Below are 55,868 nucleotides of genomic sequence, written 5' to 3' on the forward strand. Positions count from 1 at the left end.
CCGACGCCGTCGTCATCCTGCCCGACCTCCACGCCCTCCTCCACGCCAAAGCCCCCGAAAACGACGCCGAAATCATCCGTTATCCCAAAGCCTGAGCGAACTCATGGAATGAACCGCGAAAGCGTTTTTCGAGAGGATTAATCGACCATGCGCCTAACCATAAAACTCAAACTCGCGATGTCATTTGGCATCGTCATCATGTTTCTCTGCGCCATCGCAGGTTTCGGCCTGTACGACCTGTCCAAGGCCAACCATGTGCTGGACAAGGTGATCGGCTTCAATTCCAAGCGGCTGGAGAGATCCCAGAATCTGCAGATCCTGTCGCTCGAAGCGCTCAGGGCGCAGAAAAACCTGCTGCTGGCGACGTCGCCCGACGACGCCGCCAAGCAGGTCGCCGCCGGCGACGCCGCCATCAAGGAGTTCCAGAGCCAGTGGGCGGAGTTGAGCGCCAGCGCGCCGCCCGAGCGCAAGGCCTATTGGGCCAGCGTCGATGAGGCGTTCAAGGCCTATCTCGCCAACGACGTGAACATCCGGACCAAGATCAAGGCCAACGACATCGCCGGCGCGACCGAGCTGTCGTTGGGCGGCGCGCGCGTCACCTCGAGCCGGTTGCGCACGGTGCTCAGCGAAGGCAGCAAGTTCTATATCGAGGGGATGGAGAAGGCGCGCCTCGAATCGAGCGAGGACTACGCGTTCATCCGCATGGTGACCCTCTCCGCGACGGGGGCGGCCGTCTTGATCGCCGCCGCCCTCGCCCTGTGGGTCTCGATGTCGGTCTGCAACGGACTCGGCCGCGCCGGCGCGGTGATGCGCTCGGTCGCCGACGGCGATCTCTCCTGGCGCGCCGAAAACCTGCCGTCCGACGAGATCGGCGACATGCTGGGCTACGTCGACACAATGGTCGAGCGGCTGCGCGATGTGGTGGGGGGAGCGGCGATCGCTTCGGGCAATGTGTCGTCCGGCAGCCAGCAACTCTCTTCCACGTCCGAGCAGATCGCCCAGGGCGCGACCGAACAGGCCGCCGCCGCCGAGGAAGCCTCCTCCGCCATGGAGGAAATGGCCGCCAACATCAAGCAGAACGCCGACAACGCCGCCCAGACCGAAAAGATCGCGCGCCAGTCGGCCAAGGACGCCGAAGCCTCCGGCGAGGCCGTGGCCCGCGCCGTCGCGGCGATGGACACGATCGCGCAGAAGATCACCATCGTGCAGGAAATCGCCCGTCAGACCGATCTGCTCGCGCTCAACGCGGCGGTCGAGGCCGCCCGCGCCGGCGAGCACGGCAAGGGCTTCGCCGTGGTCGCCTCGGAAGTGCGCAAGCTGGCCGAGCGTTCGCAGGCCGCCGCCGGGGAAATCTCGCATATGTCCGGCGACACCGTGAAATCGGCCAAGGACGCCGGCGACATGCTCAACCGTCTGGTGCCCGACATCCGCAAGACCGCCGAACTGATCGCGGAAATTTCCGCCGCCTGCCGTGAGCAGGACATTGGCGCCTCCCAGATCAACCAGGCGATCCAGCAGCTCGATCAGGTCACCCAGCAGAACGCCGGGGCGTCCGAGGAAATGTCGGCGACCTCCGAGGAACTGGCGTCCCAGGCCGAGGAGCTGCAATGCTCCATCGCTTTCTTCAGGGTGGACGACGAAGGCGACCGCCGCCCTTCCGCCGTCAGGCCGCAAGCGAAGCGCAGCGTCAAGACCCACGCCCTGCCCAAACAAGGCGTCCGAACCCAGTCGCACGCGACGCTGGCCAAAAAGCCGACGGTGCAGGCGCAGCAGGAGCGCGCGCGCGGCTTCGCCCTCGACCTGTCGATGGGCGGACGCGATGAACAAGATCGCGACTTCCGCGAGAGCGCCTGACCATGAGCGCGCACGACGAACTGCAACTGGTGACCTTCGCGCTCGACGCCGAATGCTTCGCGCTCCCCGTGCGCGTCGTGCGCGAAATCCTCGACCACGAACGGGCCTTCCGCGTCCCCAACGGCCCACGCCATTTTCTCGGCCTGTGCAATGTGCGCGGGCAAGGCGTGCCGGTGATCGACCTGCGCATGAGGCTCGGCCTGCCCCCGGTCGAGCCGACTTCCGCCACCCGCGTGCTGGTGGTGGATGTCGCGTTGGGCGAGCGCGCTCTGACGCTCGGCATTGTGGTGGACCGCGTGTTCGAGGTGACGGCGGTGCGCAAGGACGAGATCGAGGCCGCGCCCGACATCGGGGCGCGCTGGGCCAGCGACTACATCGACGGCGTGGTGCGGCGCGACCAGAGCTTCGTCGTGATCGTCAATCTCGCCCGCCTGCTGTCCGAGAAGGAGGCCGCCGACTTGGCGGCCGACGTGGCGGCCGGCTTGGCCGCCGCCCCCGAAAGCTGGCGCGCGGCGTAACCGGTCTGGGAGCAACGGAGGGACGCAGGTCGCCCCGCGCGTTTGCTCGATCTCTACGCCAGCGCGATCCCGCGCTGGCGGATGCGCTTGGCGACGGACTCAACGTCGAGAGCGCGGGCAGGGCGGCCTCGACGGCGCCTTCGAGGAAATGGCAAAAGGCGTGGGCGAAAGATGGCGATCGACCGCCATCGCCGGCGTGTCAGCCGTCATGCGTCTGTCTCGTGCGTGGCGTATTCAGGTCATCACATCATCCGCCGCAGGCGATCTTGCTTGTCGAGAGGCTTCGGCGGTTTGGCCGTTGTTGAAATTAACGGGGCGTTAGGCCGACCGTTTATGTCGACACGAATCAGTGCGGTTGCTAAAGAACCTTGAGTTCGCGTCTTGCGGTCCTGCGTTGCAATCCGTCGCCAGCCACCCCATGGATCCAGCCGTGATGAAAAATTGGTTCTTCAGAATTTCAAATAACGAGATCGACGCAGCCGTGCTGCATCTGCTCGAACATCACGGTTTGGAGGGCGCGCGCGACGAAGCGTTGCGTCTTGCCGATGTCGGACGACGCATCGGCTCCGCCAGGAACAGCGCGATTTTTCTGCGAGCCGCCCGGCGCATCGGCGTAACGCAGGGAAGGCCCACAGCCGAGGCCCAAACTCCGCGATCCCGGCTCAAAACTTTGTCGGCCCTCGTCGCCGAATTCGGCGCGCCTCGCACGCCGTTGGACGCCCGCTCTCCCGAGACGGCTGAGCGCGACGCGCCCACGGCCTGACGCTATTCTGTCGCGCCGCGGCCTAAGCTCACCCGTGCGGACCTAATCCTGCATCGGGCGGTGGGCCGCAATGGCGAGCGCTTTCCAGCTCTCCAGCATCCTGGCCCCGTCGTTGGCCCCGTCTTCCGTGTCCGCCATGACCGACTGGGAACGGGAAAAGCGGGGCGCCGGCGCCGGCAGAACCGCATCGCCGCGAGTCAAAAATGTCTGGCGCGCGCGCAAATGCGGGTGGTCTTTCGCCTCGTCGAGCGTGAGCACCGGCGCGAAACAGGCGTCTGTTCCCTCCAGCAGGCCGCGCCAGTCGTCGCGCTTGCGCGCGAGAAAAATTCGCGCCAGCGTTTCCGCGTCCTCCGGCCAAAGCGCGGGATCGTTCCGCCGCTCAAGCAAAGCCAACGGCGCGCCGATCAGGTCCAGCAGCGTGCGGTAGAAATGCGGCTCCAGCGCGCCGATCGCGATCTCCCCGCCATCGGCGCAGCGATAGCAGCGATAGAACGGGGCGGCGCCCGAGAGGACATTGGCGCCGCGCTCCAGCGAAAGCCACGGATTTTGCGCGCGCCCCGAAAACATTGACATCAGCGACGCCGCGCCATCGACCATGGCGGCGTCGACCACTTGGCCGAGGCCTGATTTTTCCCGCTCCCACAAAGCCGCCACGACGCCGAACGCCAGAAACAGCGCGCCGCCGCCGAAATCGCCGACCAGATTGAGCGGCGGCTCCGGCAATTCCCCCTTGCGTCCCAAAGCGGCCAGCGCGCCGCTCAGCGCGATATAATTGATGTCGTGTCCAGCCGCTTGCGCCAGCGGTCCCTGCTGGCCCCAGCCGGTCATGCGGCCGTAGATCAGGCGCGGGTTCTGCTCCCGCAGCGCATCGGGGCCGAGGCCCAGGCGCTCCATCACGCCGGGCCTGAAGCCTTCGATCAGAATGTCGGCGGTTCGCGCCGCTTCCAGACATTTGGCGCGGCCGGCGTCCGACTTGAGGTCCAGCGTCAGCGTGGCGCGGCCCCGGTCATGCGAAGGATTGGGCCAGCCATTGCCGCCCTCGCGGTCGATGCGCAGCACTTGCGCGCCCAGATCGGACAGCAGCATGGCGCAATAGGGGCCAGGTCCGATGCTCACGAATTCGAGCACGCGCGCGCCAGACAACGGCCCGCTCATCGGCCCTCCTTGACCGCACGCGAAATCACCAGACGCTGGATGTCGCTCGTCCCCTCGTAAATCTGGCAGACGCGCGCGTCGCGATAGATGCGCTCGACGGGATAGTCTTGTAGATAGCCGTAGCCGCCGTGAATCTGGATGGCGTCGGAGCAGACCTTTTCGGCCATTTCCGCGGCGAAAAGCTTGGCCATCGACGCCTCCTTGAGACATGGCTTGTTCTCGTCGCGCAGGGCGGATGGCGCGGTAGCTGTGTCCCTCGTCCTGCAAGCGATGGCGCAGGGTCGAGGCCGGCATTCTCAGGATGCGCGCCATCTGCTCGACATTGGGCCAATCCGCCGGCGCCGACGCGCGCAATTTTTGCCGCACCGCCGCAGCAAGGCCGGCGTCATGGGCGTAGCGCGCCAAAATATTCGCCGGCGCGCCGCGCAAAAAGGCGCGCATCGCGCCCTCTTGCCGATTGATCGGCAGTTTGAGGAAGGCGGCGTCGAAGGCGAGCAGGCTCAAGGGTGCGCCAAATGTGACGGGCGCGCCGAAGAACAGGCGGTAATCGTCGCAAAAATCCGGTTCGGCGCAGCGAAAATCCACATGGCGCAGCAGCAGTCGGCGGCGCGCGAACCAGCAGATCACGCCATGCAGCACGATCCAGTAGGTGCGATAGGCGAAGGCGGAGCGCGGCGGCCCGGCCTCGCGCAGTTCGATGCGGGCGAGGCCGCGTTCGAGCGTCAGCTCGCCGCGGGGATCGTCGAGCACGAGGTTGAGGAAACGCAGCGCGCGGCGCAGCGCCTGCTCCAGCGTGGTGGCGTTCAGCAGGCAGTGGCACAGCAGGGTGAAGCCGCCGGGACGCATGGGACGAGCGGCGAGTCCAAAAAATTCGTCGTCAAGTTCGCGCGCCAGCGCCAGCCACATTTTCCCATAGGTTTCGGCTGAAACGGGCTGATCGGCATATCCCGTCAGATCGGCCGCCGCGAGCACGGGTTCGGTCGGCAAGCCGCGCCGCCGCAGCGAATCCAGGGCCTCCTTCACGAAGGAGGCGGAGATCATGCGTCGTTCCAAGTTTTCGCCTTACTTGCACGATGAACACAAGCGTCGCCGTTCGCATCCCGGCGCAAAACGAATTTGGCTCACAATCTCCCGTGGCGACACGGCCCCGTCAACGCCGCCGCCATTTGCAGACAGCCGAAACCGGTCAAAGGCTCTCCAACCGCTCCTTGTCGAGCAGGCGGGCGCTGTAGGAGCCGACGGTGTAGAGCGCGGCCACGGGATTGTGGCCGAGCACGCGATCCTTGACGACCAGCGTGGTGACAGGCGCCTCGGAATGCTTGATGAACAGGGAATCGTGCCCGACGCACAGGCCCATGATGATGTTCAGGCCGGTATTTTCACGGTTCAGCAGCCGCGCCTGGAGGATCGGGTTGCAGCCGGCCTCGTAGCTGCCGCATTTGATCTTCAGCTCCTCGGCTATGCCCATTTCGGTCTTGTCGATCGACCCCACCTTGCACAGCGCGGTGAACGTCTCGAATCCCGCGAGGCGCAGGATTTTCACCAGCACGCGGGTCTCCTCGATCAGGCCGAAGCAGGTGGCGATCCCGATGCGCGCCGCGCCGATTCGCCGGGCGAACGCGACCGTCTCCTCGACGCGGTTGATCTTGCCGTAATAGAGCCCTTCGACCTCGGCGGCGGCGTGAGCGAGTTTGGAATCGGCTGGGTCGGCGCCGGCGTAAAGCGCGGCCAGCTCCGTGCGCTCGGACTCCTCCAGTGCGGTGGTGAGGCAATGCTTGGGGTAGCGCGCGTCATGGCGGTGGCAATGTAGTTGCTTGCACTCGGAGCAGGTGGGCGTTTCGATCTTGCTCATGGCTCAGCCCAGCGCTTTGACTTGGAGCCGGGAGAGGGGACGGCGCGCGCGCGGCCTTGAATGAGCAGTCATGTTAGAAACTCCGGGCCGGCGCATCGGCCGGCCACTTGTTGATTTTGTCGATAAATTTTATTGACATTAAGCGGCGCGCTTTGCAAGTCTGGCTTCAACACCCAACGTCAGAGCGGCGTCCGCCCGTCTCACGTCGCCGACTTTTCCGAGACGCACCCGCCCATGCCTTCCGAAAATCGCCTCGCTTATCTCGACCCCGCCCGTTTCGGCGCGCGCGACCCCGGCGCCTATCTCGCCGCGCTCGACGCGCTGCGCTGGGAAAAGCTCCAGCGCCAAATCCGCTATCTCTGGACCAATGAGGATTATTTCCGCCCGCGTTTCCTCGAAGCCGGCGTGCGCGCGCCAGAGGACATCAGGTCGCTCGACGATTTCCGCCGCCTGCCGGCCTTTCTCGACAAGACCCGCCATCGCGAAAGCCAGGACGCCTCGCTCGCCCGCGACGGCCATCCCTTGGGCCTGCATCTGACCGCGCCGCGCGACGCCGCCGTCCACCTCGCCGCGACCTCCGGCACGACGGGAACGCCGACCTTCTACGTCTTCACGCGCAAGGACCAGGAGATCACCTACAAGGTTCTCGGCCGTCTGTTCCGCGCCGCCGGCATTCGCCCCGGCGACACCACGTTTCACGCCTTCGGCCTGTCGCTGTGGCTCGCCGGCGTCACCTGGGCGCAGGCTCTGGAAGCTTTTGGCGCGCGGCCGGTCATCCTCGGCGCCGAGGGCGGCGTGCCCAAAATCCTGCGCTACATCCAGATCACCCGCCCGCGCGCCTTGTTCGCCACGCCCTCGATGGTCAACCAGCTGATCGAACGCGCGCCCGATGAGATCGGCGCACCGGTCGCTGCGCTCGGCATCGAGATCATCGTCTGCTCCGGCGAACCCGGCGCCAGCCAGCCCGCGTTCCGCCAGCGCGTGCGCGACCATTTCGGCGCCCAAGTGTTCGACGCCACCGGCGGCGCCTGGCACAATGGCACCATCACCTGCGACAGCGCCGAGGCGCACGGCATGCACTATATGGCGGAGGATTATTGCTTCCGCTATGACCTCGTCGATCCCGAAACCAAGCAGCCCATCGAAATCCGCGACGGCGCCGTCGGCGAGGCGATCCACACCGCGCTCGAATATGAGGCGGCGCCGGCGTTCCGCAACGCCACCGGCGACATTCTACGGCTGCATGTCGGCGAATGTCCGGGCTGCGGCCATTTCGGCGTGCGCATGGAGATCATCGGCCGCGCCGACGACATGCTCGCCATCAAGGGCGTCAAGGTCTATCCGGCGGCGATCCAGACTCTTCTGCGCGCCTTCCAGCCCGCCGTTTCCGGCGAATTGCGCATCCGGCTCGACGGCCCGCCGCCGCGCGTTGAACCGCCGCTGAAACTGGCCGTCGAGGCCGGGCCAAACACCGGCGACGCCGAATGGCCGGCGCTGGCCGGCGCCATCGAGCAGCGCATCCGCGACCTCCTGACGTTCCGTCCGAAAGTGACCATCGTGCCCTTCGCCTCGCTGCCGCACACGGGCGCGAAAACCAAGCTGATCGAGGTCGCGGGACGCCCGTCATGAGCGAAGCGCCCATCGCCTATATGGCGCGCACCCGCGCCTGGTATCTCGCCCTCGGCTACGACAATCCCTACCAATGGGCGCATCACCAAGACGTCCCCTTCGCGCCCCTGTCCCAACCGCTGCGCGAAACCAACGTCACGCTGATCACCACCGCCGCGCCGTTCCAGCCCGACAAGGGGCCGCAGGGACCGGGCGCGCCCTACAACGCCGCCGCCAAATTCTGGGAGGTCTATTCCGGCGACACGGCGGAAGATCACGACCTGCGCATCGCCCATGTCAGCATCGACCGCAAGCACACCAGCATGGAAGACAGCGGGACATGGTTCCCGTTGCCGTTGCTGCGGCGCTTGGCGGGGCAGGGCCTGCTGCGGCTGGCGCCGCGTTTCCACGGCCTGCCGACCAACCGCAGCCAGCGCCATACGCTCGATGTCGACGTTCCCGAACTGTTACGCCGCGTCGAAGCGGATGGGGCGCAGGCGGCGCTCCTGGTCGCCAATTGCCCCGTCTGCCACCAGAGCCTTTCCTTGGCGGCGCGCGCCCTGGAGCGGAGCGGCGTGGCGACGGTGGTGATGGGCTGCGCCCGCGACATTGTCGAACATTGCGGCGTCCCGCGCCTGCTGTTTTCGGATTTTCCGCTCGGCAATTCCGCCGGGCGGCCGGGCGATCCGGCCTCCCAGGAGGAGACGCTGCGCCTCGCGCTGGATCTGCTGGAAACGGCGACGGCGCCGCGCGCCACCCGGGTCAATCCGCAGATCTGGCCGGGGCCGCCGGACTGGAAGCTGGACTATTCCAACCCCGACCGGCTCGACGCCGCCGAACGCGCGGCGCGACGCGCCGAGGCCGAACGCGCCCGCATCGCCGCGAAGCACGCGCGCGAATCCGCCTTGTCCTGAATTTGAGAGAGAACGCCCATGCCTGTCGTCCGTTACGAATCCCGCGAGGGGATCGCCGAAATCACCATCGACCGCGCCGAGAAGCACAACATCCTCACCCATCAGGTGGTGGACGAGTTGCACGACGCCTGGGTGCGATTCCAGGGCGGCGACGACCGCGTCGCGCTCCTCACGGGCGCCGGCGACCGCGCCTTCACCGCCGGCGCCGACCTGCGCGACATCCCCCACGATCTCTGGCGCGCGGTTCCCAGCGTCGGGGTTGCGGTGGACAAGCCGGTGATCGTCGCCACCGCCGGCCATGTGGTCGGCGGCGGGCTGGTGTTCGTCCAGAGCGCGGATATGGCCGTCGCCGCCGAGAATACGGTGTTTTCCTATCCCGAGGCCAAGGTGGGCTATTCCGGCGGCCTGATCAGCGCGCTCGCCGCGCGCATCCCGCACAAGATCGCGATGGAGCTGCTGCTGGTCGGCGGCGCCATCGACGCGCGGCGCGCCTATGAGGTCGGCCTCGTCAATCGCGTGGTTCCCACGGGAACCCAGGTCGAGGCGGCGCGGGCGCTGGCGCGCGAAATCGCCGGCAACGCGCCGCAGGTGTTGTCGATGCTGAAGCAATTCGTCGGCGAAGTCCTGCCCAAAGGCCCGTCCGAACGCGCGGCCATCGCCCGCGCCAGAGTCGCCGCCGTCAACAGCGCGCGCGACTATCACGAGGGGATCGCCGCCTTCCTCGAAAAGCGCAAGCCCGTCTTCACCGGCGAATGAAAGCAGCGAGGTGTTTCATGTGTAGATTTTCCGCCGCCCTGGCGCTGGCCGTGAGCCTGCTGACCGCATCCGCCGGCCACGCCGAGGTCGCCGAAATCAAGCTCGCCAACCAATATGGCTTCGGCCACATCACCCTGACCACGATCAAGGGCGAGAAGCTGATCGAGAAACACGCCGCGCTTGCGGGCGTCACGCTCGCGCCGAAATGGTTCAACACCCAGGGCTCGGCGACCATGGCCGACGCGCTGCTTTCCGGCTCCGCCGATGTGGTCAGCCTGGGCACCACCGGCTTTCTCAATCTCTGGGACAAGACCCGCGGCGAGGTCAAGGCGGTGGGGCCGGTGTCCGCGATTCCGATGTATCTGATCACGCGAAATCCCGCCGTGAATTCGGTCAAGGATTTTTCCGAAACCGACCGCATCGCCGTGCCGGCGGTCAAAGTGTCGCCGCAGGCCGTCTTCCTCCAGATCGCCGCCGCCAGGGCTTTTGGCGACAAGAGCTTCGACAAGCTCGATCGTCTGACCGTCGCGCTGTCCCACCCCGACGCGACGCAGGCGCTGACGACCGGAGCGGTCAGCGCGCATTTCACGCCGCCGCCCTTCCATGAGGACGAACTGAAGCTGCCCAACGCCAGGATCATCCTGCGCACCGCCGACGTGTTCGGCGGCGAGACGACGCAGGTCGTGCTGGCGACCACGCGAAAATTCCACGACGCCAATCCCAAGGTCTATGGCGTCCTGCTGGCCGCGCTGAAGGAGGCGCTGGAAATCCAGCGCACCGACCCCAAGCGCGTGGCGGAAAATTACCTGCGCGAAACCGGCGACAAAATGGCGCTGGCCGACGCCGTCAAACAGCTCACCGAATTGGAGCCGGCCTATGACTCCGTGCCGCGCAACACCGTGGCGTTCACGGATTTCATGGTGAAGACCGGCGCGATCAAGACCCGCCCGGCCAACTGGAAGGACCTGTTCTTCGCGGAAATCCACGACCAGCCCGGTTCCTGATTTTTTTTTTACGCGGGGCAGGGCGCCTGCACGTCAGACCTCGGCTGGCTCTTGCGCGGCGCGGCGGCTCAACTCCTCGAACAATGCGGCGGGGATTCTTATCCCCTCCGTCTGCGCCTTTTCTCGCAGGGCGAGGCGGCGCGCGCCGGGCAGGCGGACGCCGTCCTGGTCGAGCATGGCCGCGAGCAGGCTTTCGACGCGGGCGAGGGTCGTGGCGCCGCCAAGGCGTTGCGGGTCGATCAGCAGGAACAATTGACCGAGCCGCGGCGGCGCGCCCTCGGCGTCGAACATCGTGCCGGCTTCATGGCTGAAGGCGCTTCCGGTCAACGCGCCGGCGAGAATTTCCACCATCAGCGCCAGACACGCCCCCTTGGCGCCGCCGAACGGCGCCAGCGCGCCCTTGAGCGCCTGCGCCGGATCGGTGGTCGGCCGCCCCTCGGGATCGAAAGCCCAATCGGGGGGAATGGACTCGCCCTTGTCGCGCGCGACCACGATCTTGCCGCGCGCCGCCGCGCTGACCGAGAGATCGACCACCAGCGGCGCGTCCGTCGCGCGCGGGCAGGCGAAGGCGATCGGGTTGGTTCCGAACAGGGCCTTTTTTCCGCCCCACGGCGCCAGCGCGGCCTGGGTGTTGGCGAAGGCCAGCGCCACAAGACCGTCGCGGGCGGCGGCCTCGACATGATGGCCCATCACCCCGGCGTGGTGGGAATCGCCGACCGCCGCCAAGGCGAGACCCTGTTCGCGGGCGAGGCGGCCGCCTTCGGCCAAGGCCAGTTCGATCGCCGGATAAGCGAAGCCTTCGCGCGCGTCGACATGGAGCAGAGCAGGGGCGCGGCGCTCGGCGACAGGGTCGGCGGCGGCCCTGACTTTGCCGCTCGCCGCCTGGTCGGCGTAATAGGGCAGGCGCATCAGGCCGTGCGAGGCGAGGCCGTCCGCCTCGGCTGCGACCAGCGCCCGCGCGACGGAGCCAGCGACGCGTTGCGGCGCGCCCGCCGCGCGCAGAGCCTGCTGGGCGAGGGCTTCGGCCTGACGCAAAGAGAGCTGTCTCATCAATCGGGACTCCTGGAGACGATTTGTCGCTCTTTATAGTTGATTAAATCACTTAAATAAATAGACTAGCTTATCATGTGTTCGATCAAGGGCGCGACGCCCCACCCGTCGCCAGAACCCGCCTCGCGCGAAACTCCCGTCCTCCCGCCATGGCGCCTGCGCATCTGGCGCAGCGAGGCCGCCGTCATGCAGGCCTATGAGGTTCCGCGCGCGCCGAACCAGACCGTGCTCGATCTCGTGACCTGGGTGCAGCGTCATCTCGAACCCGATCTCGGCTATCGCTACGCGTGCCGGGTCGGCATGTGCGGCTCCTGCGCCATGATGGTGAACGGCGCGCCGCGCTGGACCTGCCGCACCCTCGCCGAGACGGCGGCCAAGGCGGGCGCGCTGGAAATCCGGCCGTTGCGCAATCTGCCGGTGGTCAAGGACCTCGCCACCGACATGGCGCCGTTTTTCGACAAGTGGCGCCGCGCCGATGGCAAGTTCCACGGCCGCGCGGCGCAGGATTTCGCCGCCATCGCGATGGACGCGCCGGGGCGCGCGGAAGCCTCCGCCGGCATTGAATGTATCGGCTGCGGCGTTTGCTATGCGGCCTGCGACACGGTGGCGGCCCTGCCGGCCTATCTCGGCCCGGCCGCCCTGAACCGCGCCTGGACCTGCCTCAACGATGCACGCGAGGCCGCGCCGCGCCGCCATCTCGCCGCCATCGCCGATCAGGCCGTGCTGTGCCACGGCCAGGAGAACTGCAGCGCGCATTGCCCGGTCGGCCTCGATCCGGCGGGCGGAATTTTCGGCCTCAAGCGCGCCCTGCTTTTTGGCGGAAACGTCTGATGCGCGAACGCGTCCTGTTTCGCTTGCAGCGCCTGTCCGCGCTGGCGCTGATCGGCTTCGTCGCGGCGCATCTCGCGGGCATCCTGGTCTTCACCCATCGGGGCCTGAGCGCCGCCGTCATTCTGGGCCGAGTTCAAGACTGGCTTTGGCTTTATGGCGTTTTCGCCGTCGTCGCCGCGCTCCATGCCGGCATCGGCCTGCGCGCTCTGGCGCGCGAGCGTTTCCGCTTCGCGCCGCGCCGCCACGCCCGCCATGTCGCCTTCTACGCGTTCGCCGCGCATCGCCTTACCGGGCTGGCTTTAGCGCTGTTCCTGGCGCTGCATCTGGCGGCGCTCTGGCGATTGCCCGACGCCGAAATCTTTGACGGCGCGCTGGCGCTGACGGCGCATCCGCTGGCGCGCGCCGGCGAAATCCTGATCGTCGCGGCGCTGGCGCTGCATCTCGCCGGCGGCGCGCGCATTCTGGCCGCCGAATTTTTACCCGGCCGGGCGCGCGGCGGGGGACGCATCGCGGCCTCCGTGCTGTTCGCCGGGGCCGTCGCCGCCGCCTATGCGCTGTGGGGGCAGGCATGACCTTTGATACCGCCGCGACCGACATTCTCATCCTCGGGGCAGGGGGCGCCGGCCTGCTGGCCGCGCTGCACGCCCACGATTCCGCGCCAAACCTGTCGATCGCGCTCGTGGTCAAGGGATTGCTCGGCAAATGCGGCTGCACCCGCATGGTGCAGGGCGGCTACAATGTCGCGCTCAACCCCGCCGATTCCATCGAACGCCATTTCATGGACACGATCGAGGGCGGCAAGTGGCTCAATCACCAGGAACTGGCCTGGACGCTGGTCAATGGCGCGGTCGAGCGCGTGCATGAACTGGAAAACCGCTGGGGCTGTTATTTCGACCGCAACCCCGACGGCTCCGTCCACCAAAAAGCTTTTGCGGGACAGAGTTTCGACCGCACCGTCCACAAAGGCAGTCTGACCGGCATCGAGATTATCAACCGCCTGTCCGAGCAGGTTTACGCCCGGCCGATCACGCGGTTCGAGGAGCATCGCGCGATGGCTTTGATCCCTTCGCGCGATGGCGAACAAATCGCCGGCGCGCTGCTGGCGGACATGCGCACCGGCGGCTTCCGGCTCGTGCGCGCCAAAACCGTGCTGCTGGCCACCGGCGGCGGACCCAGCCTTTACCGCTATCACACGCCCTCCGGCGACAAGAGCTGCGACGGGCTGGCCATGGCGCTGCGGCTGGGCCTGCCTTTGCGCGACATGGAAATGGTGCAGTTCCATCCCACCGGGCTGGTGCGCGGCGACCATACCCGCGTCACCGGCACCATCATCGAGGAGGGCCTGCGCGGCGTCGGCGGCCATGTGCTCAACGGCTTGGGCGCGCGTTTCATGGACCGCTACGACCCGCGCGCCGAACGCGCCACCCGCGACATCGTCAGCCGCGCCATGTTCGAGGAAATGCGGCAGGGCCGCACCGGACCGCATGGCGGCCTGTTCATTTCCATGGCCCATCTCGACCCAAAAATGGTGCGGCGGGAGTTCAAGGGCATGGTGGACCGCTGCGCCGATGTCGGTTTCGATCTCGTCGGCGGTCTGGTCGAGGTGACGCCGACCGCGCATTACATGATGGGCGGCGTGGAGATCGCGCCCGACGCCGCCACCGCTCTGCCCGGCCTGTTCGCCGCCGGCGAGGACACCGGCGGCGTGCATGGCGCCAACCGGCTCGGCGGCAATGGCGTGGCGAACTCCACCGTGTTCGGCGGCATAGCCGGAAAATCGCTGGCGCGTTTCGCCGCGTCGTCGCGCGGCGCCCCCGAACCCGACGCCGATGTCGCCGCGCGCGCCGTGGACGCGGCGGCGCGGCCGTTCCGGGAAAAGCCCGGCGGGCTTTATCCCTTGCGCGAAAAGCTGCTGGGCCTGATGTGGGACAAGGTCGGCATCGTCCGCGACGGCGCGGGGCTGGTCGAGGCTTCGCACGAACTGGCCAATATGGCGGACGAGGTATTGTCGGTCGGCGTCGCCGGATCGGCGCGGTTCAGCGCCAGCTGGCACGACCGGCTCAATGTCGAAAACCAGATTCTGGTCGGACGCGCCATCGCCGCCGCCGCGCTCGCGCGCACCGACTCGCGCGGCGCGCATTTCCGCGCCGATTTTCCGGAGTGCGGGCCTTTGACTGAAAGCGCCAATACCTTGGTCCGTCTCGACGGCGCGATCCTCCAGACATCGACGCGCGCGGTCAAATTCAGCCGCGTCAAACCGGGGCGAAGCCTGACATGATTTTGCTCGACACGCTCGACGCCACGGCGGGCGAATTGATGCGCCGCGCCGCGATCGACATTCCCCCGGACATGCGCGAAGGCGTGCGCCGCCTCGCCGAAGCCGAGACCGAAGATCTGCCCCGCTTCGTGCTCAACGCCATGCTGGAAAACTGGGAGGTGGCGGAGCAGGACCGCCGCGCCATGTGCGCCGACACAGGCCTGCCGCGCTGGTACGTCAAGGCCGGCAATGACGCGCGCGTCGAGGGCGGTTTTATCGGCCTCGAACGCATTTTGCGCACGGCCACCGCGCGGGAAACCGCGGCGATTCCGCTGCGGCCCAACCGCGTGCATCCGTTGAGCCGGCGCGACCTCAACAACAATTGCGGCATGGGCGCGCCGGAGATCGACTACAGTTTCGAGCCAGACGCCGACTGGATCGACCTGATCGCGGTCCATAAGGGCGGCCTGTTCGGCACGGACTGGCGCATGCTGTTCCCCGGCGACGGGATCGACGGAATCAAGCGTTTCTTCCTCGATTGCCTGCTGCAATTCGGCAAGCGCGGCCTCGCCTGCCAACCGGCGATTTTTGGAATCGGCCTCGGCGGCTCCAAGGATGCCTGCATGGTCTTGGGCAAGCAGGCGGCCTGCCTGCGTCCCGCCGGCTCGCGCCATCCCGATCCGCAAATCGCCGCGCTGGAGGACGACTTGCAGGCGCTGGCGGAAAAGTCCGGCATGGGCGCGATGGGTTTCGTCGGCCGCTCCATGTCGGTCGATGTGCATGTCGAGGCCGCCTACACCCATACCGGCGGCATGCCGGTTTCCATCCACGCCTTCTGCCTGTCGTCGCGCCGCGCCGTCGCCCGGCTTCACGCCGACGGCCAAGTGGACTTCCGCGACGACCCGCAATGGTTCACGCCCTATTCGCGCCGGGAGGGTTTATGAAGACGCACCGCCTCACCCTTCCCGTCACCGCCGACGACCTCAAGCCGCTGCGGCCCGGCGACGTGGTCTATCTCAATGGCGTGCTCTACACCGGGCGCGAGGGTCTTTACCGGCGCTGGCTCGACGAGGGACTCGCGCCGCCGCTCGATCTGGCGCGGATCTCCAACGCCAATTTCCATTGTTCGCCGGCGGCCAGCGTGGCGGCCGACGGAACCGCGCGGCTCGGCGCCGTGACGGCCACCGCCAGCTTCCGTTTTTCCAAGTGGATCGGTCGGTTTCTCGACCTGTCGCAGGCCCGGATCGTCATCGGCAAGGGCGGCATGGCCGAGCGCGATTACCGCGATCATTTCGTTCCCCATCAGGCGATCTATCTGACCACGGTCGGCTATGGCGCGGGCGCGCTGCTGGGGCGGGGCGTCAGGCGCGTGCAGGGCGTGCATTGGCTGGAGGAACTGGGGATCGCCCAGGCGATCTGGGTGCTTGAGGTTGCGGAATTCGGTCCATTCCTGGTCGAGTCCGACCTTGAGGGACGCTCGCTGTTCGCCGAACAGTCGCGCCGAATCGATCAGGGAATTGACGCGCTTTACGCCGGCCTCAAGCCGCCGGCGCTCGGCCGCTTCGGCGAATGCGTCGAACGTTGGAAAGAAATACTATAAACGTAGTCGATATTGCATGACTCCGGCGCGGCATGCGGCTATAGTCCTACTCAGTTGATCGGTTTAGAGCGCAATGACCCTTCCTGTCTCCATCCCCCTCGCCGCCAGCGCGCCCGCTCCCGCCGCGCGCACCCTGCCGCTGTGGCGTCGCGCCTTCAATATCACCGCGCTGCGGCGCGGGCTGATTCTCGTCGCGCTGGCCGCTCTGTGGCAGGCCTATGCGGTCTGGGCCGACAATCCCCTGATGTTTCCCTCCTTCACCGAGACGGCGCAAGCGTTCTGGCAGGGGATCGCCAGCGGCGGCCTGCTGGGAAAAGCCTGGACTTCGGTGCAAGTGCTGCTGATGGGCTATGCCCTGGGGGTGGCGCTCGCTGGCGTGCTCGCCGCGCTGGCCGCCTCGACACGGATCGGGGAGGATCTGCTCGCCACGCTCGTCGCCATGTTCAACCCGCTTCCGGCCATCGCGCTGCTGCCGCTGGCCTTGCTGTGGTTCGGTTTGGGAACGCCAAGCCTGCTGTTCGTGCTGGTCCACGCCGTGCTGTGGCCGCTGGCGCTCAACATGTCCTCGGGCTTCGCCGCCGTGACCGAAACCCTGCGCATGGCCGGCCGCAATTACGGCCTGCGCGGCTTGCGCTATGTCGCGTTGATCCTGATCCCCGCCGCCTTTCCCTCCATCCTCACCGGCTTGAAAGTCGCGTGGGCCTTCGCCTGGCGCACGCTGATCGCCGCCGAACTGGTGTTTGGCGTCGCCTCAGGATCCGGGGGGCTGGGCTGGTTCATCTTCGAGAACAAGAACCGTCTCGAAACGGCGAGCGTCTTCGCCGGCCTCGGCGCGGTGATCCTGATCGGCCTGCTGGTCGAGGGACTGGTGTTCCGCACCATCGAAATCGCCACCGTCCGCAAATGGGGCATGCAGCGCTGAGCCGGCGCGCCCCGCATCCACCAAGGAGTCAGTCATCATGTCCGCGCCCGATTTTCTCGTACACGATTCAGCCGACAATGTCGGCGTGGTCGTGGTCGAAAACGCCGAAGCCGGCCGCGCCTTGTCCGGCTGGGTGATCGAAAACGACAGCACGATTCAAGTGCCGTCGATCGACCGCATTCCGCTCGGCCACAAGATCGCTCTGGTCGATATTCCCGCCGACGCGACCATCGTCAAATACGGTCACGGCATCGGCCGCACCGTCGCGCCGATCGCGCGCGGCGGCCATGTGCATGTGCAGAATCTCAAGACCAGGCGTTGGTGAAAATGAGCAAGAGTTTCTTTGGCTATCGTCGCGAGAACGGCCGCGTCGGCGTGCGCAACCATGTCATCATCCTGCCGCTCGACGATCTGTCCAACGCCGCCGCCGAGGCCGTCGCCAACAACATCAAGGGCGCGCTGGCGCTGCCGCACCATTACGGCCGGCTGCAATTCGGCGCCGATCTGGAATTGCATTTCCGCACGCTGATCGGGACCGGCGCCAACCCCAATGTCGCGGCGGTCGTGGTGATCGGCATCGAGCCGGGCTGGACCGGCCGCGTGGTCAAGGGCATCGAAGCCACCGGCAAGCCGGTCGCCGGCTTCTCGATCGAGGGCCATGGCGACATTTCGACCATCGCCTCGGCCTCGCGCGCGGCAAAAGATTTCGTGCATTGGGCGAGCGAGCGCGTGCGCGAGGAGGCGCCGATTTCCGACCTCTGGGTTTCCGTGAAATGCGGCGAATCCGACACCACTTCGGGCCTGGCCTCCAACCCGACCGTCGGCAATTTCATCGACAAGGTCGATGCGCTCGGCGCCACCACCTGTTTCGGCGAAACCTCGGAACTGACCGGGGCCGAAAAGGTCTGCGCCGCCCGCGCTGCGACGCCGGAAGTGGCGGAGAAATTTCTAAAAACCTGGACCGCCTATAACGACTTCATTCTCGCCAACAAGACCAACGATCTTTCCGAGAGCCAGCCGACCAAGGGCAATATCGAGGGCGGCCTGTCCACCATCGAGGAAAAGGCGTTCGGCAACTTCCAAAAGATCGGCCACAAGGCGCGGTACATCGACGTGCTGGAGCCGGCGGAGGCGCCGTCCAAGGGGCCGGGGCTGTATTTCATGGACACGTCCTCGGCGGCGGCGGAATGCGTCACGCTTCAGGCGGCGGCGGGGTTCGCGGTGCATCTGTTTCCGACGGGGCAGGGCAATGTCATCGGCAATCCCATCGTTCCCGTCATCAAGCTGACGGCCAATCCGCGCACCGTCCGCACCATGCCCGAGCATATCGACCTTGACGTCTCCGGCATTTTGCGGCGCGAGCTGACGTTCGACGAGGCCGGCGACCGGCTGTTGGCGCTCGCCTTGCGCACGGCCAATGGCCGTGTCACGGCCGCCGAGGCGCTGGGCCACCGCGAGTTCGTGATGACCAAACTTTATCGCAGCGCCTGAGGCCGGGGGAGACCGCCATGACATTTCGCAAAATGGGCTTCGCCGGCATGGCGGTTCTCCTCGCCGGCCCCGCCTTCGCCGAAGTCAGCGAATTGCGCATCAGCCAGCAGTTCGGCATCGGCTACCTGCCGTTGCAAGTCGCGCGCAACCAGGGGCTGATCGAGAAGCAGGCTGCGGCGCTGGGGATCGCCGGGCTAAAAGTCTCGTATGTCACGCTGGGCGGCGGCGCCTCGACCAATGACGCGCTGCTGGCCGACGCCATCGACATCGGCACCGGCGGCGTCGCCGCCTTCCTGCCGCTCTGGGCCAAGACGCGCGGCACGGCGCTGGAGGTGAGGGGCGTGGCGGCGCTGACCGCCATGCCGATCGCGCTGGTCTCCACCAATCCAGCGGTCAAGTCGCTGAAGGATTTTTCCGACAAGGACCGCATCGCGCTGCCGTCGGTGAAAATATCGATCCAGGCGGTCACCCTGCAGATCGCGGCGGAAAAGGCTTTTGGCCCGGGCCATGCGGACAAGCTCGACGCCCTGACCGTTTCGATGAAACATCCCGACGCCTATGCCGCGCTGGCCTCAGGCAAGTCCGAAATCACCGCGCATTTCGGCGGGCCGCCGTTCCAGCAGCAGGAGCTGGCGCTGCCGAACGCGCGCAAGATCACCGATTCCTACGAGGCGCTGGAAGGGCCGGCCACGTTTAACGTCGCCTGGGCCAAAGCCAGTTTCCGCGCGAAGAATCCGACGGTTTACAAGGCGTTCATCGCCGCGCTCGAACAGGCCGACGCGCTGATCGCCGCCCATCCCGAGCAAGCGGCCAAGATCAGCGTGACGGAGGAGCCCGGGGTCGCCGAGCCGCTGGCGCTGTCGATCATCACGGACCCGAATTCCAAATTCACCACCACGCCGCTGAGCGTGGGCAAATATGCCGACTTCCTGTATCGAACCGGCGCGATCAAGGCCAAGGCGGAGAGCTGGCGCGATCTGTTCTTCCCGGACATTCACCAACAGGCGGGCTCGTAAGATGAACGCCATGCCGTCCTTCCACGCGCCCGATCTCGACGGCGCCGGCGCGCCCGCGCAGCTTGCGGTCGAGAATCTCACTCTGCGCTACGCCACCCATGCCGCGCTGGTCACGGCGACGGAAAACGTCAGCTTTTCGGTGCGGCGCGGCGAGCGCTTCGTGCTGCTGGGGCCTTCGGGCTGCGGGAAGTCGTCGCTGCTGAAAAGCATTGGCGGCTTCATCGCGCCGGCGAGCGGGCGCATCCTGGTCAACGGCCGCGAGGTCACGGGGCCAGGGCCAGACCGCATGATGGTGTTCCAGGAATTCGACCAGCTGATGCCGTGGAAGACCGTGCTCGGCAATGTGATGTTCCCGCTGGTCGAAACCAGGAAGTTCGCGCGCCGCGACGAGGCGGAAGCCCATGCCCTCGCCACCATCGCCAAGGTCGGATTGGCGAAGTTCGCCCATTCGTTTCCGCATGAATTAAGCGGCGGCATGAAGCAGCGCGCGGCCATCGCCCGCGCCCTGGCGATGGAGCCGGAAGCGCTGCTGATGGACGAGCCGTTCGCCGCGCTCGACGCGCTGACCCGCCGCACCATGCAGCAGGAATTGCTCAAGCTTTGGGAGGAGTTGCGGTTCACGCTGATGTTCGTGACCCATTCGATCGAGGAGGCGGTGCGGTTGGCGCAAAGGATCATCCTGCTGTCGCCGCATCCCGGCCGCATCCGCGATGAATTCCGCACCGGCGCCGACGAGGCGCCTGCGGCTTTGGAACGGCGCATCGAAAGCCTGTTGTTCACCGACGGCGGCGGCATCTAGCACAGATTCCCGAAACGTGCGCGCGGTCCTGCTCGACGGCGCGCAAGGCCTTGCGAGTTCCGCATGGGTGGAAGCGCTCTATTCAGCGTCAGCCGGCGGCTTCGCGCGTTCGCCCGCCGCCCCGCTGATGACGAAAACGAACGCGCCGCCCAGGTCGATCACGGGCCAAAACGTCTCAACGGCGATCATCATGCCCAGCCGTTTCAAGCTTCCGGCCGAACCCGCGCCGCGCCGCGCAGGAACAGCGCGGCGCAGGCCAAGGCGATCATCGCCATCGGGGCGTCCGTAAAACGTCAGGCGCTGATCATGGCGTTCAGCGACGCTTTCGCCCTGATCGGCGTCATCCTGCTGATCGCCGCCGTGGCCTTGCTGTTCGCCTCGAAAATGAAACCCGCCGCCGGCGGCTCCGGCGGCGGCCACTGATCGTCGCCCGTCGCGTCAGGCGGCGCGCACCGAGGCGAGGAAGGCGTTGACCTGCTCGCGCAACACGCCGGATTGCTGCGTCAGCGTCTGCGCCGAAGCGAGCATCTGGGTCGAGGACGAGGAAGTGGTCTGGGCGGCGCCCAGCACGCCGCCGATGTTCTCGGTCACCGCCTGCGAGCCTCTGGAGGCGTGCTGGACGTTTCGCGCGATTTCGGCGGTCGCTTCACCCTGCTGCGACACGGCGGCGGCGATGCTCTGCGCCACCCGGTTGGCTTCCTCGGTGGTGCGCACGATGGCGGAGATGTTTTCCGCCGCGCGGTGCGCCGTCGCCTGGATGTCGCCGATCTGGCCGGCGATTTCGGCGGTGGCGCGGCTGGTCTGCTCGGCGAGCGACTTCACCTCCTGCGCCACCACATTGAAGCCGCGCCCCGCCTCGCCGGCGCGCGCCGCCTCGATAGTGGCGTTGAGGGCGAGCATGTTGGTCTGACCCGCAATGTCCGAGATCAGCGCGACAATGTCGCCGATCTTTTCGGCGGCCCGGCCGAGTTCGCGCATCTGCGCGTCGGTCTTTTCCGCCTGTTGCGCCGATTCGCTGGCGATGTGCCGGCTTTCGTTGACCTGATTGTTGATCTCCTGCACCGAATAGGTGAGCTGCTCGGTCGCCGAGGCCACCGAGCCGATGCTGGCGGACGAGGTTTCGGAGGCTTCCGACACCGCCTTGGCCTGGCTGGCGGTGTCCACGGCCGACTGGCTCAGCACGCGCGCCGTGTCCTGGAACTCGCCGGCGGTGCGGGCGACCTCGGCCACCACCGCGTTGACGCTGCGGTCGAACTCGTCGGCGAGCTTGAGCGCCTGGGCGCGGCGGTCGGCTTCGGCCTGCGCCTTGGCCTTGGCGGCATGAGCCTCCAGTTCGCGGGCTTCCTGCATGTTGGCCTTGAACACGCGCAGGGCCTGCATCAGGGCGCCGACCTCGTCCTTGCGGCCGGTCTCCTCGACCTCGACGTTGAGATCGCCGTGGGCCAGGGTTTCGATCGCCATGGTCGCCCGGCCCAGCGGACGCGAGACGCCGCCGATGAGGACAAGGCCGCACAAAGCTGCGAGCCCCGCGCCGAACAGCAGCACGAGGCCCAAGGCCCATTCCGCCGAATGATAGGCTGTTTCCGAAGCGGCCGCGGCGCGCCCGCCCTGGCTTTCGACAAAGGCGAGGACCTTGCCGAGAATGGACTGAAGCTCCAGTCTGGCCGGGGTGACGTCCTGGCGATAAATGTCGATCGCGCGTTCGACCTCGTGCGCGGCGGCGAGTTCGCGCATCTGCTTCAGCTTGGGGCGCATGTCCGACAGGATGCCGCCAAACCGTTTCGCCAGCGCCTCTTCCTCGGTGTTGGGCGTGATAAGCGGCCGATAGGCCTCGTAGGCCTGTTCGATGTCTCTGATGGCCTCGTCGAGCGCGGCCTGCGCCTTGGCTTCGTCGCTACGGGAGGCGGCGGCGAGCAGCAAATCGGCTTGCGCGCGCATGGAGCGCGCGAAACTGACGCGTACGAACGCCAGCTTGCTGTACGAGGGCAGGACGTCCTGTCGGATCTCGACCGCCCGCTGGTTCATCTCTCGCATTTGCAGGAAAGCGACGCCGCCGACGGCGCCGGCGACAAAAATGAGAGCGACCAGCGCTGCAACGATTTTGGTGCTAATTTTCAAATCGCGCCAGAAATTCATGATCAGACTCCAGGCCATTGTGCATATTAAGGAATATTAACGGCAACCAGCACAATCCTTGGTTGAATCCTAAACCATTTGAAATTCCGGCCATCAATAAGGGATAACCCTTATTTTATATTTACGTTTTATTAATCAAGATAAGACAAGCACGGTCGCGCCATTTCAGATCTCTCAAACGCACTTGTCAGATTTGCAAGCGGTTTCGACTTGAGCGTCGCCATACGCGCGTCAAGACGATTCGGGGCCCGCTGGCGGTTGGCGCGGCGGGCCTCCGTAAAGACCGAAACCGCGAAAACGCCGCGAGACGCAGGAGGCGCGCGAAAACTCAGGCGGCGGTGGCGGTGAGATAGACGCGAACCAGTTCGGACAGGCTGCCGACCCCGGTCTTCTTCATGATGTTGGCGCGGTGGATTTCGACGGTGCGGTGGCTGATGCCGAGTTCATAGGCGATCAGCTTGTTCTGCAGGCCGAGGACGAGCCGTTCGAGCACCTCGAACTCGCGCGGCGAGAGCTCCTGGAACCGCCGAGTCGTCGCGCCGGCTCTCTCTCTTGCGCAGGGTGCCCGTTCGCTGGACGTGATGGCGTCGATCAGCTCCTGCGCCTGAAACGGTTTTTCCAGCACATTGGACGCGCCGAGCTTGGTGGCCTGGACGGCGAGCGGCACATCGGCGTAGCCGGTGAGCAGGATGACCTTCAGGCCCAGGCCCTGAGCGACCACGCGCGACAGCAGGTCGATGCCGCTCAGGTCGGGCATGCGCAGGTCGGTGACGAGGCAATCGCCGGGACGCGTGCGCGCGCGTTCGAGGAAATCCTTGCCGCTGCTGTAGACCGCCGCCTCGAACCGCTCCAGCAGCAGCAGTTGTTGGAGCGCGTCGCGTATCGCCTCGTCGTCGTCGACGACATGGACCACCATCTTCGGCATAGCCAATCAACTTGCATTGTCAACGGGAAGCCAGAACGTAAACGTCACGCCTTGCGCGGTGCTGGAGCCATGCGAACGCTTCTTCTGCGCCTCTGTCTGTCGGGCGCCAACCGCGCTCGGAATTCAACATCGTAAAAACAGATATTTCAGCGACGGGAGGCGTCGTTGCATCGGCGCGTCGCCAGCGCGACGCAAGCCTCTGCCGCCATCATACGGGAGAACTGCGGTGGCGGTTTGGTGCGGAACGACATGAGAGGGCCGCTTTGCTCATTAAGTGGAAAGACCAGTTTTCGATAGACGGCGCGATCATCGACGACGATCATCGGAATCTCCTTGACCGAATCAACTACATTGTCACGTCCATCGACGCGCGATGCTGCGCCAAGGACGCTTCCAATGCCTTCCGCGATCTTTTCCGGGTGACCGAGGCGCACTTCCGGCGAGAGGAGGCCTTGCAAAAAGCGGCCTCGCTTCCCGCCGCGCAGACTCACCATTTTGACCACGATGATATTCTCGCGTCTTTTAGAATACACATAGACGAAATCGAATACAGCTTAAGCCAATCAAACGATCAAGAAAAAAAACGATGCTTAAGCCGAAGCAAGGCTATCCTTTACAGATGGATTCTGAGCCACATCATCGGCGATGACAGAGTGATGATTGATTACGTCAGCGCAATGCAAGCTGCCGACGATTATTGGCGGACCACCAGTTTAGACGAACTCGCCACGCACATGGACAGCCCCGCAATCGAGAGACATCCAAAGTCGCTCGCAGGCTAGGCATTTTCATTCATGGGCGCCGATCGCCCAAGTTTGAGATGAAATTGGCGCGTTCTCCGCGCTTGCAACGGTCGAGGGCGGCGGCGCGGCGCCCCTTGTGAGGGGCAGGGGGAGACGGCGCGCAATGTCTCGGAAGCGGCTTGGCGCGACCTAGCCTCACGGGTCGCGATTGTTCTGGGGAGCGGTTGCGCCAATCGGCCTGGCGAAAAAATGGGGTTTCGCCGGGCGCGCGGCTGTAACATTCTGCGCGGCCACAGCGAAGCAGGGTCGAATGCGGGACGGAGCCGAGCAGGATCGACAATGGAGCGCGGACATGCGCGCCGCCCTTGCGGGCGACGCTGTGGCCTACAAGCGCCTACTGACCGCGCTGACGCCCTTCCTGCGCCGGGTCTGCCTCAAGGCCTGCGCGCGAAACGGCATTGCGACCGGCGAAGCGGAGGACGCCTTGCAAGAAACCCTGCTCGCGGTCCATCTCAAGCGCCACACATGGGACGCGTCGCAGCCGCTGACGCCCTGGCTCGCGGCCATCGCGCGCAACAAGATGATCGACGCCGCGCGCCGGCGCGGACGGCGCGTTGAAATCGACATCGCGGATTTCGAGAATGTGCTGGCCGCGCCCGGCGGCGACGGCGCCGCGGAGCGCGAACTGGAGCGCCAGGACGCCCTGCGCCTGCTCGACCAGTTGAGTCCGAAGCAGCGCGAGGCGATCGAGGCGGTGTCGATCCGCGGCGAAAGCCTGCGCGAAGCGGCGCAAACCTTGGGCGTCAGCGAGGGGGCGTTGCGCGTGTCGGTGCATCGCGGCCTGAAATCCCTGGCCGATCTTTACCGGAAAGCGACGGAGCGATGAAAACCGAGGATCTCATCGCCGCTCTGGCGGCGGACAACGAAACCAGGGCCGCGCCAATGTCGCGCGCGTTCGCGCTCGACCTCGGCGCCGGTTTTATCGTCTCCGTTGCGTTCTTCTTCGCCGCGTTGGGCGTGCGCGACACGTTCTTCGCCTCGCTCGGCGATCCGCGCTTTCTGTTCAAGTTCGTGTTCAGCCTGAGCATGGCGGCGAGCGGGTTTGTTCTGGCGTGGCGGCTGGCGCGGCCGGCGGCCGACGCAAGACGGGCGCTCAAAGCCGTAGCGATCGCGCCGGCGCTGATCGTCGCCGCCTGCGTCGCGGAAATGGCCGTCACGCCGTCAAGCCTCTGGGCTGAACGGATGATCGGCCACAACGCCGTGCATTGCCTGACGTTGATACCGTTGATGGCGTTGGCGCCGCTGATCGGCCTGTTCGCGGCGTTGCGGCATGGCGCGCCCGGCGACGGCCGTCATGCCGGCGCGGCGGCGGCTCTGGCCTCGGCGGGCCTGTCCGCCACGCTCTACGCGATGAATTGCGCCGACGATTCGCCGTTCTTCCTCGCGGTCTGGTACGTGATCGCCGCCGCGATCGTCGTCATCGCCGGCTGGCTGGCCGGAGGGCGTTGGCTGAGGTGGTGAGACGTTCCGGCGGCGAGGATATCATGGCGCGAGACGCGCCCTGACGAAGGCGGCGACCAAAGCGAGTTCGGTCACAATGGCGAGCCAGACGCCGGCGCCGGCGCGCTGAAGCAGCCATTCATGAAAGCCGAGCGCCGCGAGCGTTGCGCAAGCGATGGCCATGCCGGCGGAAATCGCGTCCCGCTCCGGCGATTTCCGCGCGTCGCGAACCAGAAAGAGCATGACGCCGAGGCCGAGAAACAGCGCCGCGCCTCTGCGCGCGACGATCAGAGCCGGTTCGGGCGCATCGATGCGCCAGAGCGCCAGCACAAATTCCGGCGCAAGCATCCAGACGGCCGAGAGAAGCAGGCACAGGGTCGCGGACATGCCTGCGAGCGCGCGAAAGCTGAACGTCATGACAAATGTGTCTCAAGTCTGATCGGACGCAAAGTCGACCATTCTCGCGTCAGAGGCAATATGGCGGCGCCCGTTTCGCCTGCGCCCGAGGCGGGACCGGCGTGAGCGGGCGCCAAACTTTTGCGCTTGCCCACGACCCATAGCTATGTAATCGCTTCACATATATTGTCGAGATGGAGTGAATCGCGCTCATGAATTCCATTGGCCTGTCGCCGCTCGCCCTGTTTCTGCAAGCCGGCGTCGTCGGTAAGGGCGTCATGACGCTGCTCCTCCTCGTTTCAGTTTGGAGCTGGGCGTTAATTCTACAGATTTGGCTGTCCGGCCGGCGCTTATCGGCGGCGGTGACGGCCGCGCGCGGCGACGAAGAGGCCGTCCTGGTCGCCGGAATCCTCGAAGCCGGCGCCCGCGCGCAGACGGTGAGGGTCGCGACCGAAACCCACGCGGACCGGCGTTTGCGGATTGGCGAGAGCATGGCTCGCGCCGCCCGCGCCCTGCTGCTGGAGGCCGAAGGCGGGCTGCCGAGCCTCGCCGCCATTTCCTCTACGGCGCCCTTCGTCGGCCTGTTTGGCACGGTCTGGGGCATCATGTCCTCGTTCGCCTCCATCGCCGACGCCCATGACACCTCGCTCGCCGTGGTCGCGCCCGGCATAGCCGAGGCGCTCGCCGCCACCGCCATCGGGCTCGCCGCCGCCATTCCGGCCTCCGTCGGCTACAACAGGCTCTCCGCGGCGTTCTCGCGCGTCTCCGCCGATCTCGACTGCCTCGTGCAGGAGCGCGCCGACCGGCTTGCCGCCGCCGGCGGCCCCGCCGCGGTCAAGGAAGCCGCGTGATGCGGAATTCCTCGGTCGGCAAATCCAGCGGCGTTTATCGGGCGCAGGCGGACATCAACGTCACGCCGCTGGTCGATGTCATGCTGGTGTTGCTGATCATTTTCATGGTGACCGCGCCGATGCTCACCGCCGGCCTGCATGTGAACCTGCCGCAGGCGAAGGCGGCGCAAAAGCTCGATCCCAAGCCGCCCGTGGTGCTCACCTATGGCAAGGACGGAACAGTCGAACTGGACGGCCAGAGCTATCGGGTGGAACAGATCGCTGAAGCGGTGGAGGCGAAGCTCGGCGACGACCGGACTCAGCCGATTCACCTGCGCGCCGACCGCGACGCGGCTTATGGCGATGTCGTCGGCTTGATGGATGTCCTTGCGGCTCATGGCCTGACGCGACTCGCCGTGCTCACCGGCCCGGCCGGGAAGAGCGAACCGCCCAGGCCCGACAAAACCACAGCCGGCGCGCCGGCGCCGCGTCCATGAGCCCCGGACTGCTGAGGGGACGCACGCGCCTGACGCTGACGGGCGTGTCCTTCGCCGCGCATTTCGCAGTCCTGTCGGCCCTGGCGCTGGCGCCGACGCCGCCGGCCGTGCTCGCGCCGCTCAACATCGACGTCATTCCGCAGGGCGATTACGTCGTGGATACGGTCGCCATCGCCGGAGACAATACGCCAAACCCCGCGCCGGCGCCTGCCGAACCGGCCGAACCCGAGACCACGCAAGAGGCGCCCGCCGCCCCGTCGCCCCCTTCCGCATCGGCTCCGCCCGCGCCGGCCCTCCTCCAAGCCGATCCAAATGCTCGAAAAGCGGAATTGGCGGCGCAGGACAAACAGCGTCGCATTCGCGAACAGCGACGGCAGGCGGCGGTGGAAGCGCGCCGCGAGGCGGCGGAAGAAGCCGCGGATGAGGCGCGGCTGGAGCGTTTGCGGGAGAAGCGGCGCCGCGAGGCGCTGGCGCGGCGCGACGCCATGCGTCATACGGCGGAGCAGGGCGGAGGGTCGGAAGCGCATCGCGCCGGCGTGGCCAATGGCGCGGCGCAACATGCGGCGCGCGTCAATTACGGCGCCATCATTTCCGCCGAACTCAACCGGCACAAAACCTATCCCGCGACCGCCCGCGAACGCGGCGAGTACGGCGCGGTCGGCGTCGCCTTCACCGTCGGCGGCGACGGGCGCATCGTCAGCCATTCCATCATCAGTTCGTCAGGCTCGTCGGCGCTGGATGGCGCGGTTCACGGCATGATGCGCGCCGCCCATGCGCCGCCGCCGCCAAGCGGCTCGTTCCGCGGCAGCATCGTCGTTCGATTCAACCTCAACCAGTAAGCCGTACGCTATCCTGAGGCCATGCTATCTATTTTCGTTTTTTAATGACTAAACGCCCAAGGGCCAAAATGCGCGCCTTGGTCACTTTATCAGCATATTGCCGCCACAATTCGCTTTGTCCGATGACTAAGCCCCGATTATTTATGTAACGAAAGTAAGTACTTTCTTCCTCTGAAAACGGAGAGGTCCATGGGTCGCTCCCGCACGATGATCCGCTCTCTCCTGTGCGCTGGCTTGTCGCTGAGCGTCTGCCTGCTGGCCGCGCGCGGTTGGGCTCAGGTCGTCGTGCCCGAGGTTCAGGTCGAGGGCGCCGCTCCGGGCCGTTCCGAAACGGCGGCCGATGCGGCGGCGGCCTCCGGCCGCTCCGACGCGCTTCCCTCCCGACGCGTCGGGGCGGCCACCGCCTATGACGCCAGCGGCGATGGCGATCTGCCCTCCGTCGACGCCCCGGCGATCGCCCGCTCCCCCGCCGCCAATCTCCCGGGCGGCGCCAAGGCTTCACCCTGTCGCCGATCCTGCACATCGTCAGCGACCGTTACGGCGACGCCGCGCACAGGCAGCCGCTTGACGGCTACGCCACCGCCGATCTGCGGCTCGCCCATCGCAAGCCGGTCAATTTTGGCGAGATCGAAGCCAGCGTGACCGTCGCCAATCTGTTCGACGCCAGCTATATCGGCCAGATTTCCAGCGGCTTCCATCAGGCGACCTCGGCCTCCGGCATCTACTATCCGGGCGCGCCGCGCGCCGTCGTCGGCAAGCTCGCGTGGCGTTACTGACGCGAACCCGCCCCCAACCGCATCCCCTCGCCTATGTCGCGCAAACCCATGTCGCGCCCTTTCCCTACCGCGTGCGCGACGTGGTCCTGCTCGGGCGGCTGCCGCAGTCGGGCTGGCTGGCGCCGGTCCGCTCGCGCGATTTCCGCGCCGCCGACGCCCTGCTTGACGAACTGGGCATTCTGGCTCTGGCCGAGCGTCCCTACACCGAAATTTCCGGCGGCGAGCGGCAACTGACGCTGATCGCCCGCGCGCTGGCGCAAGGCGCCGGCCTGCTGGTTATGGACGAGCCCATGGCGGGCCTCGACTATGGCGCGCAGGTCCGGCTGATGCGGCTGTTGCAAACCTTGAGGAACAAGGGCATCGGCGTGCTGGTCAGCACCCATCATCCCGAACACGCTTTTTGGGCCTCGGACCGGATCGTCCTTCTGGAACAGGGGCGCATTTCGGTGAGCGGCGCGCCCCGCGCCGTGCTCGACGCCGAGGCGATCAAACGGCTTTACCGCGTGACCGTCACGGCGCTCACAGCTCCTGACGGCCGCGCCGCCTTCCTGCCGGAATTAGCGTGAAAATCTCGGCGCGGATGGACCTCTCGGCTTCCCGCCAAGCGTTCGTGCGCCGTGATGCGATGATCGCCGGCCGTCATCTGACGCCGGAACAAGCTCGCCGGCCCTCCGATCGCCATTTCCATTCAATCGAGCCGAACGCGCCGATCGGACACGTCATGGAGTCCTGCGTCGGCGCCCGCTCAAACGCGCGGCCGATCCGGCGCGCCGCTCAAATCAATATTCCCACTGCGCCCCGACGCCTAGGCTGGTCGATCCGTCGGCGCCGGCCTCGCCCTGCACGCGGAGGCGCTTGGTGACGTCGACGCTCAGGGTCGCCGCGCTGTCCTCGGGCTTGGTCCCGGTGCGCGCGCCCACCGAGACGTTGGGCAGGATATAACGCGACGAGCCGACTCTGGGGCTGCCGTCGGGGCCGAACTGCACGTCCAGCGAGTCCACGCCCATGGCGCGGCGCATCTTGTCGAACACGTCGGCGCCGCCCTGGCCCGAGAGCATCGCCACCGTCTGCGCCAGTTGCAGCGACTGCACCGGGGTGAGCCCGCTCGACGCGCTGTTGAACAGCAGCCGCGACAGCACCTCATCCTGCGGCAGATCCGGGGTCGACGAAAAGGCGAAGCGCGGCTGATCGGCCGGGCCGCTCACCTGGAGTTGCGCGGTGACGTCGCCGGCGGCGCTGCTGGCGACGAAATCCAGTTCGGGGATGACGTCGCCAGCGAAAACGATATTGCCCCGGCTGAATTCGAGCCGCTTGCCCGCCAGCGCGATCAGGCCACGCCGCAGTTCGAACGCCCCTTGCGCGACCGGCTTGTCGAGCGCGCCGACCACCTTGATGTCGCCGCCCAGTTCCGCATCCATGCCGCGCCCGTGGATGAAAATATGCGACGCGCTGACGGCGACGGCGAGGTCGGCGTTAAAGGCCGGTTTGCCTTTCTTGCGCGGCTTCCTGTCTTGGAGGGCGATGCGGGCGCGGGCGGCCTCGGTCGGCTTGATGTGGCGGATGTTCTCGAGCGGGCGGTTGGCCGAGGGCAACCGGTCGGGCACGCGCACGTCGATTTTCTCGAACGCGGCCTTGCCGCCGATGCGCGGGCGCTGGGCGAGCGGCCCGCTCACTTCGAGCCCGAGATCGGCGATGAGAGTCACAATCTCGTTCGAGGCCAGACGGGCGTTATGGCCGGTGACGCGCAGATTGGCGGGCAGCCCGGCGCCGAGCCGGACGGCGCCGCCGATGTCCACGGCGCCGTCGCCAGCGCGGGCGTGGAATCTTTCGATCACGATCTCCTCGCCGCGCCCGCGCAACACCGCTTCGACGCTCTCGAATTTCACCCCATTGAGCGGGTCCTCGAACAGACCGTCAGCCAGCGCGACGGTCCCGGAGAGAGCGGGATGCGCCGGGGCGCCTTGCGCGCGGGCGTCGAGCGTCAGTTTTCCCGCGACGCGCTGGCCGCCATCCGCCAGCAGCGTATTGGCCAGCGCCGCGTCGAGCGCGCCGCGCAAAGCGAGGTCGAGCGATCCGTCGGCGGAAAGCGGCGCCTGCCCCTGCACAGTGAAAGCGCCGCCGCGCGGCAGATCGAGCCGCAGGTCGAGGCTGGTGCGCTTGCCCTCCAACCGGCCGCTGGCGCGCAGATCGGCCGAAGCCACGCCCGCCGCGCGCATCTGCGGCGCCGAGAGCTTTTTCGCCTCCACGCGCCACGCGCCCTCCGGCGCCGAGGCCGAGCCGGTGAGGCGGGCGTCGACATCCAGCGCGCCGGACACAGCGAGATCGGGCGCGAACATTCTGGCGAGGTCGAGCGGCAGCGCCCTGGCGGCCAGGGTGAGATCGAGTTTTTCGCCCGCCGAACCCGACAGGTCGAGCCGGCCGGCGCCGGCCTTCAACGCCAGCCCGGAAATGGTCACGCCGCCGGCGGGAAAGCCGAACGCGGCGGGCGCGATCAACGAAATTTTTTGCGCGCCGCGCCGCGCCTCAAACGCCGTCAGATCGAGTTTCAGCGGCGCGCTGGCGCCCAAAATGCCGCGCGCCTCCATCGCGACGCCGCGCGCTTCCGTCGTCAGCGAAAATTCGCTGCCGTTCACGACGGCTTTCGCCGTGGCGCGCAATTTCGGGATGGACTCGCCGGCGATGTCCGCACGGTCGAGCGCCGCCGTCCCCTCCACGCGCGGCCCGCCGAACAGATTCTTCGCACGCGCATCAATCGCCAGAGCGGCGAGAGAGTTTTCGCCGAAGCGCAGGCCGGAGGCGTCGAGTTTGAGCGCGCCGTCCTGCCGGTCGCCATCGCGGCGCAGGGCGATTTTCGCCGCCAGCCGACCGGCGAGCTTTTGGCGCGCGAACGCCGAGAGGTCGTCGAGGTTTCCCGCCGCGAGATCGAAATCGCCATCCAGCCGCTTCGCCGCGTCCAGCTTTCCCGCCCCATTCAGCGCCAGCGAGCCGAAGCGGATTTCGCGCGCGACAAAGGTTCCGGCGCCGGCTGCGTCGCGCGAAAATTCGGCGACGCCCGAAGCCGGCTTGCCCTCGGCCACGCCCGCCAGCGCGACGCGGGCGCGCGGCGCCGCGATGAGGTCGCGGCCCTCGACGTCGAGCGTCAACCGCGCGACGCTGCGCCCCATCGAGCGCAGGTTTTCGACATCGACCGAGGCCGCGATGTCGGGATGGGCCAGCGACCCGGTCAGCCGCCCCTGCGCGGCGACGCGCCCCGCCATGTCCTTCGCCGCGCGCGAAAGATCGGGCGCCGCCAGACTGAAGGATACATCGGCCTTGTCGTCATCGGCGGCGCCGTCGATGCGCGCGGAAAACTGCCGCCCGGACAGCGTCAGGTCGGAGAACGCGAACCCTTTGGCGCGTTTGCTGAGGCCGCCCTTGAGTTCAGCCTTGCCGCCGAGCAGCCCGTCCAGCAGCTCCACGCCGCTCGCCAGTCCTTCGCTGCGCAGCGACAGTTTGGCGTCGAGCCGCTCCGTCGGCGCGCCGCTCAGCTCGACCTGTCCCTTGAGCGCGCCGCGCAGGTCGGACCGGGTCAAAGCGGCGAACCGTCCAAGGTCGGAAAGGTCGAGATCGACCCGCCCTTTGACCGCGCGCGGGCCGAAGACGCCCTGAGCGGATAGCGAATCCTCGCCCGACTTGAATTCGGCCACCGACACGTCGGTGGCGCCGTCGGGCGCGGCGCGTCCGCGCAGCGTCAAAGCGAAGGCTTCGCCCAGGGCGCGCGCCAAAGCGGGATCGGAAAAATGCAGGCCCGCGCCGGAGGCGTCGGCGACAAGTTCGACGCGGGTGGCGGGATCGGTGACGAGGCCGTTCGGCGTGGCGGCGACATGGGCGTCAAGACGGCCGAGTCGGTCCCGGCGCAGCGCGGCGTCGGCGACATGCAGGGTGAAATCGAGTTGCGGCGCCTTGAGCGCGCCGGCGGCGTCGAGGCGCATCTCCAACGCGCCGATCTCGACATCGCCGGCGCGGGCGGGCGCGTCCCGCTCGCCGCGCGATTGCAGGCGCACATGCGCCGCCAACGTCTGGTCGGCCGTGAGCGCGCCATCGAGGTCGAGCACGGCTTCCCTTGCGGAAATGTTGAGGTGCTCGATGGCCTTGCCGCCGTCGTCGGCGGCGACGAAGGCGCCGGTCAGCGCGGTGTCGCCGGAGAACACCGGGGCGAGCGCGGGCGGCAGGATCTTTTCCAGCGCGCCGTGGATGTCGAGCCGCAGCGCGCGGGCGCCGGGGCGTTGCTCCATGCGCCCCTCGCCCTGGATCGTCGCCAGCGCCCCCGCCGTGAACGAGATTTTGGCGGCGAAGGCGTCGAGCGGCGCCGCGCCGTCCAGTTCGAAATCCACCGGCGGCAGGCCGTCGAGATCGGCGGCGTGGGCGATCAGGCCGCCCGCCGGTTCATGCGCGGCGAAGGCGGCCGCAAGCTCTCGCGTGCGCGGGTCGAAACTCAGCCGCAGGTTCAGCGCGCCGGGCGCATCCTGGCGTTGCGCGCGAAAACCGAGGTCGAGCCCGTCGTCGAACTTGCCCAATGTGGCGTGGCCGTCGCCCGCCAGCCGCGCGGCGACGCCGATCACCGGCTCGCCCAGCGCAAATTGCGCGAAGGAGAAATCGCGCAGCACCACTTTGACCGGAAGCTCGTAATTCAGCCAGTCGGCGAAGGAAGCGGATTCGGCTGGCTTTTTCGCCTCGCCGACCGGCGGCCGCAGCCATTCCAGCCGACCCAATTCCAGCTTGTCGACCAGCAGCGTGCCGGTGAGCAGCGCCGAGCGCGTCCACACCAGCCGCGCCTGATCGAGCTTGAGCCATGGCCCCTGCGAGTCGGAAAGCGTGAGGCCGCGAATGGTGGCGTCCGACGACAGCGCGCCATCCACGGCCTCGATCTGAACCCGCATGTCCGGCGAGGACAGGGTGTTTTCGATGACGGCGGCGAGCAGGCCCTTCTGGTCTTCGCCCACCGCGACCGGCCCACGCGGGCGGGCGTAATGCAGCAGCGTCCCATAGGCGCCGAGACCGGCGGCGGCCAACGCCAGCGCGAGAACGAGCAGGATGCGGCGCCAATGTCTCAAAAGGCCTGTCCTATGCCGAGATAGACGGCGAAGGCGGGGTCGCCCTTCCGCCGGTTGATCGGGGTGGCGACGTCGAGCCGGATCGGCCCGAAGCCGGTGTAATAGCGCAGGCCCAGGCCGCCGGCGAAACGCATGTCCGACTGGAAGTCGGGCAGCGAGTCGGCGAAGGCGGCGCCGGCGTCGACGAAGGGAACGAGTCCGATGTCGTCGGTGATTTTGATGCGGCCTTCGACCGAGGCCTCGAACAGGCTGGCGCCGCCCATGGCGACATCGCCCTGTCCCGGCACAGCGGCCATCGGCGACAGCGAGCGGTAGGCGAAGCCGCGCACCGAGCCGCCGCCGCCCGCGAAGAAGCGGCGGTTGTCGGGCACGTCGAGCACCCGCGCCCCGCCCGAGGCGCCGAGCGCGACACGGCCGGCGAGCACGTAATCCTTGTCGTCGTCGAGCGCGTAATAGGACGAAACCTGCGCCTTGCCTTGATAGAAATTCAGGCTGGAGCCCAAAAACGTCGGATAGGCGCCGCCGGAGGCCAGCACGCGCACGCCGCTGCGGGGGTCGAGCAAGCTGTCGGTGGTGTCGTAATGCACGGCGCCGATCACGCCGACCAGCAGATAATTGGTCTTGCCGAACGGGTCGGAGGAGCGCCCGCGCTCGACCTCGATTCCGCCCTGAACCGACAGCGCCTCGTTGAAACGATAGCGCAGGGCCTGGGTCGTGTCGCCATATTCGGCCGAATAGCTCTTGGTCACCTCGCGGGCCAGGGTGAAATCGGCGAGATAGTCGAAGCGGCTTCCATTGAGCGCCGGCTTGATGAAAGCGGCGTTGAAGCGGCCGACCAGCCGCTGCGGGTCGAGCACGCTTTTCACCGATCTGTCGCCACCATTGTCCGGGGTGGCCCCGACAATGCCGGTGAGGCGCAGCCGCTCGCCGTCGCCAAACAGGTTGCGGAATGTCCAGTCGCCGCGCACGGACGGGCCGTCCACGGTGGAATATTGCGCGGCCAGGCCGACCGCGTGGGCCTTGCGTTCGTTGGTCTCCACGGTCATCGGCAGGTCGCCGTTGGCGTCGAGATGCTCGGATTCGAGGACGCGCGTGGTCCCGATCGCCTCGATCTGGCCGATCGAGCGGCGCATGGCCTTGATGCGCTCGGGCGAAAACGGATCGCCCTCCTCGACATAGATGAAGGAGCGGATCACCGCCGGGTCGATGCCGCCGTCATGCTTGACGGTCACCGCGCCGAAGCCGGCCTTGGGTCCGGGAACGACCCGGACCTCGATGTCGACGCGCTGGCTGTCGTGGCGCACGATGGCCTCGGCCTTTTCGACCTTGGCGAGCGCGCGGCCGTCCTCGCGCAGCAGATCGACCACACGGGTCTGCAGGGCGCGCACGGCGCTGGCGCGGGCGGGATCGCCGCTGTCGAGTTTCAGGCCGGCGCGCAGGGCGGGATCGTCGAGCGGCGCGCCGGTGCGGGCGTCGAAAAGATGGACCTCGCCAATGACATAGCGCGGCCCCGGCGTGACGGCGAAAATTACGCGGGCGACTTGCAACCCCATGGCGCGGTTGGCGGCGGCGGCGGCCGTCTCGACCCCGACGCCGCCCAGATCGATGCGGCGGCCCTCGACCTCGGCTTCGACGCGCGCGTCATAAAAACCTTCGGCCCAGAGCGCGTCGATCATGCGCGGGAGGTCGGCGGCCACGCGCCGGGCGAGGCTATCGCCGTCCTCAACCGGCTGCTGTTTCAGCCGCCAACTATTGGAGACGTCCTTCAGGTCGTCGGCCAGCGCGTCCTCGGACGCGCGAATCTCCACCTCATAGGTCAAAGCGCCCGGACGCGGCGCGGGGGGCGTGGAATCGTCGCCGAACAGACCCAAAAACCCCTCGGCCCGCGCCGGCGCCCACGGCGGGGCGCCGCCCAGCAACAACCCGGCCAGCAGGCATCGCGCTCCAAGGTTGATGCGAAACAGAGACATGAATGAACTCAGGCCGAAACTCCCCGATATTGAAGCAATTTATAGTGAAATATCCATCAATAAGCCACCAATGGGCTTGCCGACGCCTTTTCACAAGACTGTTTTGCGCGTGGCTCCCTGGTGGACGGACGCCCCGCGTCGACCGCCATTGACAAGGCGGCGCCGCACGTTGTTATGTTATAACATAACATGCCCAATCATGGGCGGATGGATCCTGCGGGGCTTCGGTGCGATCAAACCTATTTTCTCTTCTCGGCGGCGCGTTCCTCTCGATTGGCGCCGGCGCGACGCGGGCCGATCCCGTCGCGCTGCCTGACATCGACGTGGCGGCTTCTCGCGCGCCCGCCGCGCAATCCGACGCCGGCGCGCCCGCCGATCATGGCGCGGCGGCGGCGGCGTCCGACCCGGCGGCGACCCAGGCCCGCATTCTGCCGCGCGGCGGCGCCAACGCCTTCGATATCGGCGCCGACGCCATCGCGCGGGCGCCGCAGGGCGCCAATTCCGCCGTGGAGAAAATCCTGCTGCAGGCGCCGGGCGTGTCGCTGGATTCCGTCGCCAGCGGCCAGCTCCACGTCCGCAACGAACATGGCAATGTGCAATATCGCGTCAATGGGGTGATGCTGCCGGAGGGCGTGGCCGGTTTCGGCTCCATGCTCGAAACCGGCTTTATCGGCAATATCGCGCTGCTCACCGGCGCGCTGCCGGCGCAATATGGCTTGCGCACCGCCGGCGTGGTCGACATCGCCAGCAAACGCGGCGCTTTCGCCGATGGCGGCGCCGTCAGCCTTTATGGCGGCAGTCATGGCGATTTCACGCGGAGCGTCGAATATGGCGGAACCCTCGGCCAGACCGAATATTTTTTCGCCGGCCGCTGGCTCCAGAGCGACCTCGGCCTGGAAAATCCGACGCCCGGCGTCACCGCGCTGCACGACCGCGCCGATCAGGGCAAATTTTTCGGCTATGTCTCGTCGCGGCTTGAGGACGGCGGCCGGCTCAGCCTGATCACGGGAACCTCGGCCAGCGCCTATCAAATCCCCGCCAATCCCAACCAGGATGCGTTCGCCGGCGCGAGCGCCTTCCTGCCGGCGAACGCGCCGGCCAATTCAGCGCAACTTAAGGAAAAGCAATACGAAAGCAATCTGTTCAACGTGCTGTCCTGGCAAAAGTCCTTTGGCGGCGCGGATGTTCAGCTGGCGTATTTCTCCCGCTACAGCCGTCTCGCCTTCGCGCCCGACACGCTCGGCGACCTGCTTTACAACGGCCTCGCCTCCCGGGTCGAGCGCACCAGTTTCCTCAATGGCGTGCAGGCCGATTCCGCCTGGAAGGTCGGGGACCGCCATGTTGTGCGCGCCGGCGTGTTCGGCAGCGGCGAGGACACGCGCGTCAGCAACGCCTTGACGGCCTTTCCGACCGACGATTCCGGCGCCATCGCCGGATTTCCCGTCGCCCTCTCCCTCGACGGCGGCCGCAAGTTCGGCTGGCAATGGGGCGGCTACGTCCAGGACCAATGGAAAATCAGCGAGCGCCTGACTTTGGACGCCGGCCTGCGCTTCGATCAGATTTATCAATACGTCAACGCCAACCAGGTCAGCCCGAGACTGAACCTGACATACGAACCGTTCGAGGGCACCCGATTCCACGCCGGCTTCGCCCGCTATTTCACGCCGCCGTCGCAGGCGCTGGCCGCGCCCTCGAATCTCGCGCTGTTCGCCGGCACGACCGCCGCGCCCGCCGTCGCCCTCTCCGGCGCGGTTTTGCCCGAACGCTCCAGCGTGTTCGACATCGGCTGGGATCAGAAAATTCTCGACGGACTGACCATGGGCGTCGACGCCTATTACAAGGAGGCGCACGATCTGCTCGACGACGGCCAGTTCGGCCAGGCGTTGGTGTTGACCGCGTTCAATTACGACCGCGCCGTGAACGAAGGACTTGAGTTCAAGGTCGCTTACGAGGCCGGCGATTTCCACGCCTACGCCAATCTGGCCTGGGCGCGGCAGGTGGCGTCGAAAGTCGTCTCCAACCAATATCTGTTCGACCCGGATGAACTGGCCTATATCGCCAGCCACGACATTCCGACCGATCACGCCCAGACCCTGACGGGATCGGCGGGCGCGTCCTACCTGTGGCGGGGAACCCGCTTGTCCGCCGACCTGATCTACGGCAGCGGCATGCGCTCGGGCTTCGCCAATCTCGCCCATGTGCCGGCCTATGCGCAGGTGAATTTCGGGCTGTCGCATGAATTCGCCTGGGGCGGCGACCTCAAGCCGACCACGCTGCGGTTCGACATCGTCAACGCGTTCGACTCCGTCTATGTGATCCGCGACGGCAGCGGCATCGGCGTGTTCGCCCCGCAATACGGCCCAAGGCGCGGCTTCTTCATCGGCGTGTCGCAAAAGCTTTGACGGGCGCCAGGCGCAAACTCCAAAGTGGTCGATCATCGCGGCGGCGGGAAGACCGCGCTGACGTCGGCCTTCCCCGGCGTGACGCGCCTTGCGGAAGATCGGGGAGGCATGGCCTTCGATGATAAAAGGGCCGCGAGATTCGCGGCCCTGCAAAAGGTCAGGCTTGTTGAATGGCGGACAGTTTCCAATCCGTGGCCGCCCCGCCCGGACGGCGCGCGAACGTCCAGACTTCGGTCGAAACCTGCGGCGTCACGGGATCGCCCGAGACGACCTTGCCGGTGGCGCGATCGACCATCGTGTCGATCAGCGAGAAACGCATCGCGACGCTCGCATAATCGCTTTCGGGCTCGCGCCAGGCTTCCGAAAGATCGCCCTGCAGAAGGGTCACGTCGGAGATTTTGTTGACCTGCCCTTTTTTTGCGGCCTCTTCGATTTCCGCCGCGAAATATGAGGCCATTTCAGGCGTCGCCAGAGCGCGCAAAGCGGCCATGTCCTCAGCGCCATAGGCTTTTTGGATGAGGCCAAGGCGCTGTTCGAACACATTGAAATCCGCAGGACCGATCTCGAGCTTCACAGGTTTCGCAGTCCCGCCGCCGACGCCTCCGAAGCCGCCAAAACCGGGCCGCGGGCCTTGCGCGGCGCCGCTATCATATGCGGCGCCTTGATGCGCCGGCTGGCGCCTGCGCAGGAAGCCCATGACGAATTTAAACAGCAGGAAGAGAAGCCCGATCTGAAGCACGAGGCCCAGAATGGACGAGAGTCCGCCAAGCCCGCCGCCGAAACCGCTTCCGAACAGCATGCCGATCAGCCCGGCGCCGACGAGGCCGCCCAGCAGGCCGCGCCCAAAACCGCCGGACATGAAGCCGCCGGAGTTCATGCCCGTCGATCCCGCAGCATTCTGCGTCATCCCGGGGGAGGGGGACGTCATCGAACGTTCGATCGGAGCGGCCGAGCGAGGCGCCGTCTCGGTTGGGGGCGGAGCGCTATAAGTGCGCGTCCCGCGACTGCCAGCGGAGCCGTTCGACCCCGCTTTAGCGAAAGCGTCGGCGGAACAGCCAAAGGCGACAAGGGCGGCCAGAGTGAAAATCAGTGTTTTTTGGCGCACGGCCATGGTTTTGTCCTGAGGTTGCACGAGCGTGTCGCCGCCCGCATGCCTAATATTGTTTATCGTTGGTCAAAGTGCAAAGGCGCCGGCCGGATCCGGTCCTCCGGTTATGACGATTGATGCGCCGCAGCGATGAAAAACGTCTGGGAGTTGCGCCGGCGGCGTTCTGGCCGCCCTCAACCGGGACGACAGCCGGCGCGCTCCAGCGCACCAAGCCCGCGCGACACGGCGGACCGATCGCGATCGGTTGGGCGTTCTCGAACGGAGCGCCAAGGCGAATCCGCTCATCCGATCAGGCGACGATCGCAGCCGCCAACGCTCCGGTCGCCTGCACGACCACGGTCGGCGCGAGCTTGAGCTGGAGACCCCGCTGGCCGCCGTTGACATAGACATAGTCCTCCGACGTCACGGTGGCCTCGACAATGGTCGGCAATTTGCGCCTTTGGCCGAAGGGGCTGATGCCTCCGACTTTATAGCCGGTCAGTCGCTCGGCGTCGGGAATCGGCATCATCGCGGCGCTCTTGCCGCCCAACGCCGCCGCGACCTTCTTCATGCTGGCCTCTCTTTCGGACGGAAGGACAAGGCAAGCGGCCTTGCCGTCGATCTTCACGATGAGCGTCTTCAGCACACGGCTCGGCGGCTCGGCCAGCGCCTCGGCGGCCTGGAGTCCGATGCGCTCGGCGGCCGGATCATAATCATAACTGTGCAGCGAAAAGGCGACGCCGAGGGATTTGAGGTAACGGGTCGCGGGCGTTTCCTGGGACATGGCGAACTCGTCCTGTTCCGTTTTCTTGCGCGGAAACCACGCAGAGCGGGGAGGGGCGATGACATCCTATCGCAAATTTCACAGCAGCTTTAGCCGAACCGGCGCTCTGCGCGCCAGCGCCAACCGCTTTAAGAGATCGCCGATACGGCTCACGCGACGCCACAAACGTCAGTGCGGCAACCACGCCCAGACCTTGAATGCGATTTCAGCTCCCGCGAACAGCAAAAGGGCCGTCCAGGCCGCAGCCAAGGCGGAAAGGCCCATCCCGACCATCAACGCCAGACCGTCGCGGGCGATCAGCGCAGCCGCCGACACCAGCATGGCGGCGCAAGGCGCAACATTGCCGAGCGGGATTGGCAAGGCGATGATCACGGCCATCACGAACATGGGCGCCGCGCAAACCCTGCGGGCGCGCGCTCCGGTCAGCCAGGCGAGCCGGCCTTGCCGCAAGCCGGGGCCTAACCGCGCCGCCCAGGGCAATGCGCGCTTCAACGCCGTCCGCATCGCCGCGGCAGGGGCCGGCCGGTCGCGCAGGCGGCGCGGCAGCCAAAACCGCCGCGCGCCGCCCGCCAGCTGCGCGGTCAACAACGCAAGGATCGATCCGAACACCATGCCGAACGGCCCGGGAACGGGGATGAGCGCGGGAAGCGTCATCAGCATCAGGATCAGGCCCAGTCCCCGCGACCCCAGCCGGTCCAGCAGCGCGCCGAAGGTCGGCTGCTCCCGCGCCAGCAGTCGCGCCGTGTCGAGCAGAGCGCGCGCAACCGGCTGGCGGCGCCAAGAAAAGCGCGAAATCTTGACGCGCGAAGCCTCGCTGTCTCCCCGCCGATCCTCGGTTTGTGTTTGCAAGTCCAGCGGCGCCTCAATCATCCGCCGGCCTCAGGGGCGCTGTCGCGGCGCGTGCGCCACAGCGAGACGAGAACGCCCAAGGTCAGCAGGCTCAGCGTGACGCCGAGCGAAAGCAGCGGCGGAATCTTCGTCAGCTCGAACAGGTCGGCGACGAAGATTTTGCCGCCGATGAAGATCAGCACCGCCGCCAGCGCATATTTGAGATAAGCGAAGCGCGCGATCATCGCGGCCAGCGCGAAATAAAGCGCCCGCAAGCCGAGAATAGCGAAGATGTTCGATGTGTACACGATGAACGGATCGGTCGTGATGGCGAAGATCGCCGGCACTGAATCCACGGCGAAGACCACGTCGGCGGTCTCGATCAAAACGAGCGCGAGCAGAAGCGGCGTCGCAAACCAGCGGAGACGACCGGTTGCGTCGGCGCGCTTCACCAGGAAGCGCCCGCCTTCATAACCGGGCGTGACATTCATGCGGCGACGCAGGAACGCCGCCGCCGCATGCGCCTTCCGCTCCTTCGAACTCTCTCCCGCGAACAGCATCTTGAGGCCGGTGAGAATCAGAACCGCCGCGAAAACCAGCAGAACCCAGCTCGCTTGCGCGATCAACGCCGCCCCGGCTCCGATCAGCAGAGCGCGCAGCGCGATCACGCCAACGACGCCCCAGAACAGGACCCGGTGCTGCAAGGCGAGCGGCGTGGCCAAGGCGGAGAAAATCATGGCGATGACGAACACGTTGTCCATCGCCAACGCCTTCTCGACGGCGAAGGCGGTCAGATAAGCCGCGGCGGCCTCGGCTCCGAAACTGCGCCAGACGAACAGGCCGAAAGCCAGGGCGAGGCCAATATAAAACGCCGACAAGGCGAGGCTTTCGCCCACGCCGATCTCGCGGCTCCTGCGATGGAGCACGCCGAGGTCCAACGCCATCAGCAGGCTGACAAGGGTAAGAAACGCCAGCCACATCCAGACGGGCGCGCCGATGAAGTCCGTGGAGAGGACGGCAAGGTTCGGGAACAGGGAAAGGTCCATGGGCGATCGCATGTCGGCGCTGCGATGAGCAGTCCGACATCGCGGAAGAGCCGACGTCTTCCGCCAGAGGGGCCCGGACAGGAACCGCCGGGCTGAAGATTTGCCGCCCGACTCGGGAGACAAACGCGCGGCGCCGCGTTGTTGATGCATGAAGACAGAAAATTTTGTGGCGGGTGAAGGGTTGCGCCTGCTTGTCGTGATCAACGGCCACAGCCGCGCCGGCGCTGCGCGCGCCGAAGCCGCGCTGACCGAACTTCGTTCGGCCGGCTTCGACTGCCAGGTGTTGAGCGCCGGCTCGCGTGACGAGGTCGGGCCATGGATCGCGCGCCACGCGCCCGGCGCGGCGGGCGTCGTGGCTGTCGGCGGCGACGGCACGGCGAATGCGGCGGCGCCGGGCGCGGTGGCCGCCGGGCTGCCGTTTGGCCTCATTCCAGCCGGGACGGCCAACGATCTCGCGCGCACGCTGGGGATTCCCGTTGAGCCCAAGGCGGCCGCGCGCGTGATCGCGCAGGGCGGTCTGCGCGCGATCGATCTCGGCGAGGTCAACGGGCGGCTCTATTTCAACGTCGCCAGTCTCGGCCTGAGCGTGGACTTGGCGCGGCGGCTCGACCGCGAAACGAAGCGGAAGTTCGGGCGGTTCGGCTACTGGATCGCCTGCGCGCGCGTGCTGTTCGGAGCCCGTCCCTTTCGCGCCGTGATCGCCGCCGATGGCGAGATCATGCGTGTGAAAAGCTTGCAGATCGCCGTGGGCAACGGCCGTTTCTATGGCGGAGGCCTCGCCGTGGAGCATAGCGCGCAAATCGACGATGGCTGTCTCGATCTCTATTCGCTCGAATTCGCCCATCCATGGAAGCTCCTGGCGATCGCCAAGGATTTTCTGGTCGGGCGGCATGGATTGTGGCGCGAAGTGCGGGTGCGTCGCGCGCAAAAAGTCGAGATTCGCACGCGACGGCGCCGCGCGATCAACGCCGACGGCGAAATCATCGCGCGCACGCCCGCGACCTTTCTGATCCGGCGCGAAGCCTTGAAAGTTTTCACCCCCGTTGACGCGGAAGAAGCCGCTTCACATGCGGGACGGTCAAGACGCGAACGCCAATTTGATCATGCCAACGAATGGTCGGGCGTGAGGTGAAAGTCTGAATTGAACCGTTCAGCCGTTCCTGCAAGCCCGACTGCGGCCTGCGCCTCCGCGCCCCTCGCTGTTCGGGAATTTGCTCTCGGCGGAAGCGAGCAGCTATGCCCGCAAGCCAATAGTTGCGTCGCCGGTCGTGACGATGATGGAAGCGCCGTGCAGGCCAAATGAAAAAGATGCACTTGCAAACGGCGCCGGTTGTGGCGCCGTCAGCTCTCGCATAAAAGGACGATCGAGCGGATTACGCCCCCAGGCGAAAATCTGGCGAATACGTCTCAATCAGCGCGAAGGTTGGCGGAGCCGTCGTCCGGACGCGTGACTTCACCGGGAACTGCGGCCGGCCCCTTATCTGCGATAACGCAGATTCAGGCTGATCCCGGCTCCCGTCGGCGGCGGTGGAAACGGCGAGCCCGCGCGGATGGCCGCCATGGCGGCCAGATCCAGTTCGGGCGATCCGCTCGATTTCACTATGCGCTGCCCGACAAGCCGACCGGCAGCATCGACGGCGAACACGATCTCTCCCATATTCGGCCCGTGACCGGCCGCGCCTTCGGGGTAACGGATGCGCGACATCACCAGGCCATAAACGATGGAAAGATAAGTCGGCGCCGCCTTGCCCGTCGCGACGGGCGCCTTTTTGGAGACGGCGGCGATGCTGTAGTCGGGCAGCGCGGCGAAAGCCGACATCGCGTCTTGCGCCGGCTTCTGCGGCGCCCTCGATGGAGGCGCGGGCCGCGGCGGCTCCTGCCGCTCCTGCGGCTCGACCGACGGCGTCGCCTGAACCGGCTCCCCATCGGGATCATGGTCGATGGGCCGCCCCGCCGCCGACGAGTCCGGCTTCGAGGCGATCGCATCGGCGGGCGGGGGCGCAACCGGCTGAGCGTTCGGCGTCGTCTGCGGCGAATGCGAGGCGGCGTCGTGAGCGTCCTTCTCGACCTTATCCTCGTCGGCCGGGCGCGGCGCATCGGTGGCGATCTTCTCGTCGAGAGGCTTCTCGTTCGGGGGCGGAGGCGGCTCCTGCTTGTCGGGGGGCGGCTCGACGACGATCTCGACGGGGATTTCCTGTTCTCCCTGCGTCGGGTCCGGCAATCTTTCGACCTTGATGAAAAGCCAGATCGGGACCGCATGCAAAAGAAAGCAGATGGCCAAAATGAAGGCGAAGCGGAGCCTGGGGGCCGGTCCTACGGACTTTGGCCCCTCAAAAAGACGTTCACTGCGACTCGCTGCAAAAGGCATGACTAAGTCTTGCATGGATCAAGGCAGAAACAAGCGCAAGGCGGCGGGGTCCCGCTTCCCGGCGGATCGTCGTCGCCGTTGAGCGACGAATAGCCTGCGCCGAAAATAAATCAGAAATGCATGTTGAAACGCAACATGCCCTGGACGCGCTCGTAATTGTCGAGATCCAGCGAATGCGCGGCGCCGGCTGCTTTGCCGGCCACCTGGAAATTGACCGTTCCGGAAAGCCCGACATTCCTGGCCACGGTCCACGAGAAGGTCGGCCCGAGAAAAAGCGCCTCGCCCCGGAACGTGTTCAGCCCCATGCCGTCATAGGCGCGCAGGTAACGCATTTCGCCGCCCATCACGAGCGTGCGGCTCACCCGCGTCGACACTGCGCCGTGAAGCTCGAGGTCGGAGCCGCGCGACCATGCGTCGCCGCCGCCAGCGTCCTTGGACGCGGCGAGACCGTACCAGAGGTTGACGGCCGTCCACAGCCGATCCTTGATGATCTCCTTGTCCGCCAGCAGCGCGAATTCGCCGCCATAGCCTTCGACCCGAAGCGCGGTCGTCTCATCGACCCTGTCCCAGCCGGGCTGGGCGTGCAGCGTCAGGCCAAACGGCATGGCGTCGCGGTCGAGCAGCTTGTAGCGCACCTCAACCACGGCGCCCTTGAGCGCGCCCTGGCTGCGGGAGTCGTAACCCGGCACATTTCGGATGGAGTTGGCGCCCCAGGCCACGCCCGGCGCGATGCGGAAATTGTCAGTCACCGTGTATTTGAGGAGATTGAGCGACGTGAACGCGAAATAGGAGCCGGAGCGCTTGCCGACGCCGCCGACATTCTCCATCTCGAACTCAATCTCGCCCTTTTCGCCGATGTCGGAGCCCATCGAGAAGCCGAAAATGTGCTCGGTGTCGATGCGATCGTCGCCAGCGCCGGCCCGCATGTCGGCGTTGGTCCCAGTTTTGGGCGTCCCTGACTGCGCCCGGTTTTTCGAAACCGGTTTGGAGGCGAGCCAGGACGGAACGTCCTCGGACTGCGCCGGCGCAGGGCCGACCATAAACGCCGCAGCCGTCATGGCGATCCGGACGGCGACGCTCCGGCTTGAGAAGGATTGTGATCCGCGACCGGCCCGCAGTTCGCAAGGAGGTGAAAAAACCATTGCATTCATCCGGTAAGCGAGAAATTGGCGGCCGAGCGACAATGAACGACCTCGACCCGTTGGTTCTAGGCGATCCCTTCTGACTTCTCGGTTTTTCTTCGTTTTGAGAGCAGATAACCGACGGCGACGACGACCAGCGCCCCGGCGAGGGCGGCGGCATAATGGATCGCCTCGCCATAGCCATGCGCCGCGCTGAAATCGTGCGCGAGGCTGGCGATCAGGGGATCGCCCACGATCATCTCCCCGGAAATCCACCCGAGCAACGCCCCGCCGAACCAGATGAGCAGCGGAAAACGCTGAAGCAGCGTGGCGATCAGCGAGGCGCCGCCGACGACGAAAGGAATGGAAATCAGCAACCCGATCGCGAACAGGGAGACATGCCCCTTGGCGGCCCCGGCGATGGCCACGACATTGTCGAGGCTCATGACCAGATCGGCGAGGGCGATGGTGCGCACCGCGCCAAACAGGCTTTCGTGCGCCGTGAGGCTATGCGCTTCATTCTCGTCGGACTTGACCAGTTTTATCGCGATCCACAGCAGCAGCGCGCCGCCGGCGATGCGCAGATACGGAATGGCGAGCAGCCAGGTGATGACCGTCGCAAAAATAATGCGCAGGACGACCGCCGTCGCGGCGCCCAGCCCAATGCCGAGTTTCTGGCGATTGGCCGGCAGCGAGCGGCACGCCATGGCGATGACCACGGCGTTGTCGCCGGACAAAAGGATGTCGATCCAGATGATTTCAAGCAAAGGGATCAAGTATGGGGCGCTGAAATAGTCCATGGTGTCCGGCATATCCGTTTAGCGGGAGCGCGGCGGCGGAGCGCGGCCGCCGCCGCGCTGTCAATTCACAGCCCGAAATCGCCGGGGGCGACGCCGAGTTCGGCGCAGATCGCGCGCACGACCGCCTGTTCCTTGGCGTCGAAATCGCCGTCGGACGCGCCGATCACACAGCAGACCCGCACCATGGTGCGGGCGGCGCCGTCGTTGCCTTTCAGGCGGCCGATGATCTTCATCGCTTCGATCTTGCCGATGTCGGCGTCGAAATCGAACTTCGCGGTGATCTGGTTGAAGAAGGCGATCACCTCTTCGAGCTTGAACACCTTGAGTTCTTCGGACGCCTGGAGGTAGGCGACCATTTTCTTCTTTTCCTCGCTGGAAATCGCACCGTCGGCGGCGGCGACCAGGGCGCAGGCGGCGACGGTCGCTTCAAGAAAGCTCTGATTCTTGAACTTGCCGACCTCTTCGAGCAGGGTTTGGCGCGCCGTCGAGGCGGCGTCCTTCAAATTCTTGATCCAATCCATCTTGGTCTTTTTCCTTGGTTGAGTTGTCCGGCGCGCCCGATCCGGACAGCGCGGGTTCTGCGCCGTCCAAAGCGGACGCGGCGGCCGCCACAGGGGCGAACCGACCCGCCCCGAAACGTCCCCTCAGGACGCCGCCAGTTGACGGCGCGCCTCGGCGGCGGCGCGGTCGAGCTCCGCCCGCACCTCCGCGTCCGAAGCCTTGCCGGCGAGATCGGCGCGCACTTTGGCGATGACGTCTTCATCGCCCGGCGCCTGAAAATCCGCGGCGATAACCAGCAACGCGTAAGAGTCCGCCGCTTCGCCCGAGAGGCCCTGCACGCTGGCGGCCCAGAGGCCGAACAGGCGGTTGCGGCGCGCGGTCACGCGGAATTCCATTTCCTCCCTGTGCTTGAACTCGGCTTCGTGCGCTTTGGCGCGGTCACTGAGACTGTTCATCTTCAACTCCTGGGTCTGCAATCGGCCGGCGGCATGAATCCCATGGCGCGCGCCCTCCGCGCATCCTGCGCAGCGGTTGCGTCGAACGTGTTATTTTCACGCTGATTTGGGCGGTCGTCCGCGCAGAAGGCGCGCCAGACCTGCGAACGCCATACGGTTCTATGCGTCTCCGACATCACGGTTCCTTTGCGGGCGCCGTGTGCGGGGAGGAAGGCGGATGTTCGTGTCGGAAGGTCATCGCAGATCAGAACCCGACACAAACCACCGCCCCCAGCGCAACGGCGCGGGATCGGCGATCCGACATCGCGAGGTTGCCCGACATACGTCGGGGTCCTCGCCAGAGGGGCCCGGATTCATCTTTGTTGCGCACTATATAAAAGCTTTGGCCGCGCGGTTCAAGAGGCGCCGAAATCGACGGCGTCGCCGGCGCGAGCGTCGGCTCCGGCGACGAGATCGATCTCGACACTTCCGTCGAGGGCCGCGGACGCCAGGGCGCCCGCGACAGACAAATGACAGCTTTGGCGGCTATGGTCGCCGCTGGGGATTCGCGGAGGATTTCCCTTGCAAGACGCGGGAGCGGGATCATGGCGGGTTTAACGTCTGCCGAGGCCGCCGCGCGGCTCGCGGCCGAGGGGCCTAATGAGCTGCCCCAGCCCGATCGTCGCACGCTCCCGCGCATCGCGCTGGAGGTGCTGCGCGAACCCATGCTCGCCCTGCTGATCGGCGGCGGCGCGCTCTATCTCGCCCTCGGCGACACGAAAGAAGCGTTGATCCTGCTGGTGTTCGCCGGCCTGTCGGTCGTGATCTCCGTGGTGCAGGAGGCGCGCACCGAACGCGTCCTGGAGGCTCTGCGCGACCTGACCAGCCCGCGCGCGCTGGTGATCCGCGACGGCGAACGCCGCCGCATTCCCGGCCGCGAGGTCGTGCGCGGCGACGTGATCGTGCTGGCCGAAGGCGACCGCGTTCCCGCCGATGCGCATCTGGTCGAGGCGCAAGATCTTCAGGCCGACGAATCCCTGCTGACGGGGGAGTCCGCGCCGGTGCGCAAGCGGGCCTCCGACGCCGCGCCGGCCGAAGCTCACCGGCCCGGCGGCGATGACCAGCCCATGGTTTATTCAGGCGCCCTGATCGTGCGCGGCGGCGGCCTCGCCGAGGTCGCCGCCACCGGCGTCCGCAGCGAAATCGGCAAGATCGGCAAGTCGCTCGGCGGGCTGGAGACGGAAGCGCCGCGTTTGCAGCAACAAACCCGGCGCCTCGTGATGATCGCCGCCGCCTTCGGCGGTATGGTCAGCCTGGCGGTGGTTGCGCTGTACTGGACGTTGCGGGGCGGCGCGCTCGACGCGCTGCTGGCGGGCGTCGCCATCGGCATGTCCATGCTGCCGGAGGAATTTCCGGTGGTGCTGACCGTGTTCATGGCCATGGGCGCCTGGCGCATTTCGCAGGCGCGGGTGCTGACCCGCCGCGCCACGGCGATTGAGGCGCTGGGCGCGGCGACCGTGCTGTGCACGGACAAGACGGGGACGCTGACGCAAAACCGCATGGCCATCGCGGAACTGCGCGGCCCCGGCGGCGAAAAGTTCGTCGTGGGGCCAGACGCCCCGACCCTGCCGCCGCCCGCCGCCAAAATCCTGACGATTGGCGTGCTGGCCAGCGCGCGCGAACCGTTCGACCCCATGGAAAAGGCTTTTCATGCGCTGGCGCTGCAAACCGGCGCTTCGCCGCCGTCCGGCGAAATCGTCCGCGTCTATCCGCTGCGCCCGGATTGTCTCGCCGTCACCCAAGTCTGGGCGCTGGCCGAAGCGCCGGCCGCGCGGATGGTGGCGGCCAAGGGCGCGCCCGAGGACATCGCCGCCTTGTGCCGCCTCTGCCCGGCCGATCGCGCAAAATTGGCGGCGTCGGTCGAAGAGATGGCGGCGTCGGGCCTGCGCGTCCTCGGCGTCGCGCGCGCCGACTTCGCAGACGCGGCCTTTCCCGAAGCGCAAGCGGATTTCGCATTCACGTTCCTTGGCCTTGTCGGGCTCGCCGACCCGATCCGCGACGACGTTCCGGCCGCCGTCGCCGAGTGCCGCAGCGCGGGCATACGCGTGGTGATGATCACCGGCGACTATCCCGCGACGGCGCTCGCCATCGCGCGCCAGGCGGGCATTCTGAGCGACGGTTTCCTCACCGGCCGCGAGATCGAGGGCCTGTCCGCCGAAGACCTCGCCGCGCGCGTGCGAAAAACCTCGGTGTTCGCGCGGATCATGCCCGACCAGAAGCTGCGCATCGTCGAGGCGATGAAGGCGAATGGCGAGGTCGTGGCCATGACCGGCGACGGCGTCAACGACGCCCTCTCGCTGAAAGCCGCGCATATCGGCGTCGCCATGGGCGGGCGCGGCACGGATGTGGCGCGCGAGGCCTCGTCCATCGTGCTGCTCGACGACGACTTCGGCTCCATCGTCAAAACGGTTCGGCTGGGACGGCGCATCTACGACAATTTGCGGAAGGCGATGAGCTTCATCTTCGCCGTCCACGTCCCCATCGCCGGGCTGGCTCTGGCGCCGTTGCTGCTGGGCGCGCCCATCCTGTTTGGCCCGGTGCATATCGCCTTTCTCGAAATGGTGATCGACCCCGTCTGCTCCCTGGTGTTCGAGGCGGAGACCGAGGAGGACGGCCTGATGCGGCGGCCGCCGCGCGACCCGGCGGAGCCGCTGTTTTCCGTGCCGATGATTGTTTGGGGGCTGTTCCAGGGCGCGTTCGCTCTGGTTCTTGTGGGCGCGATCTACATCGTGGCGCTCGGGCGCGGCATGCCCGTGGATGAAGTGCGCGCCCTGGTGTTTTTCTCGCTGGTCATCGCCATTGTCGCGCTGATCCTGGTGAACCGCTCGACCCGCGCCTCGCTGTTCAAGGCGGTGCTTCGGCCCAATCGCGCCCTGGCGATTACGCTTCCGGCGGTGGCGGCGACGCTGGCCGGATCGCTGTTATGGCCCGGCTTGCGTGATCTGTTCCGTTTTGGCCCGCTGCACGCGGACGACCTTTCACTTTCCCTCGGCGTCGGGCTGGTGACGCTGGTGGCGCTGGAGAGCCTCAAGGCGGTCCTCATGCGGACGGCGACGCGAAAAGCTCAATAAACGAACAAAGAGCAGTTCTGGTCGTTTTCGCCGCGCTTGTTGCGGCGCCCAGTCGCGTTTGCGATGCACTTTCCCGCGCGTAAAATCGGCCATGTGGAGCAGGTCGCCGCGCGCGATCACGCACGATCTGTCTTGCTTGCTTTCTCCAATACGCATTGCGCCGGAAGCGAGAGGACGCAGACGACGCCTTCGGGTTCAAAGCTCAAAGTGGCCGAGCCCGTCAACTCATGCGCCAAACTTCGCTTGATGACCACGGAGCCAAAACCGGCCCGACTTGGAGGCGAGACCCGCGGACCGCCGCGCTCGGTCCAGTTCAGGATCAGCGCGCCGCTGAGGGCGTCGCGGCGCCACTCGATGGCGAGCCGGCCCTCAGGCGTCGAAAGCGCGCCATATTTGGCGGCGTTTGTGCTCAATTCGTGGATCACGAGGGTCAGGGACGAGGCCGCCTGCGGCGTCAGCGTCACGTCGTCCCCGCGCACGGTCACATTGCTCGCGGTTCGGTACGGCGCAATCTCTCCTTCGATCAATTCGCCTAGATTGGCGCCCTGCCAGTGCGTCGCGGCCATCAAATTATGGGCATGCGCCAGGGCGCGAATGCGCGACTCCAGCGCCAAGGCGAATTCATCGACAGAGCCGGCGCCGATCTTGGTCTGCTGAATGAGCGCCTGGATTTTCGCCAGAGCGTTCTTGACGCGATGGTCCAGCTCGCACATCAACATGGATTGATGCGCCAGCGTCGCCTCGCGTTCCTTGTTTGCGAGTTCGAGCTGATGCAGCACCGTCTCCAGCAACCATACGCGGAACGCCTGGGCCGCCTCGATTTCGACCGGCTCCCAGGGCCGGGATTGCCCGCGTCTCTCCTCTTTCCAGGCGTCGAACGACGCCCTTGGCGTCAGGCTCTCTCCAGGCGGCGCGATTGCTGTTTTGCCAGGATTTCCCGCCCAGGTGACCAGTTGGACCGCTTCCTGCCGGAACCAGAACACGTAATCGCCACTCTGCCGCGAGATCGACAAGGCCAACAAGCCACTTGCCTGTTTGGCATGCCGCTTGGCCGCCGGATAAGCTGCGCCAAGCTCGAACGTCGCCAACATCGGCTGCTCGCTCTCTTTGAGCCAAATAGCCAGCTGTCTGATAAAATCATCCGGCGGAACTCCGCCCGCCGTCCGCAACACGTCGCCGACAAGTACGGCGACGCCATCGGCGTGGACGAGATCGAAAAGGCTCGGGCTGTCGTGGATGAGGTCCGCGACGACATCCCCGGTTTGAACAAGACGAGAGATCAGCCCTTGTTGAACGCGTCGCGCCGCCGCCCGGCTCTTGGAGGCGACGGCGTCGATCTTCGATTCAAGCTGGAGCGAGAAAATCTGCCCGAACATCTCGCAAGCGATCCGCAGATCGGCGGCGATATAGCGCTCCGTGTAATGATGACAAGCGATGAGACCCCAGAGTTCATCGCCGATCACGATCGAAATGGACATGGAGGCGGCGACCCCCATGTTGCGCAAATATTGAAGATGAATCGGCGAAACGCTGCGCAATACGCAATCGCTCATGTCGAGCGCGGAGCTGCTGGGGAGCGGAGGCTCCAGCGGCGCCGGGGCGTAATTGACATTGGGGATCATTCGCAGCCAGTTGCGCTTGTATAAAGCGCGCGCCTGGCGCGGAATATCGGATGCTGGATAGTGTAGCCCGACAAAGGCCTCGACTCCCTCGGCCTTGTCTTCGGTCAAGACCTTGCCGCTGCCGTCATGGAGAAACTGGTAAACCATGACCCGGTCGAAGCCTGTCGCGCCGCGCACTTCCGCAGCCGCAATCTTGCAGAATGCTTCGAGTTCGCTGGACCGATGCAACGCCGCAATCATGTTCTTGGCCTCAGCAAGGGCGTCGCCATAGGCCAGCGTGCTGCGTCTCGAAGGTTCAAGCTCGATGATGGCGACGTCGCCAATGGCGTGAAGGGTGGCGTCGAGCGGCAGAGACCCGGCTCGGGTATTCAGACCAAGAACGATGCTCGGCGCAACGAGATTGGCCCGAACCCTCAGGCGCTCCAGGATCGGCAGCAAGTCCCGATCCATGAACAGGCTAAACAACGTGAGCTGCGCCATGCGGTGACGCTCGACGCCGAGCAGGAATTGCGTGTCGCCGGCAAAATGCTTGATCGCCAAATCTGCTCGATTGATCACAAGCATGACGCCATGTGGCTGGATTGCGCCGGGAGACTGGATCGGTTCGCGATCGCAACTGGTGAGCTCGGCCTCTCCGAGATCGACAGATCGCAGAGTCATGTGCGGGCTCCACATAGCCATTCTTCGAGGGCGAGAAATGTTGCGCGCCCAGCGGCGGCCGCCTTGGCCTGCGCCTCAGGCCTTGCACATTGAGCATCAACCGCTGCGCCAAATCGCCGCCGCATCGGTTGAACCCTGGAGCCGCGCCACGCGAGGCGGCTCGCCCCATTGGCGGCGGTCAGGTCCTCCGCGGCAGCATGAAAGCCCCACAGTCGGGCTAAGCGATCTCGGCAAGAACCCAGGTCTGAAAACCTGTTCTTGACCGCCAGCTTTTTTTCAAGCCGCAGATGCACGTCCCAGCTCGCATCCTTGAAAAGTTTTATCATAGAAGTGGTCTGGCGGTTGGTTGAGCGGCAAGCTCCGCGCCTGGCGCGCGCGACAGTGCTGGCGTGAACGCCGCCGAGGGATCCCGCGCCTTGCATCGACCGGCCTGGCGGCGGCATTAACCCGGTCGACACCTAATGTCCCAGAGTGGACCGAATTTGCGGAGAGTCAAGTTTCATTCAGTAATCATAAGCTGCGCCGTGCGGTCCTGGAAGTATTTCGAGATTTCTCTTCTTCATCAGGCGGAGCGCTTCTCAAGCACCCCGCCGCCGCAGGCTAGCAGTCGGGGCGGCGTGACGCCCGCGTTCGATGGGGGACGAACGCGGATGCGCCCTTTCCGGGTGAGCCGTCAGCGTCGCGTCGGCGGCCACCACCAGACGTACTATTTGGCGCGGTAGCGTAGCGCGTCGACGAGCAACGCGAACGCTGGCGTCGGCTGGCGCCGGCTCGGATAGTAGAGGTGATATCCCGCGAAAGGCGCGCACCAATCCGCGAGAACGCGAACGAGCCGGCCTTCTTCGATATGGCGCTGCACACGGTCCTCCGGCAGATACGCCAGCCCCGCGCCCGATAGCGCGGCTCCAAGGATCAGGGGGCCGGTGTTGAAAACGAGTTGGCCTTCGACTCGCACCTTGAGTTCGCGACCTCCCTTTTCAAACTCCCACGCGTAGATGCCGCCATAGGTCGGCAGGCGCAATTTTATGCAGGAATGGTCGGTCAAATCCTGTGGCGTTCGGGGCCGCTTCCTGTCGGCGAAGTAAGCCGGGGCGCCGACCACCGCCATTCGCATGTCCGGCCCAACGCGGACGGCAATCATGTCTTTGGCGACCTGCTCCCCCAGTCGGACGCCGGCGTCAAAACGCTCGGCGACGATATCGGTAAAGCCGTAATCGACGACGGTTTCGACGTTAATGTCCGGATAATCAGGCAAGAACTCTCGCAGGGCCGGCCAAAGGATCGTCTCGGCGGCATGTTCACCGGCGGTGATGCGGATATTGCCTGCCGGCTTGTCGCGCAGCTCGCTCAGAGCCATCAATTCGGCGTCGATTTCGTCAAACTTGGGGCCGACATTTGTCAGCAGGCGCGCGCCAGCCTCGGTCGGCGCGACGCTTCGGGTCGTGCGGGTCAGGAGACGCATGCCAAGACGCTCTTCGAGGCCGCGGATCGTATGGCTCAAGGCCGACTGCGACACCCCGAGCTTCGCGGCGGCGCGTGTAAAACTGCGTTCGCGCGCGACGGCGAAAAAGGCTATGAGGTCGTTGACGTTGCCGGACGCATTCATGAGCGATCCTCATAACTACGTGCAGATTTTAGCGCCTAATCGCAGTTGTGGTCATCTGCTAATTTTCTTGTTGTCGATGGGTTGGCCGCATCCAGCGGCCCAAGGAAACAGGACATGGACATCAAGGCTGTCGACTGGACGGAGCACGTCAGCGACGAGCAATACGGCGCCTGACCTTGAGCGGGAGAAAACAGATGCAGAAGCGCAAACTCGGAAGCAGCGGCCTGGAAGTCTCGGCCCTCGGCCTCGGCTGCATGGGCCTGAGTTTTGGATACGGCCCCGCGACCGATCGAAAGGAGGCGATCGCGTTGATCCGCGCCGCCTTCGAGCGCGGGGTGACGTTCTTCGACACCGCCGAGGCCTACGGGCCGAACCTCAACGAGGAAGTTTTGGGCGAGGCGCTCGAACCGGTGCGCGATCAGGTGGTGATCGCCACCAAGTTCGGATTCAAGGACGGCGTCCCGACCAGGGGACTCGACAGCCGACCCGAGCGCATCCGCCAGGTCTGCGACGAAGCGTTGCGGCGGCTGCGCACCGACCGGATCGACCTGTTTTATCAGCACCGCGTCGATCCCGGCGTGCCTGTGGCAGACGTCGCCGGCGCCGTGAAGGGGCTGATCGAAGCCGGCAAAGTCAGGCATTTTGGCATGTCGGAAGCGGGCGTCGACGCCATACGGCGGGCGCACGCCGTGCAGTCCGTGACGGCGCTCCAGAGCGAATATTCCATGTGGTGGCGCGAGCCGGAGGTTGAAATCCTGCCGCTGCTCGAAGAACTGGGAATCGGCTTTGTGCCCTTCGCCCCGCTCGGAAAGGGATTTTTGACCGGAAAGCTCGAAGCGACCGCCAAGTTTGGCGACGGCGATTTCCGCGCCATCGTGCCGCGTTTTTCGCCGGAGGCGCTCCGGGCCAACCAGGCGCTGGTCGATCTGGTCAAGCAGTTCGCCTTGCGCAAGGGCGCTACGCCGGCGCAGATCGCCTTGGCGTGGCTGCTGGCGCAAAAACCGTGGATCGTTCCTATTCCCGGCACAACCAAGTTGCATCGGCTGGAAGAGAACATCGGCGCGGCGACTGTCGAACTGACTGATGACGAAATTGAGGTCATCGCCCAGGCCCTCACCAGCGTCAAGGTGGTGGGCGACCGCTATCCCGCCTCGCACCAAAACCTCGTGAACCGCTGAGCGGCGAGGAGGAAACCGACCGAAGCATTCGCGTAGCGTTGGGGAGCGCGTTTGGGGGATGGGGACGCGAAGAAGCCCCGTCGTTTTGTGGCGGGGCTTCTTCAGTAATTTTGGTTGCGGGGACAGGATTTGAACCTGTGACCTTCAGGTTATGAGCCTGACGAGCTACCGGGCTGCTCCACCCCGCGTTATATTTGAGTGCTGA

At 66.2% G+C, this 55,868-nt stretch carries 50 protein-coding genes, 1 tRNA gene and 2 pseudogenes; 31 read left to right on the top strand and 22 right to left on the bottom strand.

The window, feature by feature from the left end:
- Positions 1-147 precede the first annotated feature (147 nt).
- The 3 genes from CFB24_RS19180 to CFB24_RS19190 all read left to right on the top strand — a co-directional run bounded on the left by CFB24_RS19180 (position 148) and on the right by CFB24_RS19190 (position 3,135).
- Positions 148-1,854, top strand: coding sequence for a methyl-accepting chemotaxis protein (locus CFB24_RS19180; protein ID WP_088522252.1), 1,707 nt, complete (start codon positions 148-150; stop codon positions 1,852-1,854).
- Positions 1,855-1,856: 2 nt separating this feature from the next.
- Positions 1,857-2,372 carry a chemotaxis protein CheW gene (locus CFB24_RS19185; RefSeq protein ID WP_088522253.1) on the top strand — a complete coding sequence of 172 codons (516 nt, stop codon included), beginning with the start codon at positions 1,857-1,859 and terminating at the stop codon, positions 2,370-2,372.
- Between the two features lie 418 nt (positions 2,373-2,790).
- Positions 2,791-3,135 carry a hypothetical protein gene (locus tag CFB24_RS19190; RefSeq protein ID WP_088522254.1) on the top strand — a complete coding sequence of 115 codons (345 nt, stop codon included), beginning with the start codon at positions 2,791-2,793 and terminating at the stop codon, positions 3,133-3,135.
- A 42-nt stretch (positions 3,136-3,177) separates the two neighbouring features.
- Here the strand turns inward: CFB24_RS19190 and CFB24_RS19195 are convergent, their stop codons facing one another.
- From CFB24_RS19195 to CFB24_RS19210, 4 genes and pseudogenes are all read right to left on the bottom strand, one after another.
- On the bottom strand, positions 3,178-4,290 hold the full coding sequence (locus CFB24_RS19195; protein ID WP_088522296.1) for a CaiB/BaiF CoA transferase family protein: 1,113 nt from the start codon (positions 4,288-4,290) through the stop codon (positions 3,178-3,180).
- Positions 4,287-4,565 (bottom strand): annotated as a pseudogene (locus CFB24_RS19200) (acyl-CoA dehydrogenase family protein); the annotation flags it as partial. The gene CFB24_RS19195 and the pseudogene CFB24_RS19200, both read right to left, overlap by 4 nt.
- Positions 4,566-4,764: 199 nt before the next feature.
- Positions 4,765-5,331 (bottom strand): annotated as a pseudogene (locus CFB24_RS19205) (AraC family transcriptional regulator); the annotation flags it as partial.
- Between the two features lie 145 nt (positions 5,332-5,476).
- Positions 5,477-6,142, bottom strand: coding sequence for a DUF1847 domain-containing protein (locus tag CFB24_RS19210; protein WP_088522255.1), 666 nt, complete (start codon positions 6,140-6,142; stop codon positions 5,477-5,479).
- A 234-nt stretch (positions 6,143-6,376) separates the two neighbouring features.
- Between CFB24_RS19210 and CFB24_RS19215 the strand changes: the two genes are divergently transcribed.
- From CFB24_RS19215 to CFB24_RS19230, 4 genes are read left to right on the top strand one after another with little or no spacing between them, the layout of a single operon-like run.
- Positions 6,377-7,771, top strand: coding sequence for a phenylacetate--CoA ligase family protein (locus CFB24_RS19215; RefSeq protein ID WP_088522256.1), 1,395 nt, complete (start codon positions 6,377-6,379; stop codon positions 7,769-7,771).
- Complete coding sequence (locus tag CFB24_RS19220) at positions 7,768-8,664, top strand: glycine reductase (protein ID WP_088522257.1); 897 nt, start codon at positions 7,768-7,770, stop codon at positions 8,662-8,664. Before CFB24_RS19215 ends, CFB24_RS19220 begins: the two co-directional genes overlap by 4 nt.
- Before the next feature lie 18 nt (positions 8,665-8,682).
- Entirely contained in the window at positions 8,683-9,420 is a 738-nt protein-coding gene (locus CFB24_RS19225) for an enoyl-CoA hydratase/isomerase family protein (protein WP_088522258.1), read from the top strand.
- Between the two features lie 17 nt (positions 9,421-9,437).
- Positions 9,438-10,424, top strand: a complete 987-nt coding sequence (locus CFB24_RS19230; protein WP_158255316.1) for an ABC transporter substrate-binding protein — start codon at positions 9,438-9,440, stop codon at positions 10,422-10,424.
- 33 nt (positions 10,425-10,457) lie between these two features.
- Here the strand turns inward: CFB24_RS19230 and CFB24_RS19235 are convergent, their stop codons facing one another.
- On the bottom strand, positions 10,458-11,474 hold the full coding sequence (locus tag CFB24_RS19235; RefSeq protein ID WP_088522260.1) for an Ldh family oxidoreductase: 1,017 nt from the start codon (positions 11,472-11,474) through the stop codon (positions 10,458-10,460).
- 75 nt (positions 11,475-11,549) lie between these two features.
- Here CFB24_RS19235 and CFB24_RS19240 point away from each other — a divergent pair, with 75 nt between their 5' ends.
- The 11 genes from CFB24_RS19240 (at position 11,550) to CFB24_RS24085 (ending at position 20,813) form a co-directional block, all read left to right on the top strand.
- Positions 11,550-12,305 carry a succinate dehydrogenase/fumarate reductase iron-sulfur subunit gene (locus CFB24_RS19240; RefSeq protein ID WP_088522261.1) on the top strand — a complete coding sequence of 252 codons (756 nt, stop codon included), beginning with the start codon at positions 11,550-11,552 and terminating at the stop codon, positions 12,303-12,305.
- Entirely contained in the window at positions 12,305-12,877 is a 573-nt protein-coding gene (locus CFB24_RS19245; RefSeq protein ID WP_088522262.1) for a hypothetical protein, read from the top strand. The genes CFB24_RS19240 and CFB24_RS19245 overlap by 1 nt, the downstream gene beginning before the upstream one ends.
- Positions 12,874-14,583, top strand: coding sequence for an L-aspartate oxidase (locus CFB24_RS19250; protein ID WP_088522263.1), 1,710 nt, complete (start codon positions 12,874-12,876; stop codon positions 14,581-14,583). Before CFB24_RS19245 ends, CFB24_RS19250 begins: the two co-directional genes overlap by 4 nt.
- Positions 14,580-15,506 (top strand): fumarate hydratase, encoded by a 927-nt coding sequence (locus CFB24_RS19255; RefSeq protein WP_088522264.1) that lies wholly within the window; start codon positions 14,580-14,582, stop codon positions 15,504-15,506. Before CFB24_RS19250 ends, CFB24_RS19255 begins: the two co-directional genes overlap by 4 nt.
- Positions 15,503-16,162, top strand: a complete 660-nt coding sequence (locus tag CFB24_RS19260; protein WP_088522265.1) for a fumarate hydratase C-terminal domain-containing protein — start codon at positions 15,503-15,505, stop codon at positions 16,160-16,162. Before CFB24_RS19255 ends, CFB24_RS19260 begins: the two co-directional genes overlap by 4 nt.
- Positions 16,163-16,235: 73 nt before the next feature.
- Entirely contained in the window at positions 16,236-17,084 is an 849-nt protein-coding gene (locus CFB24_RS19265) for an ABC transporter permease (RefSeq protein ID WP_088522266.1), read from the top strand.
- 37 nt (positions 17,085-17,121) lie between these two features.
- Positions 17,122-17,409, top strand: a complete 288-nt coding sequence (locus CFB24_RS19270) for a UxaA family hydrolase (protein ID WP_088522267.1) — start codon at positions 17,122-17,124, stop codon at positions 17,407-17,409.
- Between the two features lie 2 nt (positions 17,410-17,411).
- Positions 17,412-18,575, top strand: a complete 1,164-nt coding sequence (locus CFB24_RS19275; protein WP_088522268.1) for a UxaA family hydrolase — start codon at positions 17,412-17,414, stop codon at positions 18,573-18,575.
- 17 nt (positions 18,576-18,592) lie between these two features.
- Positions 18,593-19,591: an ABC transporter substrate-binding protein gene (locus CFB24_RS19280; RefSeq protein ID WP_088522269.1), complete on the top strand. Its 999-nt coding sequence runs from the start codon at positions 18,593-18,595 to the stop codon at positions 19,589-19,591.
- Position 19,592: 1 nt separating this feature from the next.
- Positions 19,593-20,390 carry an ABC transporter ATP-binding protein gene (locus tag CFB24_RS19285; protein ID WP_425332120.1) on the top strand — a complete coding sequence of 266 codons (798 nt, stop codon included), beginning with the start codon at positions 19,593-19,595 and terminating at the stop codon, positions 20,388-20,390.
- A gap of 63 nt (positions 20,391-20,453) precedes the next feature.
- On the top strand, positions 20,454-20,813 hold the full coding sequence (locus CFB24_RS24085; protein ID WP_088522270.1) for a hypothetical protein: 360 nt from the start codon (positions 20,454-20,456) through the stop codon (positions 20,811-20,813).
- 15 nt (positions 20,814-20,828) lie between these two features.
- On the opposite strand, the gene CFB24_RS19295 is transcribed toward CFB24_RS24085, so the two are convergent.
- Positions 20,829-22,526 (bottom strand): methyl-accepting chemotaxis protein, encoded by a 1,698-nt coding sequence (locus CFB24_RS19295; protein WP_158255317.1) that lies wholly within the window; start codon positions 22,524-22,526, stop codon positions 20,829-20,831.
- 328 nt (positions 22,527-22,854) lie between these two features.
- Positions 22,855-23,451, bottom strand: coding sequence for a response regulator transcription factor (locus tag CFB24_RS19300; protein WP_088522272.1), 597 nt, complete (start codon positions 23,449-23,451; stop codon positions 22,855-22,857).
- Positions 23,452-23,714: 263 nt separating this feature from the next.
- Here CFB24_RS19300 and CFB24_RS24090 point away from each other — a divergent pair, with 263 nt between their 5' ends.
- The 3 genes from CFB24_RS24090 (at position 23,715) to CFB24_RS19315 (ending at position 25,715) form a co-directional block, all read left to right on the top strand.
- On the top strand, positions 23,715-24,233 hold the full coding sequence (locus CFB24_RS24090) for a bacteriohemerythrin (RefSeq protein WP_158255318.1): 519 nt from the start codon (positions 23,715-23,717) through the stop codon (positions 24,231-24,233).
- A 271-nt stretch (positions 24,234-24,504) separates the two neighbouring features.
- A complete protein-coding gene (locus CFB24_RS19310; protein ID WP_088522274.1) occupies positions 24,505-25,080 on the top strand; it encodes a sigma-70 family RNA polymerase sigma factor in 576 nt (191 codons plus the stop codon).
- Positions 25,077-25,715: an NrsF family protein gene (locus CFB24_RS19315; RefSeq protein ID WP_088522275.1), complete on the top strand. Its 639-nt coding sequence runs from the start codon at positions 25,077-25,079 to the stop codon at positions 25,713-25,715. The genes CFB24_RS19310 and CFB24_RS19315 overlap by 4 nt, the downstream gene beginning before the upstream one ends.
- A 21-nt stretch (positions 25,716-25,736) precedes the next feature.
- Here CFB24_RS19315 and CFB24_RS19320 read toward each other — a convergent pair whose 3' ends face one another.
- Positions 25,737-26,111, bottom strand: a complete 375-nt coding sequence (locus CFB24_RS19320) for a hypothetical protein (protein WP_088522276.1) — start codon at positions 26,109-26,111, stop codon at positions 25,737-25,739.
- A gap of 191 nt (positions 26,112-26,302) precedes the next feature.
- On the opposite strand from CFB24_RS19320, the gene CFB24_RS19325 reads away from it, so the two are divergent.
- The 6 genes from CFB24_RS19325 (at position 26,303) to CFB24_RS19345 (ending at position 29,598) form a co-directional block, all read left to right on the top strand.
- Positions 26,303-26,941, top strand: coding sequence for a MotA/TolQ/ExbB proton channel family protein (locus CFB24_RS19325; protein WP_088522277.1), 639 nt, complete (start codon positions 26,303-26,305; stop codon positions 26,939-26,941).
- Positions 26,941-27,417, top strand: coding sequence for an ExbD/TolR family protein (locus tag CFB24_RS19330; RefSeq protein ID WP_088522278.1), 477 nt, complete (start codon positions 26,941-26,943; stop codon positions 27,415-27,417). The genes CFB24_RS19325 and CFB24_RS19330 overlap by 1 nt, the downstream gene beginning before the upstream one ends.
- Entirely contained in the window at positions 27,414-28,256 is an 843-nt protein-coding gene (locus CFB24_RS23970) for a TonB family protein (protein ID WP_088522279.1), read from the top strand. Before CFB24_RS19330 ends, CFB24_RS23970 begins: the two co-directional genes overlap by 4 nt.
- Positions 28,257-28,445: 189 nt before the next feature.
- Entirely contained in the window at positions 28,446-28,898 is a 453-nt protein-coding gene (locus tag CFB24_RS23725; protein WP_244593305.1) for a hypothetical protein, read from the top strand.
- Positions 28,895-29,032: a hypothetical protein gene (locus CFB24_RS22730; protein ID WP_338064197.1), complete on the top strand. Its 138-nt coding sequence runs from the start codon at positions 28,895-28,897 to the stop codon at positions 29,030-29,032. The genes CFB24_RS23725 and CFB24_RS22730 overlap by 4 nt, the downstream gene beginning before the upstream one ends.
- Positions 29,020-29,598, top strand: a complete 579-nt coding sequence (locus tag CFB24_RS19345) for an ABC transporter ATP-binding protein (protein WP_088522281.1) — start codon at positions 29,020-29,022, stop codon at positions 29,596-29,598. The genes CFB24_RS22730 and CFB24_RS19345 overlap by 13 nt, the downstream gene beginning before the upstream one ends.
- 213 nt (positions 29,599-29,811) lie before the next feature.
- Here the strand turns inward: CFB24_RS19345 and CFB24_RS19350 are convergent, their stop codons facing one another.
- Positions 29,812-34,125 (bottom strand): translocation/assembly module TamB domain-containing protein, encoded by a 4,314-nt coding sequence (locus CFB24_RS19350; RefSeq protein ID WP_088522282.1) that lies wholly within the window; start codon positions 34,123-34,125, stop codon positions 29,812-29,814.
- Positions 34,122-36,095: an autotransporter assembly complex protein TamA gene (locus CFB24_RS19355; protein ID WP_088522283.1), complete on the bottom strand. Its 1,974-nt coding sequence runs from the start codon at positions 36,093-36,095 to the stop codon at positions 34,122-34,124. The genes CFB24_RS19350 and CFB24_RS19355 overlap by 4 nt, the downstream gene beginning before the upstream one ends.
- A gap of 227 nt (positions 36,096-36,322) precedes the next feature.
- Between CFB24_RS19355 and CFB24_RS19360 the strand changes: the two genes are divergently transcribed.
- Entirely contained in the window at positions 36,323-38,497 is a 2,175-nt protein-coding gene (locus tag CFB24_RS19360; protein ID WP_088522284.1) for a TonB-dependent receptor, read from the top strand.
- A 157-nt stretch (positions 38,498-38,654) separates the two neighbouring features.
- Here CFB24_RS19360 and CFB24_RS19365 read toward each other — a convergent pair whose 3' ends face one another.
- The 4 genes from CFB24_RS19365 to CFB24_RS19380 all read right to left on the bottom strand — a co-directional run bounded on the left by CFB24_RS19365 (position 38,655) and on the right by CFB24_RS19380 (position 42,242).
- Entirely contained in the window at positions 38,655-39,425 is a 771-nt protein-coding gene (locus CFB24_RS19365; RefSeq protein WP_338064198.1) for a Tim44 domain-containing protein, read from the bottom strand.
- Between the two features lie 469 nt (positions 39,426-39,894).
- On the bottom strand, positions 39,895-40,368 hold the full coding sequence (gene ybaK / locus CFB24_RS19370) for a Cys-tRNA(Pro) deacylase (protein ID WP_088522285.1): 474 nt from the start codon (positions 40,366-40,368) through the stop codon (positions 39,895-39,897).
- 168 nt (positions 40,369-40,536) lie between these two features.
- Positions 40,537-41,217 carry an exopolysaccharide biosynthesis protein gene (locus tag CFB24_RS19375; RefSeq protein WP_158255319.1) on the bottom strand — a complete coding sequence of 227 codons (681 nt, stop codon included), beginning with the start codon at positions 41,215-41,217 and terminating at the stop codon, positions 40,537-40,539.
- Between the two features lie 17 nt (positions 41,218-41,234).
- Positions 41,235-42,242: a TerC/Alx family metal homeostasis membrane protein gene (locus tag CFB24_RS19380; protein WP_088522287.1), complete on the bottom strand. Its 1,008-nt coding sequence runs from the start codon at positions 42,240-42,242 to the stop codon at positions 41,235-41,237.
- A gap of 148 nt (positions 42,243-42,390) precedes the next feature.
- Here CFB24_RS19380 and CFB24_RS19385 point away from each other — a divergent pair, with 148 nt between their 5' ends.
- A complete protein-coding gene (locus CFB24_RS19385) occupies positions 42,391-43,374 on the top strand; it encodes a lipid kinase (protein ID WP_088522288.1) in 984 nt (327 codons plus the stop codon).
- 345 nt (positions 43,375-43,719) lie between these two features.
- On the opposite strand, the gene CFB24_RS19390 is transcribed toward CFB24_RS19385, so the two are convergent.
- The 5 genes from CFB24_RS19390 to CFB24_RS19410 form a co-directional block, all read right to left on the bottom strand.
- A complete protein-coding gene (locus tag CFB24_RS19390) occupies positions 43,720-44,463 on the bottom strand; it encodes a TonB family protein (protein ID WP_141098514.1) in 744 nt (247 codons plus the stop codon).
- A 257-nt stretch (positions 44,464-44,720) separates the two neighbouring features.
- Positions 44,721-45,668, bottom strand: coding sequence for a hypothetical protein (locus CFB24_RS19395; protein ID WP_244593306.1), 948 nt, complete (start codon positions 45,666-45,668; stop codon positions 44,721-44,723).
- A gap of 149 nt (positions 45,669-45,817) precedes the next feature.
- Positions 45,818-46,507, bottom strand: a complete 690-nt coding sequence (locus CFB24_RS19400; protein WP_338064199.1) for a TerC family protein — start codon at positions 46,505-46,507, stop codon at positions 45,818-45,820.
- Between the two features lie 89 nt (positions 46,508-46,596).
- Entirely contained in the window at positions 46,597-47,052 is a 456-nt protein-coding gene (locus tag CFB24_RS19405) for a tellurite resistance TerB family protein (protein ID WP_088522291.1), read from the bottom strand.
- A gap of 123 nt (positions 47,053-47,175) precedes the next feature.
- The gene (locus CFB24_RS19410; protein ID WP_088522300.1) at positions 47,176-47,487 is read right to left on the bottom strand and encodes a DUF1476 domain-containing protein; all 312 of its coding nucleotides are present in this window, start codon (positions 47,485-47,487) and stop codon (positions 47,176-47,178) included.
- A gap of 584 nt (positions 47,488-48,071) precedes the next feature.
- Here CFB24_RS19410 and CFB24_RS19415 point away from each other — a divergent pair.
- Complete coding sequence (locus tag CFB24_RS19415; protein ID WP_088522292.1) at positions 48,072-50,597, top strand: cation-translocating P-type ATPase; 2,526 nt, start codon at positions 48,072-48,074, stop codon at positions 50,595-50,597.
- 116 nt (positions 50,598-50,713) lie between these two features.
- Here the strand turns inward: CFB24_RS19415 and CFB24_RS19420 are convergent, their stop codons facing one another.
- Entirely contained in the window at positions 50,714-52,879 is a 2,166-nt protein-coding gene (locus tag CFB24_RS19420) for an HWE histidine kinase domain-containing protein (protein ID WP_158255320.1), read from the bottom strand.
- Between the two features lie 706 nt (positions 52,880-53,585).
- Complete coding sequence (locus CFB24_RS19425) at positions 53,586-54,485, bottom strand: LysR family transcriptional regulator (RefSeq protein ID WP_088522294.1); 900 nt, start codon at positions 54,483-54,485, stop codon at positions 53,586-53,588.
- A gap of 194 nt (positions 54,486-54,679) precedes the next feature.
- Between CFB24_RS19425 and CFB24_RS19430 the strand changes: the two genes are divergently transcribed.
- Positions 54,680-55,663 (top strand): aldo/keto reductase, encoded by a 984-nt coding sequence (locus CFB24_RS19430; RefSeq protein ID WP_088522295.1) that lies wholly within the window; start codon positions 54,680-54,682, stop codon positions 55,661-55,663.
- 111 nt (positions 55,664-55,774) lie between these two features.
- Here CFB24_RS19430 and CFB24_RS19435 read toward each other — a convergent pair.
- A tRNA-Met gene (locus tag CFB24_RS19435) sits at positions 55,775-55,851 on the bottom strand.
- Positions 55,852-55,868: the final 17 nt, after the last annotated feature.

Source organism: Rhodoblastus acidophilus (assembly GCF_900187365.1).
Classification (GTDB): domain Bacteria; phylum Pseudomonadota; class Alphaproteobacteria; order Rhizobiales; family Beijerinckiaceae; genus Rhodoblastus; species Rhodoblastus acidophilus.

Bases quoted from the DNA above. Each gene is read 5' to 3' on its own strand.
- CFB24_RS19295 (WP_158255317.1), bottom strand. From the start codon at position 22,526: ATGAATTTCTGGCGCGATTTGAAAATTAGCACCAAAATCGTTGCAGCG.
- CFB24_RS23970 (WP_088522279.1), top strand. From the start codon at position 27,414: ATGAGCCCCGGACTGCTGAGGGGACGCACGCGCCTGACGCTGACGGGC.
- CFB24_RS19420 (WP_158255320.1), bottom strand. From the start codon at position 52,879: ATGACTCTGCGATCTGTCGATCTCGGAGAGGCCGAGCTCACCAGTTGC.
- CFB24_RS19245 (WP_088522262.1), top strand. From the start codon at position 12,305: ATGCGCGAACGCGTCCTGTTTCGCTTGCAGCGCCTGTCCGCGCTGGCG.
- CFB24_RS19190 (WP_088522254.1), top strand. From the start codon at position 2,791: ATGGATCCAGCCGTGATGAAAAATTGGTTCTTCAGAATTTCAAATAAC.
- CFB24_RS19430 (WP_088522295.1), top strand. From the start codon at position 54,680: ATGCAGAAGCGCAAACTCGGAAGCAGCGGCCTGGAAGTCTCGGCCCTC.
- CFB24_RS19235 (WP_088522260.1), bottom strand. From the start codon at position 11,474: ATGAGACAGCTCTCTTTGCGTCAGGCCGAAGCCCTCGCCCAGCAGGCT.
- CFB24_RS19385 (WP_088522288.1), top strand. From the start codon at position 42,391: ATGAAGACAGAAAATTTTGTGGCGGGTGAAGGGTTGCGCCTGCTTGTC.
- CFB24_RS19280 (WP_088522269.1), top strand. From the start codon at position 18,593: ATGACATTTCGCAAAATGGGCTTCGCCGGCATGGCGGTTCTCCTCGCC.
- CFB24_RS19410 (WP_088522300.1), bottom strand. From the start codon at position 47,487: ATGAACAGTCTCAGTGACCGCGCCAAAGCGCACGAAGCCGAGTTCAAG.
- CFB24_RS19365 (WP_338064198.1), bottom strand. From the start codon at position 39,425: ATGACGTCCCCCTCCCCCGGGATGACGCAGAATGCTGCGGGATCGACG.
- CFB24_RS19285 (WP_425332120.1), top strand. From the start codon at position 19,593: ATGAACGCCATGCCGTCCTTCCACGCGCCCGATCTCGACGGCGCCGGC.
- CFB24_RS19225 (WP_088522258.1), top strand. From the start codon at position 8,683: ATGCCTGTCGTCCGTTACGAATCCCGCGAGGGGATCGCCGAAATCACC.
- CFB24_RS19220 (WP_088522257.1), top strand. From the start codon at position 7,768: ATGAGCGAAGCGCCCATCGCCTATATGGCGCGCACCCGCGCCTGGTAT.
- CFB24_RS19330 (WP_088522278.1), top strand. From the start codon at position 26,941: ATGCGGAATTCCTCGGTCGGCAAATCCAGCGGCGTTTATCGGGCGCAG.
- CFB24_RS19310 (WP_088522274.1), top strand. From the start codon at position 24,505: ATGCGGGACGGAGCCGAGCAGGATCGACAATGGAGCGCGGACATGCGC.
- CFB24_RS19195 (WP_088522296.1), bottom strand. From the start codon at position 4,290: ATGAGCGGGCCGTTGTCTGGCGCGCGCGTGCTCGAATTCGTGAGCATC.
- CFB24_RS19405 (WP_088522291.1), bottom strand. From the start codon at position 47,052: ATGGATTGGATCAAGAATTTGAAGGACGCCGCCTCGACGGCGCGCCAA.
- CFB24_RS19210 (WP_088522255.1), bottom strand. From the start codon at position 6,142: ATGAGCAAGATCGAAACGCCCACCTGCTCCGAGTGCAAGCAACTACAT.
- CFB24_RS19260 (WP_088522265.1), top strand. From the start codon at position 15,503: ATGAAGACGCACCGCCTCACCCTTCCCGTCACCGCCGACGACCTCAAG.
- CFB24_RS19180 (WP_088522252.1), top strand. From the start codon at position 148: ATGCGCCTAACCATAAAACTCAAACTCGCGATGTCATTTGGCATCGTC.
- CFB24_RS19250 (WP_088522263.1), top strand. From the start codon at position 12,874: ATGACCTTTGATACCGCCGCGACCGACATTCTCATCCTCGGGGCAGGG.
- CFB24_RS19315 (WP_088522275.1), top strand. From the start codon at position 25,077: ATGAAAACCGAGGATCTCATCGCCGCTCTGGCGGCGGACAACGAAACC.
- ybaK (WP_088522285.1), bottom strand. From the start codon at position 40,368: ATGTCCCAGGAAACGCCCGCGACCCGTTACCTCAAATCCCTCGGCGTC.
- CFB24_RS19185 (WP_088522253.1), top strand. From the start codon at position 1,857: ATGAGCGCGCACGACGAACTGCAACTGGTGACCTTCGCGCTCGACGCC.
- CFB24_RS19270 (WP_088522267.1), top strand. From the start codon at position 17,122: ATGTCCGCGCCCGATTTTCTCGTACACGATTCAGCCGACAATGTCGGC.
- CFB24_RS19320 (WP_088522276.1), bottom strand. From the start codon at position 26,111: ATGACGTTCAGCTTTCGCGCGCTCGCAGGCATGTCCGCGACCCTGTGC.
- CFB24_RS19215 (WP_088522256.1), top strand. From the start codon at position 6,377: ATGCCTTCCGAAAATCGCCTCGCTTATCTCGACCCCGCCCGTTTCGGC.
- CFB24_RS19415 (WP_088522292.1), top strand. From the start codon at position 48,072: ATGGCGGGTTTAACGTCTGCCGAGGCCGCCGCGCGGCTCGCGGCCGAG.
- CFB24_RS19230 (WP_158255316.1), top strand. From the start codon at position 9,438: ATGTGTAGATTTTCCGCCGCCCTGGCGCTGGCCGTGAGCCTGCTGACC.
- CFB24_RS19425 (WP_088522294.1), bottom strand. From the start codon at position 54,485: ATGAATGCGTCCGGCAACGTCAACGACCTCATAGCCTTTTTCGCCGTC.
- CFB24_RS19380 (WP_088522287.1), bottom strand. From the start codon at position 42,242: ATGGACCTTTCCCTGTTCCCGAACCTTGCCGTCCTCTCCACGGACTTC.
- CFB24_RS19300 (WP_088522272.1), bottom strand. From the start codon at position 23,451: ATGCCGAAGATGGTGGTCCATGTCGTCGACGACGACGAGGCGATACGC.
- CFB24_RS19355 (WP_088522283.1), bottom strand. From the start codon at position 36,095: ATGTCTCTGTTTCGCATCAACCTTGGAGCGCGATGCCTGCTGGCCGGG.
- CFB24_RS19275 (WP_088522268.1), top strand. From the start codon at position 17,412: ATGAGCAAGAGTTTCTTTGGCTATCGTCGCGAGAACGGCCGCGTCGGC.
- CFB24_RS19265 (WP_088522266.1), top strand. From the start codon at position 16,236: ATGACCCTTCCTGTCTCCATCCCCCTCGCCGCCAGCGCGCCCGCTCCC.
- CFB24_RS19395 (WP_244593306.1), bottom strand. From the start codon at position 45,668: ATGACGGCTGCGGCGTTTATGGTCGGCCCTGCGCCGGCGCAGTCCGAG.
- CFB24_RS24085 (WP_088522270.1), top strand. From the start codon at position 20,454: ATGGGTGGAAGCGCTCTATTCAGCGTCAGCCGGCGGCTTCGCGCGTTC.
- CFB24_RS19325 (WP_088522277.1), top strand. From the start codon at position 26,303: ATGAATTCCATTGGCCTGTCGCCGCTCGCCCTGTTTCTGCAAGCCGGC.
- CFB24_RS19240 (WP_088522261.1), top strand. From the start codon at position 11,550: ATGTGTTCGATCAAGGGCGCGACGCCCCACCCGTCGCCAGAACCCGCC.
- CFB24_RS19255 (WP_088522264.1), top strand. From the start codon at position 14,580: ATGATTTTGCTCGACACGCTCGACGCCACGGCGGGCGAATTGATGCGC.
- CFB24_RS23725 (WP_244593305.1), top strand. From the start codon at position 28,446: ATGGGTCGCTCCCGCACGATGATCCGCTCTCTCCTGTGCGCTGGCTTG.